At 39.2% G+C, this 57671-nt stretch carries 45 protein-coding genes (2 of these 45 cut by a window edge); 2 read left to right on the top strand and 43 right to left on the bottom strand.

Annotated elements, in window-relative coordinates:
• The 34 genes from pyrD to yceD all read right to left on the bottom strand — a co-directional run.
• On the bottom strand, positions 1–978 hold the 5' portion of the coding sequence (gene pyrD, locus AC27JP_RS07565) for a quinone-dependent dihydroorotate dehydrogenase (protein WP_487113667.1). Its footprint begins 33 nt before the window's first position; only the first 978 of its 1011 coding nucleotides appear in the window; it begins with the start codon at positions 976–978; its stop codon lies beyond the left edge, outside the window.
• Positions 979–1087: 109 nt separating this feature from the next.
• Positions 1088–5929, bottom strand: coding sequence for an NAD-glutamate dehydrogenase (locus AC27JP_RS07560; protein ID WP_487113665.1), 4842 nt, complete (start codon positions 5927–5929; stop codon positions 1088–1090).
• A 262-nt stretch (positions 5930–6191) separates the two neighbouring features.
• On the bottom strand, positions 6192–8519 hold the full coding sequence (locus AC27JP_RS07555; RefSeq protein WP_487113663.1) for an efflux RND transporter permease subunit: 2328 nt from the start codon (positions 8517–8519) through the stop codon (positions 6192–6194).
• Between the two features lie 5 nt (positions 8520–8524).
• A complete protein-coding gene (locus tag AC27JP_RS07550) occupies positions 8525–9526 on the bottom strand; it encodes a WD40/YVTN/BNR-like repeat-containing protein (RefSeq protein WP_487113661.1) in 1002 nt (333 codons plus the stop codon).
• A gap of 222 nt (positions 9527–9748) precedes the next feature.
• Positions 9749–11137, bottom strand: a complete 1389-nt coding sequence (locus AC27JP_RS07545; RefSeq protein WP_487113659.1) for a DUF1329 domain-containing protein — start codon at positions 11135–11137, stop codon at positions 9749–9751.
• 22 nt (positions 11138–11159) lie between these two features.
• Positions 11160–13235 carry a DUF1302 domain-containing protein gene (locus tag AC27JP_RS07540; protein ID WP_487113657.1) on the bottom strand — a complete coding sequence of 692 codons (2076 nt, stop codon included), beginning with the start codon at positions 13233–13235 and terminating at the stop codon, positions 11160–11162.
• A gap of 308 nt (positions 13236–13543) precedes the next feature.
• Positions 13544–13759 (bottom strand): DUF2835 family protein, encoded by a 216-nt coding sequence (locus tag AC27JP_RS07535; RefSeq protein ID WP_487113655.1) that lies wholly within the window; start codon positions 13757–13759, stop codon positions 13544–13546.
• 9 nt (positions 13760–13768) lie between these two features.
• Positions 13769–16324: an aminopeptidase N gene (gene pepN, locus AC27JP_RS07530; RefSeq protein ID WP_487113654.1), complete on the bottom strand. Its 2556-nt coding sequence runs from the start codon at positions 16322–16324 to the stop codon at positions 13769–13771.
• A gap of 112 nt (positions 16325–16436) precedes the next feature.
• Positions 16437–17888, bottom strand: a complete 1452-nt coding sequence (nhaC, locus tag AC27JP_RS07525; RefSeq protein WP_487113652.1) for a Na+/H+ antiporter NhaC — start codon at positions 17886–17888, stop codon at positions 16437–16439.
• A 244-nt stretch (positions 17889–18132) separates the two neighbouring features.
• Positions 18133–20169 carry a carboxy terminal-processing peptidase gene (gene prc, locus AC27JP_RS07520; protein ID WP_487113650.1) on the bottom strand — a complete coding sequence of 679 codons (2037 nt, stop codon included), beginning with the start codon at positions 20167–20169 and terminating at the stop codon, positions 18133–18135.
• 15 nt (positions 20170–20184) lie between these two features.
• Positions 20185–20907 carry an RNA chaperone ProQ gene (proQ, locus tag AC27JP_RS07515; protein WP_487113648.1) on the bottom strand — a complete coding sequence of 241 codons (723 nt, stop codon included), beginning with the start codon at positions 20905–20907 and terminating at the stop codon, positions 20185–20187.
• A gap of 21 nt (positions 20908–20928) precedes the next feature.
• Positions 20929–21216, bottom strand: a complete 288-nt coding sequence (locus AC27JP_RS07510; protein ID WP_487113647.1) for a hypothetical protein — start codon at positions 21214–21216, stop codon at positions 20929–20931.
• Positions 21216–21692 (bottom strand): GAF domain-containing protein, encoded by a 477-nt coding sequence (locus AC27JP_RS07505; protein WP_487113645.1) that lies wholly within the window; start codon positions 21690–21692, stop codon positions 21216–21218. Before AC27JP_RS07505 ends, AC27JP_RS07510 begins: the two co-directional genes overlap by 1 nt.
• A 94-nt stretch (positions 21693–21786) precedes the next feature.
• Positions 21787–22569 carry an SIMPL domain-containing protein gene (locus AC27JP_RS07500; protein WP_487113643.1) on the bottom strand — a complete coding sequence of 261 codons (783 nt, stop codon included), beginning with the start codon at positions 22567–22569 and terminating at the stop codon, positions 21787–21789.
• Between the two features lie 9 nt (positions 22570–22578).
• Complete coding sequence (locus AC27JP_RS07495; protein WP_487113641.1) at positions 22579–23244, bottom strand: DUF2057 family protein; 666 nt, start codon at positions 23242–23244, stop codon at positions 22579–22581.
• 203 nt (positions 23245–23447) lie between these two features.
• Complete coding sequence (gene prpF / locus AC27JP_RS07490; RefSeq protein WP_487113639.1) at positions 23448–24638, bottom strand: 2-methylaconitate cis-trans isomerase PrpF; 1191 nt, start codon at positions 24636–24638, stop codon at positions 23448–23450.
• A gap of 287 nt (positions 24639–24925) precedes the next feature.
• A complete protein-coding gene (gene acnD / locus AC27JP_RS07485; RefSeq protein WP_487113637.1) occupies positions 24926–27544 on the bottom strand; it encodes a Fe/S-dependent 2-methylisocitrate dehydratase AcnD in 2619 nt (872 codons plus the stop codon).
• Between the two features lie 179 nt (positions 27545–27723).
• Complete coding sequence (prpC, locus tag AC27JP_RS07480; protein WP_487114361.1) at positions 27724–28848, bottom strand: bifunctional 2-methylcitrate synthase/citrate synthase; 1125 nt, start codon at positions 28846–28848, stop codon at positions 27724–27726.
• Between the two features lie 99 nt (positions 28849–28947).
• On the bottom strand, positions 28948–29826 hold the full coding sequence (prpB, locus tag AC27JP_RS07475; protein WP_487114359.1) for a methylisocitrate lyase: 879 nt from the start codon (positions 29824–29826) through the stop codon (positions 28948–28950).
• A 92-nt stretch (positions 29827–29918) separates the two neighbouring features.
• The gene (locus AC27JP_RS07470) at positions 29919–30599 is read right to left on the bottom strand and encodes a GntR family transcriptional regulator (RefSeq protein ID WP_487113635.1); all 681 of its coding nucleotides are present in this window, start codon (positions 30597–30599) and stop codon (positions 29919–29921) included.
• A gap of 400 nt (positions 30600–30999) precedes the next feature.
• Positions 31000–32229, bottom strand: coding sequence for a nucleoside recognition domain-containing protein (locus AC27JP_RS07465; protein ID WP_487113633.1), 1230 nt, complete (start codon positions 32227–32229; stop codon positions 31000–31002).
• Between the two features lie 769 nt (positions 32230–32998).
• Positions 32999–33775, bottom strand: coding sequence for a TatD family hydrolase (locus AC27JP_RS07460; RefSeq protein WP_487113631.1), 777 nt, complete (start codon positions 33773–33775; stop codon positions 32999–33001).
• A gap of 85 nt (positions 33776–33860) precedes the next feature.
• Positions 33861–34187, bottom strand: a complete 327-nt coding sequence (locus tag AC27JP_RS07455; RefSeq protein WP_487113629.1) for a PilZ domain-containing protein — start codon at positions 34185–34187, stop codon at positions 33861–33863.
• Positions 34188–34189: 2 nt separating this feature from the next.
• Positions 34190–35158: a hypothetical protein gene (locus AC27JP_RS07450; RefSeq protein ID WP_487113627.1), complete on the bottom strand. Its 969-nt coding sequence runs from the start codon at positions 35156–35158 to the stop codon at positions 34190–34192.
• A 3-nt stretch (positions 35159–35161) separates the two neighbouring features.
• On the bottom strand, positions 35162–35800 hold the full coding sequence (gene tmk / locus AC27JP_RS07445) for a dTMP kinase (protein ID WP_487113626.1): 639 nt from the start codon (positions 35798–35800) through the stop codon (positions 35162–35164).
• A 15-nt stretch (positions 35801–35815) separates the two neighbouring features.
• Positions 35816–36874 carry an endolytic transglycosylase MltG gene (mltG, locus tag AC27JP_RS07440; RefSeq protein ID WP_487113624.1) on the bottom strand — a complete coding sequence of 353 codons (1059 nt, stop codon included), beginning with the start codon at positions 36872–36874 and terminating at the stop codon, positions 35816–35818.
• Positions 36867–37682 carry an aminodeoxychorismate lyase gene (pabC, locus tag AC27JP_RS07435; RefSeq protein WP_487113622.1) on the bottom strand — a complete coding sequence of 272 codons (816 nt, stop codon included), beginning with the start codon at positions 37680–37682 and terminating at the stop codon, positions 36867–36869. The genes mltG and pabC overlap by 8 nt, the downstream gene beginning before the upstream one ends.
• A gap of 162 nt (positions 37683–37844) precedes the next feature.
• Positions 37845–39077, bottom strand: coding sequence for a beta-ketoacyl-ACP synthase II (fabF, locus tag AC27JP_RS07430; RefSeq protein WP_487113620.1), 1233 nt, complete (start codon positions 39075–39077; stop codon positions 37845–37847).
• Positions 39078–39250: 173 nt separating this feature from the next.
• Positions 39251–39484 carry an acyl carrier protein gene (gene acpP, locus AC27JP_RS07425; RefSeq protein ID WP_077286054.1) on the bottom strand — a complete coding sequence of 78 codons (234 nt, stop codon included), beginning with the start codon at positions 39482–39484 and terminating at the stop codon, positions 39251–39253.
• A gap of 164 nt (positions 39485–39648) precedes the next feature.
• Entirely contained in the window at positions 39649–40383 is a 735-nt protein-coding gene (gene fabG / locus AC27JP_RS07420) for a 3-oxoacyl-ACP reductase FabG (protein ID WP_487113618.1), read from the bottom strand.
• 7 nt (positions 40384–40390) lie between these two features.
• A complete protein-coding gene (fabD, locus tag AC27JP_RS07415) occupies positions 40391–41326 on the bottom strand; it encodes an ACP S-malonyltransferase (protein WP_487113616.1) in 936 nt (311 codons plus the stop codon).
• 108 nt (positions 41327–41434) lie between these two features.
• On the bottom strand, positions 41435–42466 hold the full coding sequence (gene plsX / locus AC27JP_RS07410; RefSeq protein ID WP_487114357.1) for a phosphate acyltransferase PlsX: 1032 nt from the start codon (positions 42464–42466) through the stop codon (positions 41435–41437).
• Positions 42467–42478: 12 nt separating this feature from the next.
• Positions 42479–42649 (bottom strand): 50S ribosomal protein L32, encoded by a 171-nt coding sequence (rpmF, locus tag AC27JP_RS07405; RefSeq protein ID WP_487081764.1) that lies wholly within the window; start codon positions 42647–42649, stop codon positions 42479–42481.
• 40 nt (positions 42650–42689) lie between these two features.
• Entirely contained in the window at positions 42690–43202 is a 513-nt protein-coding gene (yceD, locus tag AC27JP_RS07400) for a 23S rRNA accumulation protein YceD (RefSeq protein WP_487113614.1), read from the bottom strand.
• A gap of 119 nt (positions 43203–43321) precedes the next feature.
• Here yceD and AC27JP_RS07395 point away from each other — a divergent pair, with 119 nt between their 5' ends.
• Positions 43322–43909, top strand: a complete 588-nt coding sequence (locus AC27JP_RS07395) for a Maf family protein (protein ID WP_487113612.1) — start codon at positions 43322–43324, stop codon at positions 43907–43909.
• A gap of 218 nt (positions 43910–44127) precedes the next feature.
• Here AC27JP_RS07395 and AC27JP_RS07390 read toward each other — a convergent pair whose 3' ends face one another.
• On the bottom strand, positions 44128–44778 hold the full coding sequence (locus AC27JP_RS07390; RefSeq protein WP_487113610.1) for an HAD-IA family hydrolase: 651 nt from the start codon (positions 44776–44778) through the stop codon (positions 44128–44130).
• Between the two features lie 23 nt (positions 44779–44801).
• The gene (rluC, locus tag AC27JP_RS07385; RefSeq protein ID WP_487113608.1) at positions 44802–45755 is read right to left on the bottom strand and encodes a 23S rRNA pseudouridine(955/2504/2580) synthase RluC; all 954 of its coding nucleotides are present in this window, start codon (positions 45753–45755) and stop codon (positions 44802–44804) included.
• A gap of 649 nt (positions 45756–46404) precedes the next feature.
• Between rluC and rne the strand changes: the two genes are divergently transcribed.
• Positions 46405–49455: a ribonuclease E gene (rne, locus tag AC27JP_RS07380; RefSeq protein WP_487113607.1), complete on the top strand. Its 3051-nt coding sequence runs from the start codon at positions 46405–46407 to the stop codon at positions 49453–49455.
• A 176-nt stretch (positions 49456–49631) separates the two neighbouring features.
• Here rne and AC27JP_RS07375 read toward each other — a convergent pair whose 3' ends face one another.
• The 7 genes from AC27JP_RS07375 to AC27JP_RS07345 all read right to left on the bottom strand — a co-directional run.
• Positions 49632–50099 carry a low molecular weight protein-tyrosine-phosphatase gene (locus tag AC27JP_RS07375; RefSeq protein ID WP_487113605.1) on the bottom strand — a complete coding sequence of 156 codons (468 nt, stop codon included), beginning with the start codon at positions 50097–50099 and terminating at the stop codon, positions 49632–49634.
• Positions 50100–50558: 459 nt separating this feature from the next.
• Entirely contained in the window at positions 50559–53054 is a 2496-nt protein-coding gene (locus AC27JP_RS07370) for an ABC transporter permease (RefSeq protein WP_487113603.1), read from the bottom strand.
• 1 nt (position 53055) lies between these two features.
• Entirely contained in the window at positions 53056–53823 is a 768-nt protein-coding gene (locus AC27JP_RS07365) for an ABC transporter ATP-binding protein (RefSeq protein WP_487113601.1), read from the bottom strand.
• Positions 53824–53919: 96 nt separating this feature from the next.
• Entirely contained in the window at positions 53920–55179 is a 1260-nt protein-coding gene (locus AC27JP_RS07360) for an efflux RND transporter periplasmic adaptor subunit (RefSeq protein WP_487113600.1), read from the bottom strand.
• Between the two features lie 246 nt (positions 55180–55425).
• Positions 55426–55980: a protein tyrosine phosphatase family protein gene (locus AC27JP_RS07355; RefSeq protein WP_487113599.1), complete on the bottom strand. Its 555-nt coding sequence runs from the start codon at positions 55978–55980 to the stop codon at positions 55426–55428.
• 89 nt (positions 55981–56069) lie between these two features.
• The gene (locus AC27JP_RS07350) at positions 56070–56873 is read right to left on the bottom strand and encodes a LytR/AlgR family response regulator transcription factor (RefSeq protein ID WP_487113597.1); all 804 of its coding nucleotides are present in this window, start codon (positions 56871–56873) and stop codon (positions 56070–56072) included.
• A protein-coding gene (locus AC27JP_RS07345) for a sensor histidine kinase (protein ID WP_487113595.1) crosses the window boundary here: on the bottom strand, positions 56870–57671 show its 3' portion. It continues 326 nt past the right edge of the window; only the last 802 of its 1128 coding nucleotides appear in the window; its start codon lies off the right edge, out of view — the gene reads right to left on this strand; the stop codon is at positions 56870–56872. Before AC27JP_RS07345 ends, AC27JP_RS07350 begins: the two co-directional genes overlap by 4 nt.

Raw genomic sequence — 57671 nt, 5'->3', positions numbered from 1 at the left:
TGGGCCTTGATAAATAAAGCCAGTATAAACTTGTACTAGTTTAGCTCCTGCAGCGATTTTTTCTTGAGCATCAGCGCCTGAAGCAATACCACCTACACCAATAATAGGTAGCTTATTGTCTAATGCTGTGGCTAATAGTTGAATAACTTTAGTACTTTGCTCTTTTACTGGCGCACCACTTAAGCCCCCCTGCTCATCACCATGTTGTAAATGCGCCACTTTATCGCGTGCTAAGGTGGTATTAGTTGCAATAACACCATCAATATTATTGGCAATTAAACATTCCGCAATTGAGTCAACTTCTTCTTTAGTTAAGTCTGGTGCAATTTTCACTGCGACAGGCACATACTTGCCATACTGCTCAGCCAAAGCAGTTTGTTCGGCTTTAAGCGCTGATAAAAGTTCATTTAATGCATCGCCGTATTGTAATGAGCGTAAACCTGGCGTATTGGGAGACGAGATGTTGACAGTAATGTAGGTGGCATGATCATACACTTTACGCATGCAATGGATATAATCATCCTTAGCATTTTCATCAGGGGTGTCTTTATTCTTACCAATATTAATGCCTAAAACACCGGTATATTTAGCCTTAATAACTTGATCGACTAAGTAGTCAACACCCTTATTATTAAATCCCATGCGGTTAATAATGGCATTGGCTTCTGGTAGTCTAAAAATGCGCGGCTTATCGTTGCCGGGCTGTGGGCGAGGGGTTACTGTTCCTACTTCGACAAAACCAAAGCCCATGGCTTCGAATGCTTTAATACATTCGCCATTTTTATCTAATCCTGCCGCTAAGCCAACAGGGTTTGGAAACGTTATCCCCATCACTTCTACTGGCTTATTCGCTACGTTTTGCTTGTAAAGCAAGTTAAGCGGTGTTGCGCCAGTTGCTTTAAAACTTTTTATCGTTAACTCATGAATTGCTTCAGGATCAAATTTAAAAAATACGTTACGAATCGCTGAGTAAAACATAATACCTCTTTAACTAAATATAAATACAATAAGCCAACGTTGAAATTGTCGTGCTTGCATAAACTTTGAAGACAAAAAAATCCCCGCTCATTGGCGGGGATCTTAACACTTATTCTGCTGTGTCGCAGTGTAAACTTAACAACATTAATTCGCGTAGCGCCACCGAGAACTTCGCAAACTCATGAGTTTTACCCATTCTAAACTCGGTAAGAATATGCTGCCAACGTTCTAACGGTTGAGCACTCGCTGCAAACCAGTTGTCTAACATTTCATCAACATTGCTTGAGTTATTGTTGCTATGCAATATCACTGAAGTCAGCGAGCGTTGCTGCCAATCTAACTCTTCTCTAAATGACGCTCTTGCTAGCGCTTGCCAATGATTTGACACGGGCTGAGAGGTAATTTGGTCTAAGAACCAGTGTAAATCAAGTCTAGCACCAAGTTTAAAGTAAAGATCCGTGACTAACTCAATTGAACATTCATTAGATTGTGAAATCTCTGCTAAATCCATTGCCGAGAATAAAGTGCTTAGTAGCGAAATTCTCAAGGCAATTGGTGCTGGCACCCCAGCTTTCACTAAGTCATTCTCAACGCGTTTCAATTGTGCGGCTTCTTCTTCGACCATAAAGGATGTGATGTTAGTCGACAAAGCAGCAAAAGTTGCATGATAAAACTCAATAGATTGCGCAATGTTAAGTGATTTATTACGGTGACGTAGGAACCAACGCGTAGCACGACGAACCGTACGGCGTAATTGGAATAACATTTCCGTTTGAATTGACGTTGAAAGCTTATTGTCTAAGTCACCAATTTGTTGCCAAATATCAGACAATTCAAAAACAGCACAAGACATAGAGTAACAATTAGCAATTTCAGCTGTTGTGGCACCCGTTTCTTCTTTCATGCGATTAACAAAATTAAAGCCCATATCGTTACCAATTTTGTTGGCTAACTTAGTGGCAATGATTTCTGCACGCAGCGGATGCTCTTGCATTTGTGCACTGTATTTTTCTTGCAACTGCTTAGGAAATGCTTCGATAAGCAAGCTTTGATGATATTCGTTGTCGGTAATTTCCGGACAAACAAGCTCTTCTTTTAAGATCATCTTGCTATAGGCAAGTAATACCGACAGTTCTGGACGAGTTAGGCCTTTGCTTAAGGCTAAGCGTTCGGCAATTTCTTCGTCACTTGGAATAAATTCTAAGCCTCTATCAAGCTTACCTGTACGCTCAATTTCATGAATAAAACGCGCTTGTTCTTTTAACTGGCTACCACCACGTAATTCGGTAATAGAAAGTGAATGTGTTTGACGGTAACAATCTTCAATTACAATATCACCAACTTCGTCAGTCATGTCATAAAGAATTTTATTACGTTGTTTAACCGTTAAATCACCACTTTGTACTAAGCCATTAAGTAAGATCTTAATATTAACTTCGTTATCTGAACAATCAACACCACCAGCATTATCAACTGCGTCGGTATTAATTCGACCACCTTTAGCAGCAAATTCAATACGACCTAGTTGCGTTAAACCTAAATTACCACCTTCCCCAACGACTTTAGCATTTAGTTCTGCGCCATTAATACGTAAGGCATCATTGGCTCTATCGCCAACTTCTAAGTGAGTTTCTTTAGAGCCTTTAACGTAAGTACCAATGCCGCCATTCCACAATAAATCTACCTGCATTTTTAATATTGCTTGCATTAGATCGATAGGAGACATGCTTTGTTTTTGCGTGCCAATCATCTTCTTGATTTGTGGCGTTAATTTGATCGATTTAGCATGACGACTAAAAATAGCACCGCCTTCAGAAATTAGCTCTTTGTTGTAATCTTCCCACGTACAGCCCGGTAAATTAAATAAACGTTCGCGCTCTACGTATGAACTTGCTGCGTCTGGATTCGGGTCAATGAAAATGTGCATATGGTTAAAGGCCGCTTGTAAGCGAATATGCTTAGATAACAACATACCATTACCAAATACATCACCCGCCATATCACCTATCGCAATACAGGTAAAGTCAGTGGTTTGACAATCAATATCCATTTCACGGAAGTGCCGTTTAACTGATTCCCACGCACCTTTTGCAGTAATGCCCATGGCTTTATGGTCATAACCAACACTACCACCAGAAGCAAAAGCATCCCCCATCCAGAAGTTGTACTCTTCAGATATCGCATTGGCAACATCGGAGAATGTAGCGGTACCTTTATCGGCGGCAACTACTAAGTAAGGGTCATCTTCATCTAAACGTACAACATTCACTGGTGGTACAATGTCACCATCAACAATATTGTCAGTAATATCTAACAAACCACGAATAAAGGTTCTATAACATTCTTTACCCGCTTCAAAAATTTCATTTCTGTCGCCACTAGGTAATTGTTTACAAACAAAACCACCTTTTGCCCCAACCGGCACAATCACAGTATTCTTAACTTGTTGTGCTTTTACTAGGCCAAGTACTTCAGTTCTGAAGTCTTCACGACGATCAGACCAACGTAAACCACCACGAGCAACTTTACCACCACGTAAATGAACACCTTCAACTTGTGGGGAATAAACGAAGATTTCAAATGCTGGCACAGGTAATGGCACGTCAGAAATTTGTGACGGTACAATTTTGAATGAAATATACGCTTTTTCACCTGTTTCTGGGTGCGGTTGGAAATAGTTAGTACGAATAGTGGCATTGATCATTTCAACAAAACGGCGAATGATGCGGTCATCATCAAGGTTAGCAACTTTGTCTAGTGAGGTTTCAATATTCGTTAAAATTTTCTCTATGACTTTTTCACTTGCCTTAGCTTTCGGTGAGAATCGCTTGTTAAACAGACTGATCAACAATTCAGCAATGCTTGGGTAGCGAGCAAAGGTATCTTCAATATAGCTTTGACTAAAGGTACCGCCGATTTGGCGTTCATACTTAGCGAATGCACGTAAAATAGAGACTTCACGACCACCAAGCTCTGCGCCTAAAATAAGGCGGTTAAAACCGTCATCTTCTAATTGTCCTGACCAAACTTTTGCAAATGCATCTTGGAATAAGCTTTGAACAACCTCTAAGTTAAACTTACCTTTGCCCGTTAGTAGCATTGAGAAGTCTAAAATCCAGCAAATTTCACCGTTCGCTGTTCTTACCGCATAAGGGCTTTCACCAATAACCCGTAAACCAAAGTTTTCTAACATAGGTAAAACATCAGATAAATGTAATGGCTCACCTGAATGGAACAACTTTAATTTTACAAAGCGGCTGTTGGCATCTTCTTCTTGTGGTTGATAAAACAACATTTCTAGTTGGTTGTCGGCAGATAAAGCTTCTAATTTTTCAATATCTACAATAGCCGTACCGGGTAACACTTCGTCTTTATACGCTTGCGGGAAGTTAGCATATTTGCGACTTAATTCTTTGCCTTTGGCTTCGCCTTTATGCGAGTTTAAGGCATCGGCCAAATTATCATCCCAGCTACGTGCGGCATGATTTAAATTCTTTTCAATTTCTTTCACATTAATATCTGCTTTTGTCGAGTTAACTCTTACAATATAGTGCGTTCTTGCTTGCGCAGATTCAGAGAAGAAAGTGGTAAATTCAACTTCCTCATCACTGCCTAGCGCTTCTTGTAATAATTTTTGGGTATTAATTCGTAATGCAGTGTTGTAGCGTTCACGCGGCACATAAACCATACAAGAGTAAAAACGGTTAAAGGCATCACGGCGCATAAACAAGCCCGAGTAATCTCGCTCTTGCATTTGGAAAATACCCATAACATTTTGCAATAGCTCCGCTGGTGAACTTTGCAAAATTTCATCTCTTGGGTAGGTTTCAAGGATATTAATTAGCGCTTTATAGGCATGGGTGCCTTTGGCATAACCAGAATCACTGCAAACACCAGCAACTTTAGATTTTATCAAAGGTAAATCTAAAGCACTGTTGGTGTAATAAGCCGAGCCAAACAAACCAACAAAACGCTCTTCACCGATAACATTACCTTTGTCATCAAAACGTTTTACGCCGATATAATCTAGATGCGCTGGACGATGTACCCGAGATTTTGCATTAGTTTTAGTCAAGATAAGTAAATTATTACCTAAGGCAATTTCTCGCGCCGATTCACTAAGACTTGAGATTAAGCGCTCTTTGGTACCGTCATATTGGTTCATCAAACCTAAGCTTGATTTAATATCAGCAGATAATGCCATGTCCCCTTTCAAGGTTTTCACTTGGTATGAACGATAGCCGAGTAAGGTAAAGTTATCTGCTAGCATCCATTCAAGAAAATCAACACTCTCTTTCTGCTCTGCTTTTGAACAAGGTAACTTGGCTTTTTTAACATCATCAATAACACTGCGCAAGCGCGTTTGCATTGGTTTCCAGTCGTTAACAGTAACAGCAATGTCACTAACCACTGAATGTAATTCTTTGGCAATGTTCTCTAGCACCGCCGCGTCATTTTGACGGTCAATTTCAATAAAGAATACCGTTTCAACAGATGTCGATTTAAAAGAATGATCAACAGCGGCTGAAAGCTGGCTAATGTTTTTATTTTTATCGCGAATAATTTTAATTGGCGAATTCAACATTAGATGAGGCGTTAGATTCAGTCGACTTAAAGCAATACGCACAGAATCGACTAGAAAAGGCATATCTCGTACGATAATTTCGATAATGGTATGGCTAGATTTCCAACCATTTTTTGAAACCTGTGGGTTAAACACTTTAATAACAGGTTTATCGTCTTGGTGATCGTTCAATCCATTCCACAAACTTAGCGTTGCACCATACATATCGCTATCGTTTCTGTGGTCTAAATCTAAGGTAGAAATATTATTATAAAGCAACTCTGCGAATTGATTAACAAGAGGAGCTGTTGCTGCTGGAACTTTTTGTTGTATTAATTGTGCTACGTTCGAAAGTATCACTGAAGGTAAACCGTCTACTAACGCCATGCCTTTTTCCTTTTTGGATAAAACGCTTGAAATAATTGGTATCTTTTTAGTCTTTTTAATCAGAATAGACTATTGGGGCGATTTTATTAATAAACTTAAGTGATTGCGAGTACTATTTTAGATATATTACTTTAAAAATTGCGCTTTTATGTAACAAGCTTGATTACAATTAAGTGTTTATTCATTAGTTATAAATAGAAAATGACCTTTCGGTCATTTTCTTGTTTATTTATGCATAAAATATTTTTTAATCTTTAGCGATTTATTTTCGCTCAGGCCAGAGAAATGCTGCGATAGCAGGTAATACCAGTACCGCGGCAATCATATTAACTAAAAACATAAACGTTAATAATATCCCCATATCAACTTGGAATTTTAAATCAGAGAAAAACCAGGTTGATACACCGATAGCCAATGTGACCCCGGTAATCAATACCGCACTACCTCGCTCTTTTAGAGCATCAAAATAAGCACTTTGCACACTGGCACCATTTCTGAGTTTGACACTCATGGTTGAAAGAATGTAAATGCCATAATCAACGCCAATACCAACCCCTAAAGCAATAACCGGCAAGGTTGAAACTGTTAAGCCAATATTAAGCTCTGTCATTAGCCATTGCGCTAATGTTGAAACAACATAAAGTGGTACAACAACCGCAATAGTGGCTCTTAAGCTTCTAAAGCTTAATAAACAAAGAATAATCACCGCACCATAGACATATAGCATCATAGGAATTTGGGCCGCTTCTACTGCTTCATTGGTCGCTGCCATTACGCCAACAGGGCCAGACGCAAGTTTAAAGGCAAGATTGTCATTGCCTAATTCTGCGCCAACAAGTTTAGCGGCGTCGACTACACGATTAATGGTTTCAGCTTTATGATCTTCCAAAAATAAAATAACCGGCATAACACTACAGTCGCTATTTAATAAGCCACTAGAAGATGGTACCCGAGCAATTGATTGCACTAAGGTTTGTTGATTACGAGACAATGCCCGCCATTTAGGATTACCTTCGTTGTAACCGGCGTTGACGATTTTTGCAATTGAAGCCAAACTAACCGCCGATTGTACCCCTTGAATATTTTCCATACGCCACTGAAATCTATCAATGACATCCATATAATCATAATAAGTACAGGCATCTGCGTTAGTTTCTATAATCACCGACATGTAATCTACGCTGATGGCATACTTATCAGTAATTAAAAAAGTGTCTTGATTATAACGAGAGGCTTCGTGCAAAGATGGTGCACCGGCATGTAGTTCACCTATTTTCATATTTTGTGCTTTTTGATAGCCAACCACATATAACAACGCCGTAACAATGAGAATAACCAGCGCTGATTTACGGGTGGCAAAAGCAGACATAAAGTGCCATATACCGTCAGTTTTTTCTGTCGAACTAGCTTTAGTCTTGTTTTCCTTTTGTTCATTTCGAGGCACATGAATATAAGAAACAAGCAAAGGTAATAACACTAAGTTAGTAAGAATGATCATTGCGACACCCAGCGATGCCGTAATCGCCAATTCGCGAATAATACCAATATCTATCGATAACAAGGTCATAAAGCCGACAGTATCTGATAGTAATGCGATACCACCCGGCACGAGCAACACTCGAAAGCTCAACTGTGCCGCTTCCTTACTGGTTTTGCCGTTATTAACCATCTTCGAGACCGAGTTGATCATCTGCACGCCATGACTGACCCCAATAGCAAAGACTAAAAACGGCACTAAGATTGACATTGGATCTAAACCAAAGCCTATGGTTGATAACATACCCAGTTGCCAAACAACGGCGATCAAAGAACAAGTAATTGGTAGTACAGTTAATGCTATTGAACGACAAAACCAAAATACCATCAAGGTGGTAATCGCGATCGCAATGCCAAAAAACGTCACAACGCCTTTGGCACCTTGAGCAACATCGCCGACCATTTTGGTAAAACCTATGATGTGAACCGAGATATTACCTTTTTCAAACTCACCGCGAATATCGTTTTCTAATTGCGCGGCAAGCACAATACTATCGAGCTTCTCACCCGTATTGGGATCGATTTCCATTAGTGATGTTTTCACCATAGAACAGCTATAATCATCGGCAACAATACTTCCAACAATGCCAGCCTTTTCAATATTGCCTTTTACAATTGCTAAGCCACGTTCATCGGGTTTAAAGTCAGCTGGAATAACTGGGCCACCGGCAAAACCATCTTCAACAATTTCAACAAAGCGTGTGCTAGGTGAAAACAATGACTTTACTTGAATGCGATCAACGCCAGGAATAAAAAATAACTTATCGTGTACACCTTTTAAGGCGGTAAAAAATTCCGGATTAAAAACATCACCGCTACTATCACAAACCGAAATTAAAACATTATTAGCGCCACCAAAGTTAGCCCTATGTTTTAAATAAGTTTTCATGTAACTGTGATTTAGCGGAATATGTTTAGTGAATGCAGCATCAAGCTTAATTTGACTAGCCTGAAACAATAGAAAAATACTTACCAAAAGAAAAATAACCAAAACCATTAAACGGCTACGGAATAGTTGTGCTTCAACAACATTAATAAAAGAATTCAATTTCATGAGCGTTACTTCGTTACGTTAATAGTTTTAATGCCAACATCAGAGACGGCAATAATTTCATTGTTAAACCATACTCCGCTAATAAGTGCCTTACCGTCTTTTTGTGGATGCTCGGTAAATGTCACCCCGTCATCTCGGCTTTCTAATAAAACGCCATTATTGCCTAAAATAAATATCCGCTGATCGTCTGACAGCACAATACTGCTAAGTAATGCCGTCACGCCACTATTGCTTTCTTGCCAAGGTGTACCATTCTTTAAACTACGAAATATATGCCCTCGTAAACCAACAACCACTAAGTTACCAGCTTGTGTACGATTGATATCATAAAAAGAACCCGCATATATCTCATCAAATTTTTGCCAGCTAACACCAACGTCATTGCTTTTTGCGATCAAGCCAATTTCGCCGACCATATATAAGGTGCGACCATCAGCCACTACCCGGTTAAAATGCGGTAAAATACTGCTTTGCTCATCTAGATACGCCTCTTCATCTTGCAGTTTCAGTTCCGCTAAATATTCTTGATCTTCGGGATAAAGAAACTCGTTATGATATTCAATTGTCCAATGCTGCCCGCCGTCATTTGTACGATAAAAGAGGCCATAGGCACCAATGGCAATGCCATTATTTTCATCGGTAAAAAGTACATCTAATAGTGGTTTTTCCACCTGAGGTAAATGCTGCTGTATTTGCCATGAAGCTCCGCCATCTGTTGACGCTAAAATAGTTGCATCATGCCCAACAGCCCAGCCATGGCTTTCATTGATAAAATAAACGGCTGTTAACGTTGACTGAACGGGTACCTCAGCTTGCTGCCACTGACTACCATCAATTGATAAAAGAATATGACCACGCTCACCAACAGCCACTAATTTTGTTTGTCCGATTTTGGTGATATCAAGCAAAAGCGATTGGCTTGCTAATGGTGCGTGTCTTGCGTCGAGCGGTTGGGCATTAATAGCACTGACACAAAGAAAACTGACTAAAATAAGGAGAAGACGCATAATTTAAGATATTACTCCATGGGTTTTTACTTGTGAGGACAAGCCCCAATGTAAGATATTGATGTTTCGGAAAAGTTGAACGCGATAATTGCGCATCAATATCATAAAAGTCTAAGTCTTTTTAGCTTAGCTAAAAAAACTAAAAATGAAAATTTTTAAATATTTGAATACTTTGAAATAAAAACGGCTAGCACTTGCCAGCCGTTTTTTAAACACGCCTATTTATCTTCGACCTTCACGACGTAAGGCTGAAGAAGTAAAGTTTACATCTTTCAAGTCGGCGGAAAAATCATACATTTTAGCTTCATTATCTAAGCCCATCGCAATATAACGACGCGACTGTAAATCATGAAACACTTCTAATGTTGACCATTGAGTCGGTACTTCATAGTAGTTAATACCATGAGCAACACCAACACGGTATAACTCGTCACGATTATCATAAATATCTGTAACGGCTACTTGCCAGCTATCTTCGTCAATATAAAACACACGTTTCTTATATGTGTGGCGAGTATCTGATTTCAAGTTAGCTTCAACTACCCACACACGGTGCTTTTCATAACGCACTAAATCAGGGTTAATATGACCTGGTTGTAAAATTTGGTCATATTTCAGGTTATCACTATGCAAACGGTAATCATTATAAGGGATCAATAATTCCTGTTTGCCTTTAAGTGTCCAGGTGTAACGATTCGGCGCACCGTTAAACATATCGAAGTCATCAGTTGTTCTTAAACCATCTGACGCTGTACCTGGTGCATCGTAGGCAACATTAGGGGCACGACGAACACGACGTTGACCTGTGTTATATGTCCACGCTTGACGAGGAGTTTTAATTTGATCCATGGTTTCGTGCACTAATAGTGCCGTACCCGCTAAACGCGCTGGCTCAGTCACTTTCTGCTTAAACTTAAACAAGATATTGGTTTTTTGCAAGTCTGCCGCTTTAACACCTTTAACACCGTATGGGATCAATAATTGATCATCAAAGCCCATATAGGTGTAATCACCTGAAGCTGTTGGTGCTGCTTGACCGCCCTCACGAATAATTTTTTCACCACGGTAACGTAAAATATGGTTCCAAATCGCCTCTAAGCCATCTTTTGGTATAGGAAACGGCACACCGATTGCCGCTTCTATAATACCGTTACCACCTTCAACTAATTCCGCTTTTGTTGCGTTATCTAGCGTTGCTTGATAAACATGGTCTGGATAAGACGCAGAGCGACGGGTTTGATAAACACTCATTTTATAAGTATCAGGATAGGTTTCAAATAACTTGATTTGTCCTGGTGTTAGTAAATCTTTATATTCAGCAAGATTTTTTGCGGTAATGGTGTATAACACTTTATCACCGGTAAACGGATCAACATGATGATCGCCTACTGTGTATCCGGCAGGAGCTGACGTGATACCGCCAGTCCACTTTGGAATTGAACCATCCGCATTCGCACCTCGTACAGCACCAAATGGGGTTAATTCTTTATCAAGTTTCGCCGCATCTTCTGGGCTAATTTTAGCTGAAGCCGTTGTTGACGCCAACGCTACGGTCACCGCTAGTGATACTAACGTTGCCTTTTTAAATGAATTTTTTAATAAATTTCTCATGACAATAATCCTCTAACTTGTCTTAAATAGAATACTTAATGTTAAAAGACACGTAATCACGATCTTCCATTTGGTTAGTCGTACCTACACCACCGAAAAAGCTATTGTAGTTTAAATCCGCCGACCAACGACTTTGATAATCAAAACTTAAACCTAACGACATTGATTTTCTATCTTCAACAAACAAAAATAATGGATCTGGCGTAATACCGTTAACATCATGTGAGAAAACAATTTTCGGCGATATGTTAATGCCGGCAAAAACATCGTTATAGTCTAATTTACCAACAAAACGATAACCCCATGCAAATGCACTTGGGAATGGGTTAGTTTCAACACCATCTTGTAACGCAATTTCTAGTCCCTCTTTACCTTCAATACCACCGTTTCTAGCCGTACCCGGACCATTTAAACGTAACACATCTTGATCAGGCATGTCGCGAATATCTATCCCGCCGACTTCAAGTAAAGTGGTGAATTGGCTAGCACCCAATGAAGGACCCCATAAGTGGGTCAAAGTCATTTGTGCTTGTAAAGTATCTGATAAAATAAAACCATTGGCTCTCGAACCGCCAGGAAATACATCCATTTGCGATACACCGTCTAATTCATCTCGACCTTGATCATTGGCTAATTGCTGTGGCATTGCCGCAAATAACAACTCAACATCATCAATTTGTAATGGTTCATCTTGACGGAAGGTGACTTCACCAGCTACAGAGGTTGTACCAATAGCGGTGTTAAAACTTAACGCATATAGTTTGATATCTTCAACATAGTCAAGTTCTACACGTGAAAATGCCTGTAAGTTTGTATAGTTCTGCTCAGTAATTTCATTATTTAGTAAGTAACCTACATCACCACCTAACACACCTGTTGTTAATAAATCACCAACAAGCGCTTCTGTAGAAAAATCAGCGGTAATGCCAGAAAATACTGGGCGACGGCTATGATAATTCATATGGTAGAAACTAATTTCGGTATCATTTAATTCTGGTAAAAACCAAGACAAACGTAAACCATATTGGCCGCCATCATCCGGTTCATTTTCGGCATTTTCTTCTCTTAAGGTAAGCTTTGTTGGAAAGCCTGTTAGATAAGCTCCTGCAGCATCCGCTTGAGAAACTGTACCATTAAGAATTTGTGCTCTTAACACATTTAAATTGGTAATAAGTGAGTCTAAATCCATATCTGGATTACTAGCAAAATTCAATTGTACGTTGTTATATTGCCCACCATCACCAGCAAAGTCATTGGTAGAAAAGTAACTGCCTGGTGCTGGTAAAACAGTTTTTTCCCAGCTATATTGATAAAACATTTCAACGTTAAAGTTTTCTGTAACACCCAACGATGTCCAGACCGCGCCAAATGGAATAAAGGCTTCTTTTAACTCAGAACCAGGTGCACGTAAGCGTGCAATATCAACGGGGTTAAGTTCACTGATACCATGAGATATTAAGGTACTTTCACCCCAGCTAATCACTTGTTGACCAACTCGAACAGAAAATGGCATTTCACCGATATCAAAATCACCATAAACGAAAGCATCTAATAAACGGATATCACGACAAACTTGATCACGGGCATCATCATCACGACACGGGTCATTAACTTTATTAGAGCTCGGATTTGTCCATGCTCTTGATTTTTCAACCATTTCAAAATCATAGAAGTACATACCGCGAGCAAATAGACCTAAGTTTTCGTAACGCACATCAAGCTCATGTGAGCCTTTAAGCAGTTTTGAAAAACTCTCACCTGAGTCATAATTTAAATTACCGTTATCACCATTGGTAGAATAACTGCCTGCGCCATCCCATACCGTAGCGGCGTCAGGGTTAACATTCAACACAGGGTGATACTGGCTAAAATCAAAACCATTATTGATATTATTTGATTTACCAACATTATCATTCCAATTACGATCTTCTACTCGCCAGCTTGAACCTGCGGAAAATGTTGAATCGAAGCTAATGTCAAAGTTACCTAACTGAAAGTTTTTTGCCTGCACACTAGTCGCGGCTAATGTCACTATGGCGGCGGCAATACTCAGAGCCAGTGGCTTTTTGTAAAAACCGTTGCGAAGGTTTTGTTTCATTTGTTATCTCCCCAGATGCGATGCTGCATTTTTATTTTTATAAATCCACGTAAATGGTATGAAACAATAATTACATCATTTCTGCGATGAGGCAAGTGCTAAAACATCAGTTAAAGCCCTTTATTTTAAAGACTTCAATCAAGTCATCTGATGAGAATAAAAAGCCGTTTAAAACAAGTGTTTTAAACGGCTTTAATATTCCGAAGGGATAAGCAAAGAGTTAGCTAAATTCACAGCTGTAACTCCATATACATTTCTTTACATTGCTCTTTTGATGGTCTGACCACTGTTTAAAGCAAAGGCTCTAATTAATCAATTTTCTGCAAAGATAAAAATTTATTATCTTTGGTTTGCAGGCAAAATAGCCCTTTTATACCACTTGCCGTTAAATAATTTCGCAAATGCATGGCTGGAAACTCTACCCGAACCCCTGCAGTAGAAGTTACAATAATTCTGTTAATTCGCCCTTGATAATAAGGTAAAAATTCCTGATTAGTCATCCTTATGCTGAAATAATATTTCATCACACCACCCTAGTTTGACAATGCCGCATCCAGTTTTTCTTTTAAATCTTTTGATAAGTCCTCTTGTTGAGACAATTCCTCTAACAGTGTCTTAATCATGTTTTGGCGCTTTTTATCCAGTGACGAAAATTGAATTAATGGTGTAATTAAACGTGACGCAACTTGTGGATTAATGACATTTAATCGTTTGATTTGCTCAATTAAGAACTGATAACCTCGACCACTGATACAATGAAAGTGCCTCGGATTATTCATGGTAAATGCGCCAATGAGTGATCTAGCTCTATTTGGGTTATTCAAAGTGAATAATGGGTGACTCATTAACTTAGCTAAGTTGTCATAAATTGCTTCATTATTTACACTTGCCTGTATCGCAAACCATTTATCCATGACTAACGTTGTGTTACTCCACTTCTGTTCGAAGTCGGTCATCATAGTTGCAAAGCTAACAGCATTGGTGTTTGCAGCACAATTCAAAGCCGCTAAGGTATCAGTCATATTATTCGCACTTTGGTATTGCTCAGCTATTAATGTTTGCTGTGGTGCTAATCGGGTTAAATATGATAAACAAATATTTTTTAACGCGCGTTGACCAATAGCCTTACCATCGTTAGCAAATTCTTCTTGAATATTTTGCTGATAGTGTTGTAAAAACAAGGGTGCCAGTGCCGTTGCCAAATCAATTTTCACTTTATCAATGGCATCTAATAATGCGACAGGATCAACCTCTACAATACTATCTGCTAATTCGCTAAAGCTTGGTAAGGTTAATTGTTCTGCTTTAAATGCCGAAGAAATATCGGCATTAAGTATTTTTCTATACGCTTCATATAGATTGTCCGGTAAGGCTAAATTCGGCTCTGCCATGACATTTTTAATATGGGTCGACAACAAGCTTTGGCCTGCATTCCAACGACAAAACTCATCTTCTGCGTGAGTCATAATACACTCTAAATCTTGATCAGACTGTAAAAACTGACTTTTAACCGGTGCGGTAAAATTGGTTAATAGCGCCAGTACCGGTTTGCCAGCAAAACCTTTAAATGACCAGGTTTGCTTTTGCTCCGTTAGTTGCAATAAATGCGCACTACTTTGCTGTGTCTCTGGAGTAATAAGCTCTATACCTACGGGAATATGCAGTGCGGAGTTTTCACCATTACTTTGTGCAATAGTAACTTGGTAAACGTTAGTCTCAGCATCAAAATATTCCTCAACGGTTATTTTTGGCGTACCTGACTGTTCGTACCAACGCTTAAATTGCGACAAATCAACCGATGATGCATCGGCCATGGCATTAATAAAGTCATCACAGGTTACCGCCATGCCATCAAATCGAGCAAAATAAAGCTCAATACCTTGTCTAAATTTTTCAGCTCCTAGTAACGTATGGATCATACGAATAACTTCTGCACCCTTTTCATAAACAGTTAGGGTATAAAAGTTATTCATTTCTAAGACTTTTTCTGGTCGTATTGGGTGTGCCATTGGCCCAGCATCTTCGGCAAACTGCATTGAGCGCAGTACTCGAACATTTTGAATACGGGTAACGGCTGCAGAATGCATATCAGCACTAAATTGTTGATCTCGAAAAACCGTTAAGCCTTCCTTTAAACTCAACTGAAACCAATCTCGGCAAGTTACCCGGTTTCCGGTCCAGTTGTGGAAATACTCATGTGCAATAACAGCTTCAACATTAAAGTAATCGGTATCTGTTGCACTACTTTCATCAGCTAAAACAAACTTACTATTAAAGACATTTAGCCCTTTGTTCTCCATTGCCCCCATATTGAAAAAGTCGACAGCGACTATCATGTAGATGTCTAAGTCATATTCAAGACCGAAAGTTTCTTCATCCCAAGTCATAGAGTGTTTTAACGATGCCATCGCATGATGGGCCTTATCAATATTGCCCTTATCAACAAAAATCTCTAGGGCTATGTCGCGATCTGAGCAAGTGGTAAAATTATCTTTTAAAACATCAAAATCACCAGCAACTAATGCAAATAAATAACTTGGTTTAGGAAATGGGTCATGCCATTGCACAAAATGGTCACCATTTGCTAAATCGCCAAAATCAACTTTATTACCGTTAGATAACAAATAAGGAAATTGTGTCTTATTGGCAATAATTTTAGTGGTAAATGTTGCCATAACATCAGGACGGTCAAGATAATAGCTAATGCGTCTAAAGCCTTCGGCTTCACATTGTGTGCAGTAGGCATCACCTGATTTAAACAAACCTTCAAGCGCGGTATTGTCCACAGGATTAATTTCCGTCACTATTTCCAAAAGAAAATTCTGCTCGGAAACTGGAATAGTGAGTGATGTATCGTCAACTTGATATAGGCTTTCATGCAATTCTTTTTGATTAAAAGAGACCGCCAACAGCGTTAGGTGCTCACCATCTAATACCAGAGGTTCATTACTCCCCGCTTTTCTAGAAATTTGCATCCTGTTAGTCACACGGGTTTTGTGCTCATCAAGTTCGAAAGTTAAATCAACCTTTGATATTGAAAAGTTTGACTCTTGGTAGTCAGCTAAATAACGTGGGGTAAAATCGCTCATGAAACTCCTTAATAACTTTCTTTTACTATTACTCACATATGTCAGCAATATTAGAAATTAAAAAGCCTGCTATAAACAGGCTTTATGAATATTTATTAATTTTGAAAATATTTTACTTATTTGTCACTAATTTTTTAATTTTAAAGCCCATATAACCATAAACAACCGCTAATACCGGATTGATGAGGTTAAAGAAACAATAAAAAATGTAGTCAAATGGATTAACTAATAATACGCCATACATATAAGCACCACAGGTATTCCATGGAATAAGTGGCGACGTAATGGTACCTGAGTCTTCTAGCGTTCGGCTCAATACAACAGGGTGTAAACCACGACGTTCGTATTCTTCTTTATACATACGTCCTGGCATCACAATCGCCATGTACTGATCGGCAGTAATTAGGTTAGTGCCGATACACGTGCCAACAGTACTGGCAATAAGGCTACCGGTTGATTTTGCCGAGGCAAGAATGACATTAACAAATTTACGTAACATACCTAAATGCTCTAGTACAGCACCAAAGCTTAATGCACACATAATCAGCCAAATGGTATTGAGCATACTTGCCATGCCACCACCACTAAGCAGCTTGTTTAGCTCATCATTACCAGTTTCAACAGCAACACCATCATAAAAAGCGCTCCAAACCACGGTAACATTTGCCGTCATAGCATCTAGGCCATCAGCAGCTAAACGTGCAATAAGATCTTGTTGGAAAAGTATTGCCCAAAGTGCCCCCATTAAAGCACCGATAGATACCGCTGGAAATGCTGGCACTTTTTTGATTGCTAAACCTAGCAGAATAACTAGCGGGATCAGGTTGAAAATACTCAACTCAAATTGGCTTGCAAGTTGTTCATTTAATAGCGCAATTGAATTATCACTTGCCGTTGCAGTTTCAGTTAAGCCTAAAATAATAAAGAGAATTAAAGCGGTTATAATTGACGGCACTGTCGTCCACAACATATAGCGAATATGGGCGAATAGTTCACTACCAGCAACTGCTGGAGCTAAATTAGTTGTTTCTGATAAAGGAGAGATTTTATCACCAAAATAAGCCCCTGAAATTACCGCCCCTGCCGTTATTTCGGGAGAAAGTCCTAAACCTTGCGCGATACCAAGCAAAGCCACACCTATGGTTGCCGCCGTCGTCCATGAACTGCCAATACTCATGGCGACAACACCACAAATGACACATGACGCAGCATAAAACCAGGTGGGATCCAATATTTTCAAGCCATAGTAAATCATGGTTGGCACAGTACCAGACAATAACCACGTACCTATTAATGCACCAACAGATAAAAGGATCAAAATAGCGCTTAATGATAACGATATTCCCTTAACGATCGCTTTATCAATTTGTACCCAAGTAGCACCATTTTTTAAACCAATAATAATGGCAATACCCATACTAGCAAGTAAGGCTATTTGATTGGGGCCATAGGAAGAGTTATCGCCAAAAAAAGTTACTGCCGCCGCAAGCATCGCAATTAATGCAATGATAGGGATTGAAGCATCTAACATTGATGGTTGTCGTAAAGATTGAGGATCTGACATAGATAAATTTACACCTTATTATCTTATTTATTATAGTGATTATGTTTTTTGTGTTAGTTAACATGCCGACTGTTAACAAATAGTGCAAGTTTTTTATTTTCAACCACAACTAACCAGCCCTTTATATATAGGCTATAGCAGAATAATTATGCAGCAATTGTTATTAAAAAACGCCATACTGTTACAAGCATCAACACATTAAAAAGCCACCCTTAGGTGGCTTTGTTTACAACAAAGATGTTGCTTATTTTTTTGCAACTTTACCTAATGAAACCAAATCAAAAGTAATTTTTGCGGTTTCATCTAAAAATGGGTCTAATTCTTCCAAATCATCAGGTAGGTCATCTAAGCTAGCAACTTTTTCTTTCCCCATCAGGGTAAGCCTTTCATTGGCACGTTTTAATTGCTTCGCTTTGCGCTCTTCTCTTTTAGCTTTTCTTGTAACTAAATTTAATGATACGGTTTTATCGTCTTTCTCAGCCTTATATTCTTCGATATCTGATAATAAATAATTAAACTCTTGGTTATCAACCACACGGGAACTGTGCAAAGAATTTAAGTAAGATAAATCTTGGCTGATATCATTAAGCTTGTTATAGCGAGCTTTTGGAATTTGATCCCAAGGTAAAGCATTCTCTTCTCGGCTTTCTCCCCAGTCAGCAGGATCTACCGCAGACGGAAATTCTATATCGGGTAAGACACCACGATGCTGAGTGCTGCCACCGTTAATACGATAGAATTTTGCAATGGTAAACTGGATGCTACCAAACGGATTATCATATAAATCGTAAACACGGCCTAAACCGCGATGTTGCTGAACAGTACCTTTACCAAACGTATGTTCTCCAACAATAACACCACGACCATAATCTTGAATTGCCGCAGAAAATATTTCTGATGCTGATGCGCTATAACGGTCTACCATTACCGTTAAAGGACCGTCATAAAAACTGATACCGTCTTTATCACTGTTCACTTGTACTCGATTAGCACCATCACGAACTTGCACTACCGGGCCTTTATCGATAAATAAACCCGTTAATAGTGTCGCTTCAGTAAGCGAACCGCCACCATTACCACGTAAATCAACAATAATACCTTCGACATTAGCATCTTTAAGCTTAGCGATTTCTAATTTAACATCACGCGACAAGTTGTTGTAAAAACTAGGGATGGTAATAACACCTAATTTTTTACTGTTTTCATCGCCATCTTTTTCAAAATAGACTTCTGATTTAGCTGCTCGGTCTTCCAATTTAATGGTATCACGGATAATCGAAACCACTTTAATACTGCCGTCGTCTTCAGATTCTGCACCTAAAACCTGTAAACGCACTTTGCTGCCTTTTGGCCCTTTGATCAGTTCAACAACATCATCAAGGCGCCAGCCAATCACATCAACAAAGTCTTTATCATCTTGCGAAACACCAACAATACGATCTTTAGGTTTTAATTCATTCGATTTATCAGCTGGGCCACCAGAAACAACACTTTGAATAACGGTATAATCTTCTTCAGCGCGCAATACAGCTCCAATCCCTTCTAAGGAAAGGTTCATTTCCATTTGAAAACGTTCGGCATTACGAGGAGATAAGTACGATGTATGTGGTTCAACAACGCGAGCAAAACTGTTCATCACCACTTGAAAAACATCTTCACTTTCACTTTGCTTCAAACGTTTAATCGCGTAGCGATAGCGTTTGCCTAGTACTTCTTGAATTTTTGGCCATTCTTTACCAGCTAAGGTTAAGTTTAAGGCGTCATATTTAACTTTTTTGCGCCATAATTCATTTAACTCTGCAACTGAAACAGGTCGTTCTGCCTCTTCGCGATCAAAGTCATATGACTCATCAAGTTCAAAATTGAATGGTTTCTCATTTTCAAGCAAGCTTAAAGCATAATCATAGCGCTCTAAACGACGTTGTAAATTAAGGTTATAAATTTGATAAGCAATATCTAACTTGCCGCGAGCAATAACGGTATCAAAATCATCACGATACTGTTCAAAGCCTTGAACGTCACTAGCAAGAAAAACATTACGTGCGTAGTCAAGCTGCTTAATATAACGATCAAAAATTTGCTCTGATAAAATATCGTCTATTTTAATTTGCTTGTAGTGTGCACGAGTAAATTGTGCCGTAATGCGCTTGGTGGAGGTTGCATGTTGGCTCTCGGGAGCCAGTATCGGAAGATTTATATTCTCTTCCTTTGTCTCGGCAAATGCCGTCAAACCCGACATTGACAATGATACTGCAATAGCTATACGACAAAATTTATGCATACACATACTCCAAATTTATTCTGTAAATATATTTTTAACTTGTGTTTTAACAACCATACCAGAGTTTAATTGCACACTTACGTCATTGCCTGAAACTTCAGTGATCACGGCATCCATTGATGACTGCCCAAGCTGCACTTTGATATGTTTGCCAACAACAACATTACTTGTTTCAACTGGTTTAAGTTTAACCGCGGCTTTAGGAGCTGCACGTTTAGCAGACTTAACGGCGTTAAACTTTTCTTTACGATTACTATCTGTAGAGTCTTTCTTTACAGCTTTAGTTCCCTTATTAGCATTGCCCTTATAAGGTTTTTTCGCAACTTTATCTTTGCTATTTTTGTTACCAAATTTTTCTTGGCTTTCTTTTAAGGTTTTGCTCGCATAATCAGCTTGCTCTTGATCAATCTCTGCAGAGTCATTGCCGTCAATGTCAATTCGAAAGCTACCGACTTTAATCGCTTTCAAATAACGCCAGCTACTGGTGTAATGTCTTAACGCTTGACGTAAACGTGTTTTACTAACGGTTTCGTCATCAGCTAATTTTTCAGCTAAGTCCTGAAAGATACCTATTTTAAGAGGTTTGGCATGACCTTCTGTTGAAAAACACGCAGGAAACTTTGCCGCTAAATAAGCGATTATTTCCTTTGTACTGATGCGCTTAACTTCAACATTTTCTGTTGATTCCACAGGTGCGTCCGCCGCCACTTTTACTTCACTTTCTGTTTTAGATTCCATAAATACAACTTTTAAAAATTTTTAATTCTGTTCTGAAAGATATTGTTCTCGATTTTCCAACAAGTGTCGGCACCAATCATAAATATCTTCACTTTCAATTTCGGCTAAGGCTTCTTGCCCTATCCACGTATCCCACACCAAAGACAGCAACTGCTCTAATATCTCTGGCGCAATATCTTCTTCAGCTAAGTCATAAACGGTATGATAAATTTCGTTAATACGCTCAGCAACTATTTCTTCTTGACCATCCCAGTCACCAACAACGGCTTCTGAGACTAAATAATCATGAATAACAATAAACTCTTTCATTAGTTTACCACGCCATGCTTGATCATGATATTTTCAAATAAACTAATTATCTTCTCTAAACCTGCTTGATCGTCGCTATCAAAGCGATTAAATGCAGTACTGTCAATATCAAGTACCGCAATCACTTTATTATTTAGCACCACAGGGATAACAATTTCAGCATTGCTACTAGCATCACAGGCTATGTGCCCATTAAACGCATGTACGTCATCAATGCGTTGAGTCACGTTATCACTAGCGGCGGTGCCACAAACACCACGACCTAAAGGGATACGAATACAAGCAACTTTACCTTGAAATGGCCCAAGTACCAATTCATTGTCAACTAAACGATAGAAACCAACCCAATTAACTTGTGTTAACTGTTCAAATAACAAAGCACTGACATTTGCCATATTAGCAATTACATCAGACTCATCACTGATCAACGCTTCAACTTGAGTGTATAGCTCTCGATAAAAGGTATTTTTAGACATTAATAATATTGCCAAAGATAAAAGCGCATAACATACCTTGATAGGACATTAAATTAAAGTGCTATCGACTGCAATTAGTCATTATATGACGAATTTATTGCGGTTTAATGGCAAATTGTACCTTAACTCGCGCATTTACCACCTGCTGCTCAATTGGATGGCCATTTACTGAGTGTTTTTCGGCGCTATCTGCGGTATAAGCCAATTCATCGCGATTTACATCCAATTCTTGCACTGCAATCACATTGCCCAGCGTAATATTGAGATGATTGACCATTTTTTTCGCCTTAAACTTAGCATCGGCAAGTGCGTTATTCAGTGCCCGCTGATACAAGATTTGATAACTCTGTTGAGAAATTCCTAATGGCTGAACATCACTCACCCCAACTTTAATCAATAAATCAATTAGGCGCTGATAAGAGTTAATGTCAGAAACATTCACCACCATTCGCTGATTAGCTTCAATAACCGCTGCAGCCATATCACTATGCATTTGTTTTTGGTTCAGCTTAGTATTAATTTTTGCCGGCAGCTTATTAGGTAAACGAGTAAAGAGCTCAACGTCAGCAATGGTATTATTTAAGCTAGGATAACTCACCTTTAATGCTAAAGGCGCAGTAGAAGCCACTTTAATCGTCTTCGAGTGCTTTTCAATAAATTGCTTGATTAACTTAACTTTATATTCCGCACTCTGCGCTGTTTTTACGGCACTAGCACCACGCTCATTAATAATAATATTAAGTAAATACGTTGCTGCTTGTAAGTCTACTTGGCCATGTCCTATCACTTCAACACCGTTTAATGGTGGCGTTTGTAGTAAGTTTTGGCCAAATGTCATCGAACTGAACAAAACTAAGCAAATAATTCCGACCCGCATAACTTACTCCTAGTTACCCTTTTTCAATGTTTTTAACATTGACTGTTGCTCAGCTAAAAGAAAATAAATAAAGGCCTCTTGCTGTGCCTTATCGCTTGCCTTCCATAAACATTTTAGCTGTTCAAGTTGCGCTAAAGGCTTAGTACCTCTATTCATACATAGGTTGTCAAAAACAACTTTAGCACCTAAATCAGCATGTTGTTCCGCCTTTTTATCGACCCTTGGCGCAGATTCAGCGCTAGCATTAGCCAATTGTGCCAACGTACCTTGTGCATTAAATTTAATTAACGATTGGCTAACACTGGCAATTTCATTACCACTCGCATTAAATAATTTAACTTCAGGCTTTTTTGCAAACTTTTTAGCGGCAATTAACTCTTCTAATATTGGGGGTTTTACAGTGATTGCTTCATTTCTTGTGAGCGTAAAAAGCAGTACAAAAGGTTTAGAGCTAACCTTAGTATGATCATCATCACCGTCAAATAAGTCTTGATACTTTAAAACTAAGATATGCTGCCCATTGGGTAAATCAAGCCTAGTTTCGCGAGCGAAAAAATGACTTGGTTGCTCAACACCGTCGACACTAATAACGATAATATTTTCTGGTAAAGTTAAAACACTGGCATTAACACTCAATGACATCAAAAAGATTAAACACAAAAACGCTGCACGCATAAAAGGCCTTTATTAACAAATTCAAGATACGAAAGTAAAACGTTATCAACTGAAAAAATTATAGTCACTATATAATACTTAACGGTATTTCTCTTTATTTTATATTGATAAAAAAAAGCGCGGACACCCTACTTAGTTGTTCGCGCTGATCAATTGTATTGCTATCAAAGTACAACCGTACTTTTAAATTAAGTTAAGTTAAATTAAAAAGAGTCACCGGGTATGCGTACCCAACCTTCCATTAACACCCGAGCACTTCGGCTCATACTGACTTTTTTCACTGTCCAGGCACCATTAATTTTTTCAGCTTCTGCACCGACTTTTAATGTTCCTGACGGATGACCAAAGGTGACTGATTTAGCGGCGTCGCCATCATCTGGCATAGCTGCTGCAAGCGCAACTAACGTTCCTGGAATGGCTGCGGCGGTGCCAATAGCCACTGCTGCTGTGCCCATCATGGCATGGTGTAGTTTCCCCATAGACAAAGCCCGTACGTGTAGATCAATTTCACTTGATGCTATCGCTTTACCACTTGAAGACACATAGTCTTGCGCCGCACTAACAAAAGCCACTTTCGGTGTATGTTGACGCCCTGCGGCTTCACTAATATCTTTAATTAAGCCCATTTTTACCGCACCATAAGCCCGTATGGTTTCAAAGCGAGCCAGCGCAGCTTCATCATTATTAATTGCATCTTGTAATTCGGTGCCTGAGTATCCTATTTCTTCTGCATTTAAGAAAATAGTTGGAATACCTGCGCTGATCATTGTTGCTTTAAACGTGCCCATTGCTGGTACTTGCAACTCATCAACAACATTGCCAGTTGGAAACATGGCTTCAGATGGGTCAACCGGCGCAACAAAGTCAACTTGCACTTCTGCGGCAGGAAAGGTCACGCCGTCAAGTTCAAAGTCACCGGTTTCTTGTACTTCACCATTAATAATTGGTACATGAGCAATAATGGTTTTTTCGATATTCTTTTGCCAAATACGCACCACACAAATACCGTTTTCAGGAACTCGACTCGCTTCAACTAAACCATTACTGATGGCAAATGAACCTACCGCTGCCGTTAAGTTGCCACAATTTCCTGACCAATCAACAAAGGCTTTATCGATAGCTACTTGACCAAATAAATAATCAACATCGTGATCTGCAACTTCACTTTTTGCTAAAATTACGGTTTTACTGGTACTTGACGTAGCCCCGCCCATACCATCGGTTTGTTTACCATATGGGTCCGGCGAGCCAATAACGCGCAACAGCATATTATCGCGCGCTTCACCCGACACCTGACAACGCTCAGGTAAATCGCTTAGATTAAAAAATACACCTTTAGATGTACCACCACGAATATAAGTCGCTGGAATCTTTACTTGAGGAACTTGAGTCATACTTTTTCCTTCACAATATTTTCGTTTCTCAAAAAGCAATTTTGCTGCGTTGAATGACGTTACATAGAAGTCTATGCTCCTTTCATTCGCCTTGCTAAATAGCGTTTTTTTTTACGATATTTCAATTAATAAAAAGCAGTAAGTTATTATTTGACTTACTGCTTTATAAATAATTGCACATAATCTATTTGCTTAAAGCAGGGTTTTAGCTTTAGTTCACGGCAGAAGCGCGGAGTTGACGAATGTCAATGAACACTTCTAACGAAGAAATAAAGCTAAAAAATCATTTAAGCATTAGACTTTAAGAAATCGGTGGCGAATTTCTGTAATACTCCACCACCGTTGTAAACTGAAACTTCTTCGGCAGTATCTAAACGACACTTCACAGGGATCTCAACAACTTCACCATTTTTTCGTGTCATGATCACTGTCATCGCACCACCCGGCGCTGTGGTACCTTCAACATCATAAGTTTCAGTACCGTCGATGCCATAAGTATTACGGGTATCCCCATGGGTAAATTCAAGCGGTAAAACCCCCATACCAATCAAGTTAGTACGGTGAATGCGCTCAAAACCTTCTGAAACAATCACTTCGACACCCGCTAAACGTACACCTTTTGCCGCCCAGTCACGTGACGAACCTTGACCATAATCAGCACCAGCAATGATAATTAATGGCTGTTTGCGCTCCATGTAAGTTTCAATCGCTTCCCACATGCGAGACTCAACACCTTCTGGTTCAATACGAGCAAGTGACCCTTGCTTAACTTCACCATTTTCGTCACGACACATTTCATTAAACAATTTCGGGTTAGCGAACGTTGCTCGTTGTGTGGTTTCATGATCGCCACGGTGAGTTGCGTATGAATTAAAGTCTTCATGCGGTACGCCCATTTTATCAAGGTAAGCACCTGAAGCACTGTTTAACTGAATGGCATTTGAAGGTGATAAATGATCAGTAGTAATATTGTCACCTAGTACTGCTAATGGGCGCATACCTTTCATGGTACGTTCACCTGCTAAGGCCCCTTCCCAATACGGCGGACGACGAATATAGGTACTTTTAAGATCCCAGTCATATAACGGGCTTTCAGCAGGTTCAAAGGCACCTAAATCAAACATTGGCGTGTATATTTTCTTAAACTGTTCAGGTTTTACTGCCGCTTTAACAATGGCATCAATTTCTTCATCTGACGGCCAAATGTCTTTTAAAGTAATATCGTTACCATTTTGGTCTTGACCAAGAATATCTTTTTCAATATCAAAACGCATAGTACCAGCCAATGCATAAGCAACAACCAACGGTGGTGATGCTAAGAAAGCTTGCTTTGCATGCGGATGAATACGGCCATCGAAATTGCGGTTGCCAGATAATACCGCTGTTGAATATAAGTCGCGGTCAATGATTTCTTGCTGAATTTTCGGATCTAATGCGCCCGACATTCCATTACAGGTAGTACATGCGTAACCAACTATGCCAAAGCCAAGTTTTTCCATTTCAGGCAATAAACCGGCTTCTTCAAGGTAAAGCTTGGCCACTTTTGACCCTGGTGCAAATGACGATTTAACCCAAGGTTTACGTTTTAGGCCTAATTCATTAGCTCTTTTAGCCACAAGGCCCGCAGCAACAACGTTACGAGGGTTAGAGGTGTTGGTACAAGAGGTAATCGCGGCAATAATAACTGCGCCGTCTGGCATTTCGCCATTGGCTTCTTGTGCTTTACAAGCATCTAAATTTTTGGCGATATCTTTTGACGCCAGATCGGCCGTTGCTAAACGACGATGTGGATTCGATGGTCCTGCTAAGTTACGACATACTGTTGATAAATCAAATTCAATCACACGTGGGTATTGCGCCGCAACTAAGTCGTCAGCCCATAAACCTGTGTGTTTTGCGTAGGTTTCAACTAATTCAACTTGCTCAGGTTCACGGCCTGTTAGTTTTAAGTAATCAATGGTTTGCTGATCGATATAAAACATGCCCGCTGATGCACCATATTCTGGTGTCATATTTGAAATAGTTGCACGATCACCAATAGTTAAGTCAGTAGTACCCTCACCAAAAAACTCTAAATAGCTTGAAACCACTTTTTGGTTACGCAAGAATTCCGTGATCGCCAATACCATATCGGTCGCTGTGATACCAGGTTGACGCTTGCCCGTTAATTTCACCCCAATAATATCAGGTAAGCGCATCATAGATGGGCGACCAAGCATTACGGTTTCAGCTTCTAAGCCACCAACACCAATAGCGATAACACCTAAGGCATCAACGTGCGGCGTGTGCGAATCAGTACCCACACAAGTATCAGGGTAAGCAACACCGTCGCGCGCTTGAATAACGGGAGACATTTTCTCTAAATTGATTTGATGCATAATGCCGTTGCCAGCAGGAATAACATCAATATTTTTAAAGGCGGTTTTTGTCCATTCAATGAATTTAAAACGGTCTTCATTGCGGCGGTCTTCAATGACGCGGTTTTTATCAAAGGCTTCAGGATCGAAACCCGGAGCTTCTACTGCGAGAGAGTGGTCAACAATTAATTGCGTTGGCACAACAGGGTTAACTTTTGAAGGATCACCACCTTGCTCTGCAATAGCATCACGAAGACCAGCAAGATCGACTAATGCGGTTTGACCTAAAATATCATGACATACCACACGAGCTGGATACCACGGAAAGTCTAAGTCTTGCTTACCTTCAATAATTTGTTTTAACGAGTCAGTAAGTGCTGTCGGATCACACTTTCGTACTAACTGCTCTGCCAATACACGAGAAGTATAAGGTAATTTAGCATAACTACCCGGAGTTATAGCTTCAACCGCTGCTCGCGTATCAAAGAAGTCTATCGTTGAGCCATTAATTTTATAACCGGGCAAAGGTTTTCGATAATCGTAATTCATAATATATTCCACTTTTATCGGGAAAAAGGAGCATTGGAAAGTTATATACTTACTATACTCCTCTACTTTTCAGTTACTGGCGTAGGAATTTTTACTCGTTCAATGTAGAGTGTGCGACGCATAGTAACCTCTATGCGAGCACATTCTTACGATGAAATTGTGAAAAATAGCCAGTCAAACTACCTTTCAGTAATAGCAACAACCTTACGTGGCTCTGCACCTGTATAATCAGCTGAAGGACGAATAATACGATTATTGTCTCTTTGCTCCATCACGTGTGCCGCCCAACCCGTTAAGCGTGAACAAACGAAAATAGGGGTAAACAGTTTCGTTGGAATGCCCATATAATTATAGGTAGAGGCATGGAAAAAATCAGCATTACAGAACAGCTTTTTGGTGTCCCACATAAATTCTTCACAAGCCACTGAAATGTCGTAAAGTGAAGTATCACCATTTTCAGCTGCGAGTTTTTCAGACCAAGCTTTGATAATGACATTACGAGGATCAGAGGTGCGGTAAATAGCATGGCCAAAGCCCATGATTTTTTCTTTACGCGCTAGCATGCCGGCCATTTGCTCTTTGGCATCAGCAGGTGATTTAAATTTCTCAATCATATCCATAGCGGCTTCGTTGGCACCGCCATGCAGTGGACCACGTAAAGTGCCAATAGCTCCGGTAACACAAGAGAACATATCTGATAGCGTTGACGCACAAACTCTGGCGGTAAAAGTAGAAGCGTTGAATTCATGTTCAGCATACAAAATTAACGATACGTCCATGACACGACGATGTTGATCTGATGGCGTAGTGCCATTTAATAAACGTAAGAAGTGTCCACCTAGTGAAGCTTCGTCAGTAACACAATCAATTTCAACATTATCATGGCTGTATTTATACCAGTAACACATGATAGCTGGGAATGCAGCTAATAAACGGTTAGCGGCTTGTCGTTGCTCAGAGAAATCATTTTCCGGCTCAAGGTTGCCTAAAAAAGAACAACCGGTTCGCATCACATCCATTGGATGCGCGTCAGCTGGAATACGTTGTAAAACTTCTTTCAACGCTTGCGGTAAATCACGCATCGCCATTAGCTCTGTTTTATAGCTCGCTAACTCGGCTTCATTTGGTAGCTCACCATTAAAAAGTAAGTAAGCTACTTCTTCAAAGGTTGCATTCTCAGCCAAATCTGCAACATCATAGCCGCAATAGGTTAAGCCACTGCCTGATTTACCAACAGTACACAATGCTGTTTCGCCTGCGCTTTGACCACGTAGCCCTGCACCTGATAGTTTTTTATCTGTCATCATTCTTTCCTCTATTCCATCAATATCTTTCGCCATTAAAAATGACTTAGTGTTATCAAAGGTTAAAATATAATTTTATTAGTATGTTGTGTTATGAATTTACTTGTTTTTACCTTCCGAAAACAAAGCATCAAGCTTTTGTTCATAATCGTGATAACCTAAGTAATCATATAGATCCATGCGTGTTTGCATGTTATCGATTTCGGCCTTTTGATCGCCATCGGCTAATAAGGTTTTGTAAACCGATTCAGCGGCTTTGTTCATGGCTCTAAATGCTGATAGTGGGTAAAGCACCATGGCACAGCCCCACTCGCCTAATTGTTCTTTATTCCATAATTCAGTTTGACCAAATTCAGTAATGTTTGCCAATACCGGTACATCAAGCGCTTCGGTAAAAGCACGGTAATGTTCTTCAGTTTTTACCGCTTCCGCAAAAATACCGTCAGCGCCAGCAGCCACATAAGCTTTTGCACGTTCAAGAGCGGCATCTAAGCCTTCTTGTGCAAAAGCATCAGTACGCGCCATAATGAAAAAATCAGCGTCAGTACGAGCGTCAACGGCCGCTTTAATACGATCAACCATCTCTTCTGTTGAAACGATTTCTTTATTTGGACGATGACCACAACGTTTTTGCGCAACCTGATCTTCAAGGTGAACCGCTGCAGCACCGGCTTTTTCCATATCTCGAACAGTTTTTGCAATATTGAAAGCGCCACCCCAGCCCGTATCAATATCCACCAACAAAGGTAAACTAGAAGCGGCAGTTATGCGTTGTACATCAGCAATAACATCATTTAATGACGTCATGCCTAAGTCTGGTAAGCCATATGAAGCATTCGCAACACCGCCGCCAGATAAATATATCGCTTGATGGCCCAGTTGCTCTGCCATCATAGCGCAATAGGCATTTATGGTACCGACAACCTGTAGCGGTTTATTATTCACTAACGCTTGGCGAAACTTAGCCCCTGGAGACAGAGTATTTGAAGGTTGAGTTGTAGACATAGTGTTGTCCTTTTTAAAGTATAAATGTTGTAATAAATTAACTAAACGCTGCAGTAATTGTTGCGTTATAGTTGTTGATTAATTTTGTTTTCAATATTTTTTCTTGAGGCAGCGATATGCCTTCTCATTAACATTTCAGCTAGTTCACCATCTCGGTCAGCAATAGCATCGATAATGCGTGAATGTTCATCAAATGCTTTAGTTGCACGGGGGCTATTCATACCAAATTGACATCGGTACATGCGAACAAGATGATACAATTGACCACAAAGAATATTGATCAATTGCTGATTATGACTGCCTAAAATAACTTTATAATGAAAATCTAAGTCACCTTCTTCTTGATAATAAGAAACACCATCACGTAAGGCTTTTGAATTTGCATGCTGTGCTAGCATCGCCTTCATTTCAACAATCTCTTCGTCAGTCATATTAATTGCTGCTTGACGACATGCCATACCTTCAAGTGCTTCACGCACGACATAAATTTCTAATAAACCAGCAATAGAACACTCAACTACACGTGAGCCAACATTGGCTTTACGTTCAATTAAATGACATTTTTCTAAACGGTTTAATGCTTCACGTAAGGTAGAGCGACTAATTTGATAGTGTTTTGCTAACTCAGGCTCGCTAATTTTACTGCCGGCTTTGATTGTCCCCTCAACAATGGCATGCAGCATTTGGTCAAATACTTTATCTGCGGTAGTAACTACTGCTTGTGTGGTTGGATTATCTAAAGCCATAATTGTCGACACATTTGAAAACGTTAAAGCAATAATAACCTGATATCGCTATTAGTCAATGTAAAAACACACTAATTGTCGACAATAAATACTAGACATTAGTCGTAAATACGACGTACTTATGAGGAAAAGTTCAAAACAACTCAAAGAAAAACTTATGTAATAAGCTGAAATTTAAAGAGAAATAAAAAATGATGCGAATTGACAAATCAAAATAGTTGAAATGGCTAGGTAAAAGAACAACTGCATTATACTGTCGACAATGTTAACTCTGCTGTTTATTGTACGGTGTTAAATAGCCTCAAAGCTAATTAGCAAGGCAATAAACTGAGCTAATTTTCCGAGGGAATATTGCCTACTAGCACGACTAGCAATCTGCCATTTAAACAAACCAGGTTTTCTAACCAAAAAACCAATAACAAACCGCTATTGCAGCACTAATACCGGCAAAGTCGGCAATAAGGCCACACGCTAGTGCATGTCGACTATAGCGAATACCGACTGAGCCAAAATACACAGCTAAGACATAAAACGTCGTTTCTGTTGACCCTTGCACAATGGACGCTAATCGTCCGGCGAATGAATCTGCACCATGAGTGTTCATGGTTTCTATCATCATAGCTCGGGCACCAGAGCCGCTTAAGGGGTTCATAAACGCGGTCGGTAAAGCATCAACGAATCTAGTATCAGTGTTAAAATAAGTTACCACGGCACGAATTGCTTCAACAAAAAGATCTAATGCCCCGCTCGCCCTAAATACACCAATAGCGCATAGCATGGCTAATAAATAGGGAATAAGCTTAATGCTGGTTTCAAACCCTTGTTTCGCCCCTGCAATAAAGCTGTCATAAACATTAACTTGTCGCTTTAAGGCAAAAAATATAAAACTTATTAGCGTTGTAAAAATAAGTAAGTTGCCCATCAGTGACGATTGCTGCGCCAATAAGTCAGCGCTCAAGGTAGCAAAATAAGCCGCTAGACCAACGACCAAAGCAATTCCACCTGAGAGATAAAGTACAATAGTTTGCTGATAAAGTTTGATTTTTTGCACATAAGCAACGGCAAATAATCCGGCTAATGTTGACGCTGTTGTTGCTAATAAAATAGGCACAAAAACATCGGTTGGATTTAGCGCCCCCTGCTGAGCACGATAAACAAAAACGGTAATTGGAAATAAAGTTACTGAAGAGGTGTTTAAAACAAGAAATAGTATTTGTGCATTAGTTGCCGTGGTTTTATCAGGGTTAAGTGATTGCAAGTCTTGCATCGCTTTTAAACCTAGCGGCGTTGCAGCGTTATCTAAACCAAGAAAGTTTGCCGATAAATTCATGGTCATCGAGCCTATCGCCGGGTGGCCTTTTGGTACATCTGGCATTAAACGGGTAAACAGCGGGGAAATAATTTGTGCTAATTTATCAATAATACCGGCATGCTCAGCGATTTTCATCATACCCAGCCAAAAGCTTAAAACACCAATTAAACCAATCGCAATATCGACAGTTACTTTTGACATATCAAAAATAGCATTAACTATTTGTTGAAAAATTAATGCATTATCAAAAATAAGCCACTGTACTAGCGCTGAAAAAAATGCAACAAAGAAAAAACCACTCCAAATACGATTTAACAAACCTACTCTCTTATATCAATTGCATTAGTGAACGCTATATTTCACTTGGTGTTATATTTTATTGTGAAAATATCATGACATACAAAACCATGATTGCCTAATAAATGACGGCTCACCGAGCTGTGCAAAAGCTGTGCAAAAGCAGTAAGCAAGCGGTGGAGAACCCCTTAACAACATTAAAACCCAAAAAATCGCATAACAATTAAAACCATATTTTTCAAACAGATATCGACATCAAAAATAATATTGCATTTAATCAACGTTAAACTACACTTAGTTTTACAGGTTACTTATCAACCTGTTGCTCGCAACAACAAACTCTATGCTTTATTAGTAGAGTAATTTTTATTAGTAGTTTTGATTTTAACGATTACCGATAATTTGATTTGACAGTTTATTAGCGCAGGCTCATCTCCTTTTGAGCCATCCCCTGAGCCCAATATCAGCAGTGATTTTGGGCTTTTTTTTATTTTGCAAATTTATTAGGGGCTGTTGATCTTTGTTTATTAATTCAGCTGAGAGTTAAAATTGCCTTAATTAAGGCGAAAATGGTGCAATTTAGTCATCTAAATCAGTCATTTTCAACGCAAAGTAAGGCAATTTTAGACTCAGCCCTTTGGGCAATGGCTATTTTTAACCCTAGCGGCATTAGAATCTCACTTATTTGGAACAACCAAACATCGTTCATTCTGCTTTGCTAACGTTAAAAACAACCTATTGCTGAAAATATAAACAAAGATCAACAGCCCCTAGTTACGGTAATTAAAAATTAAGCTTTGGTCTGAGCAAATAAACGATGAAAATTATCCGTTGATTGTTGAGCGATATCGGCGACAGAAGTACCACGAATGCTCGCTAGGTGTTTTGCAACTTCTACTACGTAAGCAGGCTGATTTTGCTTACCACGATGTGGCACTGGCGCAAGGTATGGTGCATCGGTTTCAATTAAAAATCTGTCAGCAGGTACTTTTTTAGCGACCTCTCTTAAGGCACTAGCATTTTTAAAGGTAACTATGCCTGAAAAAGAAATATAAAAGCCCATAGCAATCGCTTGCTCGGCCATTTCCCAGCTTTCGGTAAAGCAATGTAAAATTCCGCCAACGTTATCAGCTTTTTCCTCTCGTAAGATTGCAAGTGTATCTTCTTGCGCATCTCGAGTATGAATAATCAGTGGTTTATTCAAGGCATTAGCGACTCGAACATGTTTACGAAAAGAGTCTAACTGAACTTGCTTAGTTTCAAGAGCATAAAAATAATCTAAACCCGTTTCACCAATGGCCACTACCCGCGGGTTAGTGGCTAATTGGCGCAATTGTTCAGGGTCAATCTCATCATCTTGATTTAACGGATGAGCACCACAGGTTAACCAAACATTATTATATTTAGCCGTTTTTTCAGCCATTGCCGGAAATTCTTCCAGTGTAACGCTGACACACAAAAGTGTAGTTACATTATTTGCTCGGGCCGCATCCACGACGTTATCTAAGTTATTGTCAAACTCTTCGAGTTTTAAACGGTCTAAATGACAATGAGAATCTATAAACACAAGGTTACTCCACACGAAAGTGCTAATTTATATAATTTTTTGATTTTTTATCTGCTGGTAAACAACTGAGAATATAAGTTTTAACTTACATAGATAAAGTGGGCTCAGACGAATTAAGTAAACGCCCTATTGCTTTATCAATTTGATTACGAATATTATCGGGATCTTCGAGAAAACTGATGCCAATACCGGCAGGAGTGCCATTTTGCACACCAATAGGCGTTATCCACGACACTTTACCTATAACTTCTGATGACTCCAATGAGTCAGGTAAAGTGACAATAAGTTTAACATCAGTCGCCAATTCAAAATGCTCAGTTGTTCGGATAAATAAACCGCCATTTTTCATAAACGGCATATATGATTGGTACAAGTCGCGATCAGATATAAATTCAAGCGTAATGTTTTCCAAAACTATTCCTCTGCTTCGTTAATGACCTGGCTGATATCAACGAGTAGCTTTTCACTTAGAAATTGCCGATTAATCTGTACAAGTGTTTTCAATTTCATATTTGCTGTTTGTAATAGCCGATGAATTTGCCATATTTTTTCAGCACCAATGTTCATTTCTCGACTATTTGGCTTAGCTATATTCCAATGCCATTGCTGTCGCATTATGTCGACGATTACTTTCTCAAACCAGCGCATACCATCTCGGCTGTCAACGAGTGTTTTAAGCACTTCAGCACGTTGTTGGTGATAACATAGATATTGTATGACGTTATCGTGAAATAAGCTAAAGTCATTTGCAACAGTTTCATTCGATAACTCAGGATAGTGACTAAGATTAGTAAATAAATCGCTCTTTTCTGAACTCTGCTTTAAGGCAAGCCCTTGTTCATTAGTGGTTTTATATTCCGCTAACAATTTTTCGCCGACAGGCGGACGTATTTTAATTTGTTGACAGCGACTAATAACGGTTGGCAACAACGTCTCTGCACACTCAGTAGTCAAAATAATAAAGCTATTCGGGGTTGGCTCTTCTAGGGTTTTAAGTAAAGCGTTTGCTGCTGATATTGTCATTAAATCAGCTTGTATGATCAAAGCTGTTTTTAAATGTCCTATATGAGCGGTTTTTTCAAAAAATTGGCTAAGTTTACGCACTTCTTCAACACCAATAGTGCTCTTATCCGTGCTTACGGTGATGTGATCGGGATAATTATCACTTGCAAACAATTTACAGGTTTTGCATTGGCTACACGGCTGTAAAATATTTAGCTCATCAGCATGGTCGCTTTGGCATAACAACACCTGAACTAGCCATAAGGAAAGTTCCTGATAACCTGAGCCTGTTACGCCAGAAAGCAATAACCCATGTGGCAACTTGCTCGTTTGTATTTGTTTTGAAAGCTGCTGCTGGGTATTTTGTAGCCAAGTTTGCATTTATTAACCTTGTTGTTTGACAATAAAGTTTTCCACTACTTTTGATACGTCATGATGCACGTCTTGCATAGCTTGGCTCGCATCAATAATATCGGTAGTATCTGAGGCAGAAGCTAAAGCAAGATACTTATTTCGAACCCGCTCAAAAAACTCAATTTTTTCTAATTCTATACGATCAAGTTCACCGCGGGCTTGTGCTCTGCCCAAACCTAATTCGGGTGCTATATCTAAATACACAGTTAAATCAGGTGTAAAGCCTTTTAAGGTAACATCCGCAATCGCATTCATTATTGAATCATCAAATTGTCTACCACCACCTTGATAGGCGCGTGAAGATAGATCATGACGATCACCTATGACCCAAGTTCCTTGCGCTAATGCCGGCAAAATTCTATTTGCTAATAGTTGACTGCGACTGGCATACATTAACAATAACTCAGTTTCTTGCGTAAGCACTTCATCATGACTTGCTGACTTCACTATATCTCGTAAAGACTCAGCCAACGGTGTTCCGCCGGGCTCTCGTGTCTTTATAAAAGCAATGCCATGTTGTGCTAATACCGTTTCAATAACACTAATTGCTGAAGACTTTCCGGCACCTTCTATGCCCTCGACAACAATAAACTTTCCTTTTGAACTCATTCATTTAACCCTAATTTATTTCTTTAGCTGATATTTTTTTACAGCACGATTGTGATCTTTTAAGTTAGTGGTGAAGATATGTTCACCATTGCCATTACTGACAAAATATAAGTAATTTGTTGTTGCCGGAGCAAAAGCCGCATCTAAAGCATTTTTACCTGGCATAGCGATTGGCGTAGGCGTAAGCCCTTTTATTTTACGGGTATTATACGGCGTTTTATCACGTAAATGCTTATATTTAATATCGCCGTAATAATTCTCACCTAAGCCATAAATAACCGTGGGATCGGTTTGTAGACGCATTTTTTTGTGAAGTCGGTTAATAAAAACAGAAGCAATAATTTCATGCTCGGCATACTTACCACTCTCTTTTTCAATGATTGATGCCATAGTTAACGCTTCATGCTTGGTTTTATAAGGTAAGCTGACATCGCGGTTTTGCCAACGCTTATCAAGTTCTTGTAGCATTTTATCATGTGCTCGATTAAGAATATCAAGATCTGAATCACCTAATGAAAAAGCGTAAGTATCTGGATAGAAGTAGCCTTCAGGGTTTTTAACATCAATGTTAAATTGTTGTGCAAATAAATTTAGCGCTTGCATCTTTTTGTCATTGTTGACAAATGAAACGGCAAATTCATTAGTTTCGCCTTCAGTTAAAATCGCCGGTAACTCGTGGCTTATATTTTTAGTTTTTGCTAGTAATTCAAACCATTGTTTTATTGACGTACCTTCAATAAAGGTAATGCTAAATTGATGTTCTTTACCCGCAACAACTTGTGATAATAAAGTCTGTGTATTGGTTTTAGCTAATACTTGATATGTGCCTGCTTTTATCTTTGCCAATTCAGGATATAGCCTGACGTAATTTCGTAGCCAAAATCTATTTTTCAACCAACCTTTTTTAACTAATAAACGAGAAAATTGATGAAATGAACTACCTTCTTCTACCGTTATCAACTGATTTTCAGCTAAGTTAAGCGGTTGTTTTACTTGATAAAGCGTATTTCCAACTAAGTAGCCTGCAATCAAAAATATGGCTACGGTAACCAACAAAATAACTTTTTTAATCATGATTAGTACTACTCATAGCTTTAGCTAACTCTATGCTTGCCCGTACAGACAATGAACGTTTATTGAAGGTATGCACAGGAACAATTCCCATAACACTATTGGTTATAATCATGGCTTGAATATTTTCAAGTTCCTCAATCTTGGCTTGAACTTCCTCAATGTCATAGGTTACCGACAACGTATTGATTATTTGTTGACGTTTTAGACCTGCAACACCTGAATCTACAAGTGTCGGCGTATACCAAGTGTGATTTTTCAACCAAAAGACATTCGAGCAACTTGCTTCAACAATAATGCCTTTACAATTAGTCACAAGTAAATCGTCTTCAGTTCTAGCGTTCAATTCCTCTCGGATCAATACTTGTTCAAGGCGATTAAGGTGTTTAATACCTGCTAGGCTTGGGTTGATGCCTAGTTGAAATTCACTAACTCCCATAGATATTCCATGTTTTTGCCAATCAAGATAATGCAAGGGAAAGCTGGAAAAGCTGACAATAGTATTACTTGATAACGTACCTTGGCGCGAATAACCTCGACCACCCTGTCCAGCGGTTATGATAACTTTAACAACCGCTTGAGAATATTGGCAGGCATTCTCTGTTAGCTCTTGTTCTATAAAATGCCAATCAGGCGCAGCAATATTAAGCCTTTTGCAACTCGTCACTAGCCGTTGTATGTGTTGTGATAAATGACATACCTGGCCATCAATCACGTTTGCGGTAGTAAAAACACCATCACCATAGGCTAAACCGCGATCACTAATCGCCAACTCACTCGCTTGTTGTCCATTTACACTGCAATAATACATTAAAGAATTTTCTAACAAAGTTAATTAAAAACATTATATGTTAAATCCTTGTTGGCAAAAATAAAAAAAGCCTGAATACTTAAAAAAGTAATCAGGCTTACACAATAAACAATTAAAATGAATTAATGCTTGTAATATCACTAGCGTTAATAAATTTAGAGTTTATACCTTTTTAAAGATCAATGAGCCATTTGTGCCACCAAAGCCAAACGAATTACACAATACATAATCTAAATTTACATCACGAGCAGTATGAGCAATATAATCAAGATCACAACCTTCATCAGGGTTATCTAAATTAATCGTTGGTGGTACCGCATTATTAGCCAATGCTTGAATACTAAATATCGCTTCGACTGAGCCAGCAGCACCTAATAAATGTCCGGTCATTGATTTGGTTGAACCAACCATCACGTTATTCGCTTGCTCACCAAACACTGATTTTACCGCATTAGTTTCGGCAATATCACCAGCAGGTGTCGATGTACCGTGTGCGTTGATATAACCAATTTTTGCAATATCAACTTTAGCGTCGTTAATGGCATTTGTCATTGCTAACGCAGCACCTGCGCCATCAGCTGGAGGTGATGTCATATGATAGGCGTCGCCACTCATGCCAAAGCCCGCAAGCTCGGCATAAATTTTTGCACCGCGCGCTTTCGCATGCTCATATTCTTCCAGCACTAATACACCAGCGCCGTCACCTAAAACAAAGCCATCGCGATCTTTATCCCAAGGACGAGAAGCTTGCTGCGGGGCATCATTACGTGTTGACATCGCACGTGCTGCGCCAAAACCGCCCATACCTAAAGTTGTTGAGGCCTTTTCTGCGCCACCAGCAACCATAGCATCAGCATCACCATAGGCGATCATACGTGCAGCATGACCAATATTGTGCACGCCACTAGTACAAGCGGTAACAATAGAAATGTTAGGTCCTTTCATACCAAACATAATTGATAAATGACCAGCAATCATGTTGATGATGGTAGAAGGAACAAAAAATGGTGATAACTTACGAGGGCCACTTTTTAATAGTTTTGCGTGGTTTTCTTCAATAAGACCTAAACCACCAATACCTGAGCCTACTGCGACGCCAATACGTTGGGCATTTTCGTCAGTAATTTCTATACCGGAGTCTTTAAGCGCTTGTACGCCTGCGGCGACACCGTATTGAATAAATAAGTCCATTTTTTTGGCTTCTTTACGAGCCATGTAGTCTTGTGCGTCAAAATCTTTGACTAAACCGGCAAACCGCGTTGGATACAATTCAGTATCAAAATGGGTGATATTTGAAATACCACTTTTGCCAAGTAATAAGTTTTGCCAGGTTGATTCAGGGCTGTTGCCTAAAGGGCTAAGCATGCCAAGACCGGTAACTACAACGCGTCTCATGAGATGTGCTGCCTCCGATAGAGTAGAATAATCGCGGGTATTGTAGCGAAAGTATGACTTAAGAAGGCTTAAGTTATAGCTTTGCTTCTCAATATTTTAAATATGATAAAAACAAATCAGGCGGTAATTAAACCGCCTGAAATCATCAACATTCGTTTACTTATGGCTAGCTATTACTGGTTAGCAGTAACGTAATCGATTGCCGCTTGAACTGTGGTGATTTTCTCAGCTTCTTCATCTGGAATTTCAGTATCAAATTCTTCTTCCAACGCCATTACTAATTCAACAGTGTCTAAAGAGTCAGCACCTAAGTCGTCTACAAATGAAGCTTCAACTTTTACTTCATCTTCACTTACACCAAGTTGCTCAATAGTAATTTTTTTTACGCGTTCTTCGATAGTACTCATTTTTTTTCCTTTACTAGAAAATACAATTTTTCAAAATTGTGTGTAGTTTATTCGTCAAAAGCCAACCATGCAAGCTTCTAATTTTACTTTCTCGCTGGTCTAACCTGTTGACTGTTTATAATTTATTCGAATTTAACACAAAGTCGCCAAAAAGCGAACACTTGTTAAACCATGTACATGCCACCATTTACGTGCAAAGTTTCGCCCGTAATATATGCCGCAGAGTCTGACGCTAAGAAAGCAACAGCATTGGCAATTTCTTCCGGCTTACCTAAACGGTTTGCGGGAACTTGTGCAAATATACCTTCTTTTTGCTCATCTGTAAGTGTTTGTGTCATATCGGTATCAATAAAACCTGGTGAAACGGTATTTACCGTAATACCACGAGACGCTACTTCACGTGCCAATGACTTAGTAAAGCCAATTAAACCGGCTTTGGCGGTTGCATAGTTAACTTGCCCAGCATTGCCCATAGTACCGACAACAGAGCCAATATTAATAATACGGCCATGACGCTTCTTCATCATTGAACGCAGCACGGCTTTACTAATTTTAAACACTGATGAAAGATTGGTATCAATAATATCATCCCATTCTTCGTTTTTCATACGCATCATCAAGTTATCACGCGTAATGCCTGCGTTATTGACTAAAATATCAACGGCACCGTGATTTGCTTTGATAACATCAAACATGGCACTGATTGAGTCGTCATCAGTAACATTAAGCACTAAACCGCAGTTTTCACCCAAATATTCGCTGATATTTGCCGCGCCATGCTCTGATGTTGCAGTACCGATAACGGTAGCACCTAACGTTTTTAATTGTGTTGCGATCGCTTTACCTATGCCACGGCTAGCACCGGTCACTAAAACAACCTTTCCATCTAATGAAAACATATTTTTATTACTCTACTGATTCTAATGCTTTAGTTAATGACGCACTGTCATTAACAGATTGACAACTAATAGTTTTATCGATGCGTTTTAGCAAACCTTGTAACACTTTACCTGGCCCTGCTTCTATCGCTTGCTCAATACCATTACTTGCTAAATATTGAATAGTTTCTGTCCAACGTACCGGACTATATAACTGTTTAATTAAGGCGGTTTTAATCGCTTGCGCTGAGTTTTCAATGGCTACGTCAACATTATTAACTACTGAAATAGTCGGCGTATTAAAGGTGATGTTATTGAACTCTTCAGCTAATTTGTCAGCCGCGTCTTTCATCAAGGCACAATGAGATGGCACACTAACTGGCAAAGGCAATGCTCTTTTAGCACCGGCTGCTTTACATAGTTCGCCAGCACGTTCAACCGCAGCTTTATTACCGGCAATAACTACTTGACCAGGCGAGTTGAAGTTAACGGCAGAAACCACCTCACCTTGCGCGGCTTGTTGACAAGCTTCGATGATTTTATCATCAGCTAAGCCAATAATAGCGTACATAGCACCGGTACCTGCTGGTACAGAAGCTTGCATAAACTCACCACGTTTCTCAACTAGTTTAACCGCGTCAGCTAATGAAAAGACACCAGCACACACTAATGCCGAATACTCACCTAAACTGTGCCCAGCTAAAATTGCTGGTTGAGCTGATGTTGACGCTTGCCATAAGCGCCAAATGGCAACACTCGTGGTTAATAATGCTGGTTGGGTAAAGTTAGTTTGGTTTAATTTCTCAACAGGCCCCTGCTGAACTAATTGCCACAAATCATAACCTAAAGCTTCAGATGCCTCAGAAAATGTATTTTGCACAATTTCGTGATCAACAAAATCAGCTAGCATGGCTAGTGACTGTGAACCTTGACCAGGAAAGACAAACGCTAAATTGTTTTGCATTGTTAGACCTAAATTATTTTAATGTTTTAAATTTGTGCAGTATAAGAAACAAATCTTATACCCAAGTAATTCTTTCAGAAAAGTTAAACATATTGCCACAAAGTAACTTTAGTCTTTATGGCAAAAGTTATGTTCAAGCTGATCTTTAATTTTTGTTGGTACTTGCCGCTCGACTTCTGTAACAGCTTCTAAAATCGCGGTATAAAAAGCAGTAACATTGGCGTTACCATGGCTTTTTACCACAATACCGCGCAATCCTATCAAACTTGCACCGTTATACTGGTCGGGGTTCATGGGTTTAAACAGTTTTTTTAACGTACTTGACAATAATTTACCTAGAATACGGGCTAAAAAGTGCTTTTTAATGATTTCTTGTAATTGTTTATAGACCATTCTTGCCACACCTTCACAAGTTTTCAGTGCAACGTTGCCGACAAAACCATCACAAACAATAACATCAGCTTTATTAGTAAAAATATCATTACCTTCTATAAAGCCAATATAGTTAATATCTTCATTTGCAGACAAATAACTAGCGGTTTGTTTTATATGGTCACTACCTTTGTTATCTTCCTCGCCCATGTTCAATAACGCCACTTTAGGTCTTTCAATGCCATCGACTTCCGTCGCCATGACCGAGCCCATAATGGCAAATTGATATAAGACATTAGAGTCACAAAAAACATTAGCCCCCAAATCCAACATAAAAACATGCTTTTTAACATTATTTGTTGGCAAGGCTGAAATCAGTGCGGGTCGTTCAACGCCGGGTAATGTTTTTAGCACAAAGTGCGCCATGGAAAACAATGCGCCAGTATTGCCAGCACTCACACAAGCTTGTGCTTGGCCTTCATGCACTAAATCAAGCGCTTTTCGCATTGATGATTGCTTTTTATAACGTAAGGCAAAAATAGGTTTATCATCCATGGCAACAACTTCAGTTGTCGGAAATATTGAAATTCTTGGATGAGGATAGAGTTGCTTTTTCTTGAGTGACTCAACAATGACGGATTCGTCACCACAAAGCAATAAATGTAGATGTGGTAAATTTTCTACTGCCAGTATAGCAGCAGGAAGTGTTACAAGGGGGCCTTGATCGCCCCCCATAACATCTAACGCTATGGTTAGATTAATCAAAATAATCGTTACAGATTACTTATTGATTACTTTAACACCTTTGTAAAAGCCATCAGCTGTTACATGGTGACGACGATGAGTTTCACCAGATACTGGATCTGTTGATAAATGCTCTGCCGTTAATGCGTCATGTGAACGGCGCATGCCACGTCTTGAACGAGACTTTTTGCTCTTTTGAACTGCCATTGCCTACTCCTAAAAATTCGGTTATTAGCTAAAATTTAAACTACTTAAGTTTTTTTAATACGTCAAATGGATTCGGTTTATCTAGCTCTTCCGGCAATTCCCCCCAAACACTATCAGCCGGAGACTGACAATCTTCAATGGAATGCCTTGGAATTAATGGAATTGCAAGCAATAGCTCGTCTTCCACTAATTCACGCAAGTTAACTTCACCATTTTCATCTAATTCAATTGCGTCATAATATGACGGCAATTCAGCTTCAGCATCAGCGTCTTTCACCGGACTAAAAGTAAAGCTTACTTCTAATGCCAAGTCGAACCCTTCAGTACATCGCTGACAAGTTAATGTAACCGTTGCCGATGCTGCGCCTGATATTGCTACCAAACCCTGCTCATCCACACTAAAATTAACATTTACCTGCACTTGCTCACTTCGCGCTTCACACACAGCAAGCAATCTATTCATCCCAGATACTTCAAAGTATCCGTCACACACTAACTTTCGTTGTGCGCTTCTAGATGGGTCTATCGTTATCGGGAGTTTAAGATTTTTCATAAGGCGCGCATAATAAAGTGCCTACTGGCTTGTGTCAAAAGAAAAATAGCTAATTTTGTTTAAAAATTCAAGATAGCCCATATATTAACTGCAATCTGTTTATATTTTGAGTGATATTAATGAAAAAACTAGTTTTAGGCTCGACCTCTCCTTTTCGCAAAGAAATTCTTACTAAGCTAAATCTGCCTTTTGAGTGTGCAAAGCCTGATATTGATGAAACAGCCTTAGACAATGAATCTCCTGTCGAATTAGTTGAACGACTGGCAATTGAAAAAGCCCAAGCGGTTGCCAATGAATATCCTGACGCGTTAATTATTGGCTCTGATCAAGTGGCAATGTGTGATGGTGAAATCCTCGGTAAGCCACATAATTTTGAAAATGCCGTTAAACAGCTTGAAAAATTCAGCAATAAAACCGTGGTATTTTATACTGGCCTTTGTGTTTACGATAGCGGCTTAGATTATACCACAGCATTAATAGAACCTTTTCTGGTCCACTTTAAAGAACTTTCATACGCAGAGATTGAAAATTACTTACATGCCGAGCAACCATACAATTGTGCGGGTAGTTTTAAAAGTGAAGGCCTAGGCATTTGTTTATTTGAAAAACTTGAAGGCAATGACCCTAACAGCTTAATTGGCTTACCGCTGATCAAACTTGTTGAGTTATTAAAGCAACATGGTGTTGATGTTTTAGCTGAGCAGTAATATACAGCTGCACTTGATTCCATAAAGGTCTTACGCACTCCTTATGCTCTATACATGGCAATTCACAGCCATGTGACAGTGACATACGTACTTCCTGTCCATCGCCACTCATTCACATCCATGTGACTTTGGCATACGTACTTCCTGTACATAAAAAAGCCGTACTATATAAGCACGGCTTTAATGACAACGTTAACCAATAGTATTATTACAATAAATTAGTTAGCAAATAATGCTTGGATTTCTGCTAATGAATCAACAATAACCTGTGGTTGGTATGATGCCAATATTTCTTTATCATGCACACCGTAAGTTACACCTATGCTGGCAACGCCGGCACGGCGCGCCATTTCTAAGTCATAGCTAGTGTCACCTATCATTATTGCTTTCTCAGCGGGAATTGATAGTTCCGCTAAAATACTCGTGATCATTTCAGGATCCGGCTTAGACAATGCTTCATCAGCACAGCGTGAGGTGTGAAAAAAGTGTTTTGTGTCACTTAACTGCCAAACCCTTTCCAACCCTTCCCGAGCTTTACCCGTTGCAACAGCTAACAGTTTATTATTCTCTCGTAACTGAGATAATAAATGCACAGCATCATTAAAGAGTGGTGTCGGCGTTTTATCAACAGCAACATAATGATGCTTATACTGTGCAATAACTTCTACTGCTTGTTGCTCATTACAACTTGGGAATAAAGTTGCAACCGCTTTAGGTAAACTTAAGCCAATAATATTTTTAACACTATCAGCACTTGGAATAGTTAATTCAACTACTTTCGCTGCTGATTGCATACAAGAAACAATACGAGCCACCGAATCCATTAAAGTGCCGTCCCAGTCAAAAATAACCAGTTCATAATTATTCATATAAAGATCCAAGCTTTCTAATTTTATGCTTTGGTTAATTTTGATAGTAACTTTTCTAATGATGGTTCTAGCGGCGCTTCAATTTTCATACGTTCATTACTTAATGGATGAGTAAATTCAATGCTCGCGGCATGTAAAAATAAACGTTTTAGCCCGAGGTTTTTCATTTCAAGGTCAAAATCTTCATGGCCATATTTGGCATCACAAGCAATAGCATGACCTTTAGTTTGACAATGAACACGAATTTGATGAGTACGACCGGTAACAGGAAACGCTCTTACAAGTGTGGCATTCTTGTAATGCTGAATAACTTTATAACGGGTTTCAGACTCTTTACCGTTAATGTTATCAACCACCACCACACGCTCACCTGACTTTAAATCATTTTTCTTTAAACCTTCAGTAACACGCGTTAACTTTGTCGACCAACGCCCTTTTACTAAGGCATGATAAAACTTTTGTACAGTTTTATTTCTCAATTGCTCATGTAAGTTTCTCAGCGCAGAGCGCTTTTTGGCAACAACTAAACAACCAGAAGTATCGCGGTCAAGACGATGTACTAACTCTAACATACGTGCGTCAGGGCGAAGCGCTCTTAAGGCTTCGATCAAGCCAAAACTTAAACCACTTCCACCATGTACTGCCATACCAGACGGCTTATTGATAACAATTAAGCGCTCATCTTCAAACAATATTTGCTTTTCCAAATTTGCCACAACATTTAATTGCGTAGAAACCGTATTGGTGTTTTCAGATACGCGAATAGGCGCAACACGAATAATATCTTCATCAACTAATTTATATTCAGGCTTAATGCGTTTTTTGTTGACACGAATTTCACCTTTTCTTAGTAATCGATAAATCATGCTTTTTGGCACACCTTTTAAGGTTTTTAACAAAAAGTTATCGATACGCTGTCCGGCATCTTCACTGTCTATGGTAATAAATCTAACTTGCGGTCTTGGGCTATCGGTCATAAGGCTTATACGATGAACATTAATTGACGGCAGTTTAACATATTTTTTTTGCTTTTCGGGCAATTAAAACGTGGATTTAATTGGCTTATCTGGAAATAAAGTGTGATAATAGTGTGGTTACCGCTATAATTTAGCCGTAATAATTAAAAAGGATGCTTTAAGCGAAACGTAAGAGGCAAAATGCGGCCACGTTAATATCAGACAGTTTGATAAACACTCTATTGAGAAATCAATGTTGAGATATTAAAAGTAAGGCCTATTGCGAAATTGACGCGAGTAACTTGTCAAAAACACCGCATAAACATATTGTCCAGCGCAATAAAGCGATTATGTAATTAAACAGAATAATTAAGTCCAATTTTCTACCGTTAAGTTATTAGAAAACACGATAAAACTATCGAACTAAAATTAACGATAAACTTAATTTTCTGTTGCGCACAGCACACTGGCTGAGCACATAAAGAATCAATTTCACTGCGGTGTATACACCGCAGTTATAATAGACAATCAGAATTTTTAACAGCTTGCTGCGTAATATGGCGTAGCAAGATTGACACCCGTGAGGCTGACAAAATGCTGTTACCATAGCGATAGATTGCTTTGTGTTCTAGGCAATGGTGTGTTGTGACTAAAATGAGTCACACAAACTATGAAACGTATGTTAATTAATGCTACACAATCTGAAGAATTGCGTGTAGCACTTGTCGATGGTCAACAACTTTACGATTTAGATATCGAAAGCCCAGGTCACGAACAAAAAAAATCAAATATCTACAAAGCGAAAATCACCCGTATTGAACCGTCGTTAGAAGCCGCGTTCGTTGATTACGGTGCTGATCGTCACGGTTTCTTACCAATGAAAGAAATCGCTCGTGAATACTTTCCTAAGGGCTATAGCTTCCAAGGCCGTCCAAATATCAAAGAAGTATTGCATGAAGGTCAAGAAGTTATCGTGCAAATTGATAAAGAAGAGCGCGGTCAAAAAGGTGCAGCACTAACAACCTTTATTAGCTTAGCGGGCAGTTACTTAGTACTTATGCCAAATAATCCTCGTGCTGGTGGTATTTCACGCCGTATTGAAGGTGATGAACGTACTGACCTAAAAGCTTCATTAAGTAAACTAACTCTACCTAAAGGCATGGGCCTTATTGTTCGCACCGCTGGTGTTGGCAAAGATTATGAAGAGCTAGAGTGGGATTTAAATGTATTATTGCACCATTGGAATGCAATTTCAGAAGCTGCTGCCAGTCGCCCTGCTCCGTTTTTAATTCATCAAGAAACCAACGTCATTTTGCGTGCTATTCGTGACTATTTACGTCGCGATATTGGTGAAGTTTTAATTGACCGTCCAAAAACATTTGAAAGTGTGAAAAAACACATTGAAATCGTGCGTCCAGACTTTTTAAGTAAAGTTAAGTTATATACTAATGACGTGCCACTATTCACCCATTATCAAATTGAAACGCAAATTGAATCAGCGTTTCAACGTGAAGTACGCTTGCCTTCTGGTGGTTCAATCGTTATTGATCCAACAGAAGCGATGACGTCAATTGATATCAACTCTGCCCGCGCAACTAAAGGCAGCGATATTGAAGAAACCGCTTTTAATACCAACTTAGAAGCTGCTGAAGAAATTGCCCGTCAATTACGCTTACGTGATTTAGGTGGCTTAGTGGTTATCGACTTTATCGATATGACCCCTGTTCGTCATCAACGTGAAGTTGAAAACCGTATGCGTGATGCTGTACGTCAAGATAGAGCTCGCATCCAATTAGGTCGCATCTCTCGATTCGGCTTACTTGAAATGTCACGCCAACGTTTACGCCCGTCAATTGGTGAAACTAGCCAAGGTGTTTGTCCGCGCTGTAATGGTACCGGCCACGTTCGTGGTGTTGAGTCTTTAGCATTGTCGGTATTGCGTTTAATGGAAGAAGAAGCCATTAAAGACAATACTCAGCAAGTACAAGCGCAAGTACCTGTTCCGGTTGCCACTTACTTATTGAATGAAAAACGTCGTTCTGTTTTTCATATCGAAAAACATCACAGTGTTCATATTCTAATTATTCCTAATCCGAATATGGTGACACCACAGTACGAAGTTGTTCGGATCAGAAAAGACGAGAGTATTGAAGAAGCGAGCTATGATGTTTCTGTTAAACAAGCAGCACCTGAAGAAGCGGTAATGCCAAAGTTTGACAAAGAAGCAAGTAAGCGTGATGAACCTTTACTACAAGGCATGTCTTCACCTAAACAAGCGCCTAAGCAAGCGCCTAAGCAAGCGGCAACACCAGCTGTTAAAACCGAAAAAACTGTCGAATCTAAAGGTCTATTCTCTGGTATTGTTACTTGGGTTAAATCATTATTTGCTGCTGAAGAAGAAGTAAAACCTGTTGCTCCTAAGAAGCCACAGCGTAATACCCCTAAAAGTGGTGAACGTCGTCAACAGCGTGGTCGTCAAGGTCAACGACGAAATAATCGTAACGAGAACCGTGGTGACAACCGAAACGACGCTCGTAATGACAAGCGTAAGCAACAAGATGTTAATGACGTAAAAGATAATAAGCAAAATAAAACCGCTAAGCCACAAAAAGAACGCGTTCAAAAGCCAAAAGAAGAAAAGGTTGCTGAGCGTCGTCAACGTCGTAATAACCGCAAAAAAGTTCGCGTAAATAACAAAGAGCAAGCTGCTGGTAATACTGACAATAAAAATACCGCGGTTACTACTTCACCTGCTGTAGAAAAGCCAGTGCAAGATAAAGCCGTTGCTGTTGAAGCAAATACAAACCTTGAAAGCACTACGGTTGAGCAAACTGCCAACAAGACAAAGGAAGAGCAACGTCCAAGAAGCCGTCGTTCTCCTCGTCATATGCGCGCACATGGGCAACGTCGTCGTCAAAATTCTGATGCTGTTGATGCAAAAGCTGAAATTACTGAAGATCCGGTAACGACACGTTACCCAGAAAAGCAGCATGTTAAATCTTTTAACGAAGCTAATGAAGCCAAACCTTCAGAAGAAATCGCTACTTCAGACGCTGCTATTGAGAAAGTTGCCAAGCAAGAAACTGTTATTGCAACAGAAGCTAATAACAACGTTGTAAATGAAGTTCAACAAAACTTACCGTTTGATGAGCCTGCAACAACAGAGCAAGTGAGCACTGAAACTGAAGTAGCGGCGACTGTCGAAACTCCAGTTGTTGAAACATCGGTTGTTGAAACTCCTGCAGTTGATGCACCAGTCACTGAAACACCTGTTGTTGAAGCACCAGTCACTGAAGCGCCAGTTGTTGAAACTAAAGTAGCAGCTATAGATGAGACGGTTCAACCAGTATTAGAGTCTTCTACTATCGTTGAGCAACAAGCTGAAAGTGTAAAAGTTGATGAAATTATTACACCACCAGCTAATGTAGAGTCAACAAATAAAGCACCTAAAGCAGAAGTACAAGCTGAAGAAAAACCTAAAAAGGTTCGCGCTAAAGTGAAAAACATTAAGCGTAAAGTTAGAGCTGCGTCAGGTAAGGCTGCAGGTAAAGCTTCAGCACCGATGACGAAACCGGAAACAATCGTCAGTAACGGTACTATCCCAACAGACTTTGTTGCTAGTGAACAACGTTTAGCCCATAGTAAATCTGAAAAATCAGCAATGATTGCTCATGTCACTAGCCGACATTCAGCCGGTCCAACTAAGCCAAGTTTGGATTAGTTAATAGCTTGAGCATTAGTTAGAAAATAAAAAGCCAATTGTAAAAATACAATTGGCTTTTTTTATGGTTTACTTTTTACTTCAGCGTTGCGTAATAAGACGAACCAATAACAAACTTGCAATACGAAAAATGAGCTAAATGCCTTCCAAATCTCGCTGTTATGAAAATATATGCCTTAACTTGTTAAGCGCTTAATTAGCCCATCGCTAGCGTCTTCAACTAAATCTAAAACATATTGAAAACCCCGCGCACCACCATAGTAAGGATCGGGTACTTCATGATCTTCAAAATTATCCGCGTAGTCCAAAAATAACTGAACTTTATGTTGGTATACTGAAGGTGCAACTTTCATTAAATCTTTTACGTTTTGCTCATCCATCGCCAAAATCAAATCAAAGCTACTAAAGTCCTTTTCAGTCACTTTTCGTGCCTTAATTTTATCAAACGAATAACCACGGGCAACACCAACTTTTTGAGCACGATGATCAGGTTTTTCTCTTGCATGCGAACCTATCGTTCCTGCAGAATCAATCGTCAGGGAAAGTGCTTTAGCTTTTTGACGAAAAACCGCTTCTGCACTAGGCGAGCGACATATATTGCCCATGCAAACGAAAAGTATGCTTTTTATTTCTTTATAATCCATATGTAAAATCACTATTTCTTTGAAATCAGGACCTTTGACTATCCAACATAGATAAACTACAGCATGCTCAATATATCGCCCGTCATTAACGTTAAGCGTTCAAAAACGAATAAAGAATAAGTTTATGTTGAAATCTAGTTTGAATCAAAAAGAATTTTGTATTATTAAATAGCCTTTACTCTGGTAAACCATGGTTTTATAGAATGTCATACTCAACAGTCACCAAATTCACAACGAAAGCATGATTAGGATATAGATAACGATACTGGCGAAGATGAAATTAGTTGTTGAGTATTTGAATAGCTAAGAAAGTTGCAATCACGGCAAAACATCTTGATTTTGAGGTGGGTAGGATAATTTGCTAGCCTAAATTTTTCGTCATAAATAAAATCTTCGTTTACTATTAACCAATTAAATTGTCCCTTTACAAAATGACTAACTGTAAAGGGACTCAATATATTATTGCTTTAAAGCCCGCATCGGAGGAATTGAGCTTGCTCGCCATGCTGGTAGTAAACAGGCAATAGTTGAAATAGCTAATAAGCTTAATAAAGCCATCGTATAGATAACGCTATCAAAGCTATCAATATCAAATAGCTGTTGTGCTAGCCAGTCACCGCTAAAATAAGCTGCTATGAGGCCAACCGCTAAGCCAATGAGTGTGAGTTTTATACCGTAAGACATAATCAGCATTAATACCTTAGATTTATCAGCGCCAATTGCCATACGAATTCCTATTTCCCTTGTTCGTAGATTAACCATGTAGCTCATTACACCGCTGACACCACTAATAGTAATAACTAGTGCAATAACAGAGAAAATGGTAAGCAATTGTGCTAAAAATCGCTGCAATGAAACTGAATTGTTCGCGGCTTGCTGTAAGGTTTCAAATTTAGACAGTGGTTGACGACTATCTAAGCGCGCGACAATAGCCTTAAAATCCTGCCCAAAAGATACGGCCTGCGAACTGTCATGCTTAGCAAGCACCGCAATATGCGCCACAGCTGCTTGCGCCATAGGTAAGTATATTTGAAAACTAGGTTCAACAGCTGCACCGTGTTCATAAATGTTTTCGACAACGCCAACAATAGTTACCCAACTCTCTCCCTGATCTAAAGATATATTATGATTAATTGCACTTTCATTTGGCCACCATTGTAGTGCCAATTTTTCATTAATAACGGCAACGTTCGCGGCTTTGTCATCATCATCTATAGTAATAGTTCTTCCTTGAACTAATTGGCTGCCAATAGTTTCAAAATAACCGTCAGTTATTGGCCTTATAAAGGTATTAGGCAGTACTTCATCAGGGTTAAAGTCTCTGTCATCAAGTTGTACAGCTTGGCGTCTTAAATTATAACGACCAGCCACGGTATCATTTGGGTAAGTCATACTTGCAGTAGAAGATGTTACATAAGGTAGTTTCCTTACTTCTTGCAAAATTTGTTGTGATATTTGCCATCTTACTTGAGGGCTATTGTAAACGGTCCAATTAAGGTCGACTTGTGCAATTTCAACATTGCGACTATTAAAACCAACATCGACACTCTGTAAATTGTTTAAGCTTTTAATGGTTAAGCCTGCTGAAATCAACAAGGTCAATGATAAAGCAAATTGAAATACTAAAAGCGTGTTTCTCAACACTCCATGATCTGTAGAATAAGACGACTTACCACCTTCTTTTAAAGAACTCACTAAATTGATTTTACTAAAACTGGGGACGATACCAGCGATGACGCCTGATATCGTTGAAATACTCAATGCGAACCACATCACATTACTATCGATACTAATTTCACTTGCGAGGCTACTAAAATTACTAGCAAAGTCTTTTAAATAATCAAGTCCTAAATAAGCAAAGACTAACCCTAATCCACCACCAATTAATGATAATAACAGACTTTCAGTGAGCAATAATTGAGCAAGTCTAGCTTTACTTGCCCCTAAAGACGAACGTACCGCAAATTCGCGTTTTCGTTTAGCATGCTGAGACAAGGTTAAATTCGTCACATTAGCCGAAGCGATTAAAAATAATAGTATCGTTGTCGCTAATAAAGTATACAAATATGGTCGGCTGCTTTTCACCAATTCTTCGTGCAACGATAAAGCCTTAGCACTAATATCAGCATCCTCACCGTAAGCCTCTGGAAACGTGTTACTTAAGCGTTTTGCTATACTGGCGACTTCACTATTAACATCTGCCAAGCTATGATTATCTTTGATTTTGGCAAAACCAGACATCATGCGCATCCCCCGATTAGATAACGCATGTTCGCCACTACGCCACGGACATGAAGGTATTGCCATGAAAACATCATTTACATCAGGAAATTGCGGAAAATGGGGCAGTACACCAATGATTTTATGGCTACGATTATTAAACTCAACACTTTGGTCGATAATGTTCATTTCACCATTAAATTCACTTTGCCAAAATTCGTAACTTAACACGACTAATGGCTCAGCGCCGATATCATCCTCACTTTCGGTAAACGTGCGTCCTAATATGGGAGTGAGGTTTAGCATATTGAAAAAGTTTGATGAAACCACTGCCGTTCTTACTCGAATTGGATCACCATGACCGTACATAGTAAAGGTCATATTATGGTACTCAGCCATTTCTTCAAAGGTGCTAGCCTGGGTTTGATAATCAAGCATTTCGGTGACTGAGAACCCATATGTTTGATCTTTAGCTAAATCTCGTTGCTGTAACACCACTAATCTTTCACTATCTTTAAATGGCGTTGCTTGAAATAAGAGACCATTAACCACCGAAAATATTGCGGTTGTCGCGCCAATACTTAATGCCAGCGTAATGATAATAATTATCGTTGTCAGCGGCTGGGCAATAAGTCGATTTAACGCATAGCGTACATCGATAACGATATTTTCAACAAGGTTAACTTGTTCTTTATGGAGCTCAGTTCCTTCAGTTATTACATTTTCCTTTGACATGCTAAGCTCCTACCGGCATTGCACTTAGAATTTCGCCAACATCATCGGCTGAGGTATTTTTGCTATTAGCCTGCCCATTCGATTCATCATTATTAACCACTTTACCATCAAATAAATGAATGGTTCGTTTGGCAAAATGAGCATAACGGCTATCATGAGTCACCATACAAATAGTCACCCCCTGCTGATTCAACTCAGATAACAATTGCATGACTGAATCACCATTAACTGAATCCAAATTACCTGTAGGTTCATCGGCCAACAGTAAGGTTGGCGAGCCAACTAACGCTCTGGCTACTGCAACACGTTGTTGCTGCCCACCTGATAATTGATTAGGCAAATGCTGCGCACGCTCAGCCATGTTGACGCGTTTTAAGACTTGAGCTACCTGCTTTTTTCTTATGGCTTTATTAATGCCACGATAAATTAAAGGAAGTTCAACATTCTGGCTAACGCTCATGTCGCCAATTAAATTAAAGTCTTGAAAAATAAAGCCGATCTCTCTATTTCGCACTTTTGCCATTTGCGGCTCAGAAAGTTTAGCTACCGAGACATTACTAATGTTATATTCGCCACTTGAGGCTTTATCTAATAAACCAATAATAGATAACAGGGTAGACTTCCCGCCGCCTGACGGCCCTTGAACTGTGACGTAATCTCCTTGATTAATCGTCAATTCAACGTCTTTTAAGGCATGTGTTTCTGTGCCATCGGTTTGATAGACCTTACAAAGGTTTTTGATGTTAATTAGTGCTTTTGATGTTGTCATTGCTCTTTCACCTAAATTGTTATTTTCCAACGAAGACCAGAAACTTTCTGGCCTTGCTTTAATGGCCTCTCGCCAATATTTTTTTGATTGCTTTTACTACTGTATTTCAAGAGTTGGGAACTGCTGCAATTGGCTCGTGTCAGATAAGATCACTTGATCTCCTTCAGATAAACCCTTTAGCAACTGAATGTGATTGGTTGAACTTACACCAACAGTAACTTGCGTTCTCTGCGCTTGCGAGTCACCATTAAGTTTAAATAAAACTGTCGTTGAGCCACTTTTCCAATGTGTCGGCTTTTCCAGTAATAAAATATTTTCCAAACGATTAATTTCAACAATACCGTTTACTCTCAAATCGGGACGCACTTCATTTGGTAGGCTTTCTGGCAACTCGACGTCTATAGTAACGGTGCCATTGTTCACTGCGGGGTCAATACGAGCGACAACTCCGATAATTTTGCTTCGTCTTGTATCTATTTCAACGGATTGCCCGAGTTTAATGTCTTTTGCTTGGCTTTCTTGGACACGTAATTCAGCTTTTAAGCTTTTTTGATCAACAACTCGTGCAAGCGCAGTTCCTTGCGAAATCTCTTGTCCTTCTTCGACTGAAATACTTTGTAAAACTCCATGAATTTGTGCTCGAATATTAAGTTTTTCTACTTGCTCTTTTAACAATGTTACTTGCAGTAACTGCTGCTCGACCTTTGCTGCTTCAACATTAAGCAAACTACGTTGTAAACGTGGTAATTGTTGCAGTTCAAATAAGGCAATTTCAAGCTCTAACGTCAGCTTCTTTTCACGTAGTACAGCTTCACTATATTGATACAATGGTATGATTTTTTTGACACGCAACTGCTTTTTAACGTCCGCATCTTCTTGTGCTTGCTGTTTTTCCACTTCCAGCAGCTTTACATCGGCTTGTTGTTTTTGTAAGGCGGTTAGCTGCGTTTCTTTCAACGCATCTAATTGCGCTTGGGCAACTTTGTAGTCTATTTTTACTCGTTCATATCGTTGCGACAACTCTGGTGATGATAAGCGTAAGATTATGCTATCTGGGGTGACAATCGCCCCTGGCTCTAATTCTCGCTTTATCACTTTGGCACTCATTCGAGCAGACAGCCACTGCCTTCGTTTGGACACGAGATTACCTGGTGCTCTAACGTCTTCTACCAGGTTCCCCATGGCAACGGTGGAAAAAACTAAGCCTTCACGTTCTATCGACGCACTAACGTCTGTTTCACTGTTAGCCAAAGATAAAAACAATACCAAAAGTATTACCACAATAGAAAAAGCCATAATTGCGTAGCGTTTTACTGATTTTTGTGCTGTATTTTGTGCTTCGAGAATAGTTTGCATTGGTCACCGTGTTACTGACATTTTCGATGTCGGTAATATTGTTACTGTATAGGTATGCAAACATTAACGATGTTTTCGGCTAATTACTGACGCAATCGCTGAGATTCAATTTGCTGTCGATACAATGCAATATTTGTCGACAAACAAACAAGATAAAGGCATGTCATTGAAGCTATGGCGCCCGAATAGAAAAAAAGAGTGAACATTGACTAAAGCTCGTTATAGGTAACCGGCTTATCCATTATATTACTTCTTATAATGCTGCTGTACTTGACTGATAAAGTCGCGCCAAGTTCCTTTTGGCTGCCAAATCGCGTGCAATTGTCGCTTAGCGTCAGTTTCACTAATACCTAGCTGGGTGGTTTGATAAAGGTAGGCAAAAGCTGAAGCGCGGTAATTTAACTGACAATGTACCAACACTTTCTCATGCTGATAGTTATTCATTAGCTGAACAAATTTTTCGAAATCAGCTAACGTTGGACTATGCCAGTTAACCGGTATTTGCTCAAATGACATTGCCAAGGAATTCACTTGCTCCTGCTCTGCATCGAATTCTCCCGGTATCAAATTAATGATATGCTGATAACCATGCTCTTTTAATTGTACTAAGTCTGTTGTTTTTGGCATCCCTGCGCTAGCAAGTAACGGCGATAATTGGCGATAATTTTTGATTTTATTCAACTCATTACCAGAAATAACGGTATTACCCGAGCTATCACGACTGTCGATGGCAAGATTACCTTTTAAGGCGCTAGTATTAGTCACGGCATTAGAATTAGTCATAAACAGTAGTGTTAACATTACAACACTCCCCCTAAAGAAGGTGTTCATATTTACCTCCAACAATAAAAATAATGGATGTCCGCATAACTATACGTAACAACAGTAAATTAGGGTGTTGCGTTAAGACGCTGATATAAGACATCTCGATAATTTCGACTCAACTTTACTCGCGTATTGTCACGTAAAATTATTTGATAGTCGCCGTTGTCCAAGCTGATCAATTCTCTAACATAGCTTAAGTTAACGATGCACGAGCGATGCACCCGTTGGAAACCTTGCTCTGTCAGTCGAGCTTCCATATTTTTCATGGTTTCACGCACAAGATGCGATTTTTGTGGTGTATGAACACTGACATAATCTCCTTCTGCCTCCACCCAAAATATATCTTCAGATTCCAGTAAATAAACGTGGCCGTTAGAGCGAATAACTAACCGCTCATTGCTATTTTGCTGCTGACGGTTATATTTATTAGCGTTAATGGTGCTATTTACTTGCGTTTTTGTTAACAAATCGGTGAGCTGCTCGCTACGCTCAGCAATTGCATTTTTTAATATTTGTTCTCGTGCATATTGTAAGCTTTCTTTAAAGCGTTCATTGTCAATGGGTTTCAATAAATAATCTAACGCATGGGTTTTGAACGCTTCAATGGCATATTCATCATAGGCGGTTAAAAATATTACCGGCGGCATATGTGTAACACCAACCGCATTAATCACATCAAAGCCCGTAACTTTTGGCATTTTAATATCAAGAAAAACTAAATCAGGTTGTAATGACAAAATGCTGCGAATTGCGTCACTGCCATTAGCACATTCTGCAATAACCTCGATATCTTTCTCTTGTCCTAAACGTAGTGAAACCCCCTCTCGTGCTAAAGGCTCATCATCAACGATTAATACTTTAATGGTCATTGTTCTATCTCGATAAGTTGTGTTGCCAATTTTAATAATACGGTTACACCCCCAAACTCGTTACTAGCAATTACAAACTGATGCTGCTTGCCATATAATTGTCGTAATCTCGACTTCACATTCGATAAGCCAATACCTTCTTTAAAGTGCTTATCATCGAAATTACAGCCAGCACCATCATCAGTAATGACAATTTCCAAATGCTCTTTTTTAACTGAACAACTAATCGTTAACTTACCATGACCTTCTTTTGCTTCTAGCCCATGTTGCATTGCATTTTCAATTATTGGCTGTAATAACATCGCCGGGACAGCTATTGACATTGCGTCATCATCAATATGCTTTTCAATACAGATTTTATCGCCAAATCGAACCTGCTCAATCGCCAAATATTGTTCAACATGCAATAACTCCTTTTTCAAGGGTAGCCATTGTTGCTCTTTATCATCTAGGCTATTTCGAAAGAAATTACTCAAACGATTTATCGTCTCTATCGCTTGCTCTTTTTCTGACTTCATCACCAATACAGAAATAACATTTAAGGTATTAAACAAGAAATGAGGATTAATTTGCATTTTCAATGTTTGCAATTGAGATTCCATCAGCTGACTATTGAGTTCACTTGCTATGAGCGCTTTTTGCTGGGCAATTTGTGAAAAATTTTTGATATTCACATTAGTCACTAATATGGTGTAAATAATGGTATTAAATAAGAAAATATTATCACCAAACAAAAAATGTCCAACATGTTGCCAAGGTTGATAGTTTTCCATACCGGGTGCCATATTTTCAAAAAAG

The sequence above is a fragment of the Colwellia sp. SU-HH01172 genome (assembly GCF_057553355.1).
Note: the sequence above shows the minus strand (reverse complement) of the source record. Positions and strands in the feature narration are given on the sequence as shown.

Bases quoted from the DNA above. Each gene is read 5' to 3' on its own strand.
- AC27JP_RS07560 (WP_487113665.1), bottom strand. From the start codon at position 5,929: ATGGCGTTAGTAGACGGTTTACCTTCAGTGATACTTTCGAACGTAGCA.
- AC27JP_RS07555 (WP_487113663.1), bottom strand. From the start codon at position 8,519: ATGAAATTGAATTCTTTTATTAATGTTGTTGAAGCACAACTATTCCGT.
- AC27JP_RS07550 (WP_487113661.1), bottom strand. From the start codon at position 9,526: ATGCGTCTTCTCCTTATTTTAGTCAGTTTTCTTTGTGTCAGTGCTATT.
- AC27JP_RS07545 (WP_487113659.1), bottom strand. From the start codon at position 11,137: ATGAGAAATTTATTAAAAAATTCATTTAAAAAGGCAACGTTAGTATCA.
- AC27JP_RS07540 (WP_487113657.1), bottom strand. From the start codon at position 13,235: ATGAAACAAAACCTTCGCAACGGTTTTTACAAAAAGCCACTGGCTCTG.
- AC27JP_RS07535 (WP_487113655.1), bottom strand. From the start codon at position 13,759: ATGAAATATTATTTCAGCATAAGGATGACTAATCAGGAATTTTTACCT.
- pepN (WP_487113654.1), bottom strand. From the start codon at position 16,324: ATGAGCGATTTTACCCCACGTTATTTAGCTGACTACCAAGAGTCAAAC.
- nhaC (WP_487113652.1), bottom strand. From the start codon at position 17,888: ATGTCAGATCCTCAATCTTTACGACAACCATCAATGTTAGATGCTTCA.
- prc (WP_487113650.1), bottom strand. From the start codon at position 20,169: ATGCATAAATTTTGTCGTATAGCTATTGCAGTATCATTGTCAATGTCG.
- proQ (WP_487113648.1), bottom strand. From the start codon at position 20,907: ATGGAATCTAAAACAGAAAGTGAAGTAAAAGTGGCGGCGGACGCACCT.
- AC27JP_RS07510 (WP_487113647.1), bottom strand. From the start codon at position 21,216: ATGAAAGAGTTTATTGTTATTCATGATTATTTAGTCTCAGAAGCCGTT.
- AC27JP_RS07505 (WP_487113645.1), bottom strand. From the start codon at position 21,692: ATGTCTAAAAATACCTTTTATCGAGAGCTATACACTCAAGTTGAAGCG.
- AC27JP_RS07500 (WP_487113643.1), bottom strand. From the start codon at position 22,569: ATGCGGGTCGGAATTATTTGCTTAGTTTTGTTCAGTTCGATGACATTT.
- AC27JP_RS07495 (WP_487113641.1), bottom strand. From the start codon at position 23,244: ATGCGTGCAGCGTTTTTGTGTTTAATCTTTTTGATGTCATTGAGTGTT.
- prpF (WP_487113639.1), bottom strand. From the start codon at position 24,638: ATGACTCAAGTTCCTCAAGTAAAGATTCCAGCGACTTATATTCGTGGT.
- acnD (WP_487113637.1), bottom strand. From the start codon at position 27,544: ATGAATTACGATTATCGAAAACCTTTGCCCGGTTATAAAATTAATGGC.
- prpC (WP_487114361.1), bottom strand. From the start codon at position 28,848: ATGACAGATAAAAAACTATCAGGTGCAGGGCTACGTGGTCAAAGCGCA.
- AC27JP_RS07470 (WP_487113635.1), bottom strand. From the start codon at position 30,599: ATGGCTTTAGATAATCCAACCACACAAGCAGTAGTTACTACCGCAGAT.
- AC27JP_RS07450 (WP_487113627.1), bottom strand. From the start codon at position 35,158: ATGCAAACTTGGCTACAAAATACCCAGCAGCAGCTTTCAAAACAAATA.
- tmk (WP_487113626.1), bottom strand. From the start codon at position 35,800: ATGAGTTCAAAAGGAAAGTTTATTGTTGTCGAGGGCATAGAAGGTGCC.
- mltG (WP_487113624.1), bottom strand. From the start codon at position 36,874: ATGATTAAAAAAGTTATTTTGTTGGTTACCGTAGCCATATTTTTGATT.
- pabC (WP_487113622.1), bottom strand. From the start codon at position 37,682: ATGTATTATTGCAGTGTAAATGGACAACAAGCGAGTGAGTTGGCGATT.
- fabF (WP_487113620.1), bottom strand. From the start codon at position 39,077: ATGAGACGCGTTGTAGTTACCGGTCTTGGCATGCTTAGCCCTTTAGGC.
- acpP (WP_077286054.1), bottom strand. From the start codon at position 39,484: ATGAGTACTATCGAAGAACGCGTAAAAAAAATTACTATTGAGCAACTT.
- fabG (WP_487113618.1), bottom strand. From the start codon at position 40,383: ATGTTTTCATTAGATGGAAAGGTTGTTTTAGTGACCGGTGCTAGCCGT.
- fabD (WP_487113616.1), bottom strand. From the start codon at position 41,326: ATGCAAAACAATTTAGCGTTTGTCTTTCCTGGTCAAGGTTCACAGTCA.
- rpmF (WP_487081764.1), bottom strand. From the start codon at position 42,649: ATGGCAGTTCAAAAGAGCAAAAAGTCTCGTTCAAGACGTGGCATGCGC.
- yceD (WP_487113614.1), bottom strand. From the start codon at position 43,202: ATGAAAAATCTTAAACTCCCGATAACGATAGACCCATCTAGAAGCGCA.
- AC27JP_RS07395 (WP_487113612.1), top strand. From the start codon at position 43,322: ATGAAAAAACTAGTTTTAGGCTCGACCTCTCCTTTTCGCAAAGAAATT.
- AC27JP_RS07390 (WP_487113610.1), bottom strand. From the start codon at position 44,778: ATGAATAATTATGAACTGGTTATTTTTGACTGGGACGGCACTTTAATG.
- rluC (WP_487113608.1), bottom strand. From the start codon at position 45,755: ATGACCGATAGCCCAAGACCGCAAGTTAGATTTATTACCATAGACAGT.
- rne (WP_487113607.1), top strand. From the start codon at position 46,405: ATGAAACGTATGTTAATTAATGCTACACAATCTGAAGAATTGCGTGTA.
- AC27JP_RS07375 (WP_487113605.1), bottom strand. From the start codon at position 50,099: ATGGATTATAAAGAAATAAAAAGCATACTTTTCGTTTGCATGGGCAAT.
- AC27JP_RS07370 (WP_487113603.1), bottom strand. From the start codon at position 53,054: ATGTCAAAGGAAAATGTAATAACTGAAGGAACTGAGCTCCATAAAGAA.
- AC27JP_RS07365 (WP_487113601.1), bottom strand. From the start codon at position 53,823: ATGACAACATCAAAAGCACTAATTAACATCAAAAACCTTTGTAAGGTC.
- AC27JP_RS07360 (WP_487113600.1), bottom strand. From the start codon at position 55,179: ATGCAAACTATTCTCGAAGCACAAAATACAGCACAAAAATCAGTAAAA.
- AC27JP_RS07355 (WP_487113599.1), bottom strand. From the start codon at position 55,980: ATGTTAACACTACTGTTTATGACTAATTCTAATGCCGTGACTAATACT.
- AC27JP_RS07350 (WP_487113597.1), bottom strand. From the start codon at position 56,873: ATGACCATTAAAGTATTAATCGTTGATGATGAGCCTTTAGCACGAGAG.